Genomic DNA, 57,671 nt, shown 5'->3' on the forward strand with positions numbered 1-57,671 from the left:
TCGCGTTACAACACCGTTCGGCCGCATAGCTACAACGGCTACCGATCACCAGTCGCTCACGAGCGACTGGTGGGATAAACCGTAAATGGTGTCCAAGATTACTTGACCAGATCAGCTTGCCCCCGATAGCAGGGTGTCAGCCAATAAATCTGGCACTGACACACCGCCATCGGGAGCAAGCCCCCTCCCACTTTTTAGCCCTACACAGCCTGAGGGGCCGTGCCAAAGCTGAAGCAATCAGCAAGCTTTGCCTGGAATACGGTATAGCCAACACCACAAATCAATGTGGGAGGGGGCTTGCCCCCGATAGCTGTGGACCAGTCAACACAACTGTGACTGACACACCGCCATCGGGAGCAAGCCCCCTCCCACATTGGGATATTTACAGTCTAGAGAGTAGCGTTACAGCTTAAGGAATCAGCGAATACACCACCGCCGTAATCGCCACCAGGCCTACCGCCGTAACGAACACGTTGGACGCCTGCCCACGGTACTTGGCCATGGCCGGCACCTTGCGAATCGCGTACATCGGCATCAGGAACAGGATCGACGCAATGATCGGGCCGCCCAGAGCTTCGATCATGCCCAGAATGCTTGGATTGAGCGTGGCAACGATCCAGCACACCACCAGCATGAACGCTGCCGTCATGCGATCCAGAGTCTTCGGCGCCGGACGGCGACCGGTCTTGAGCACCAACCCCTTGAGCCCTTCGCTGGCGCCGATGTAGTGGCCCAGGAACGACTTGGCAATCGCCACGAACGCAATCAACGGCGCGGCAAAGGCAATCGTCGGGTTATCGAAGTGGTTAGCCAGGTACGACAGGATCGACAGGTTCTGTGCCTTCGCTTCAGCCAACTGGGCCGGCGACAAGGTCAGCACGCAGCTGAACACAAAGAACAACACCATCACCACCATCAGCAGGTGCGCGCGAGACAGGATCTGCGAACTGCGCTCATCGGCATGGGCGCCGTACTGGCGCTTCTGGTCAACCGCAAAGGCCGAGATAATCGGCGAATGGTTGAACGAGAAGACCATCACCGGAATCGCCAGCCACAGTGTGCTGAGCAGCGCCGACGGCGCCGGCACCACGCTGGCGGTGCTGAGGATGCCACCGTTCCAATGCGGGATCAGGTACACCGCCAGGAACAGCAAGGCGACGATAAACGGGTACACCATCAGGCTCATGGCCTTGACGATCACCTGCTCACCGCAGCGCACCACGCCCAGCAGGCCAAGGATCAGCACAAACGCCAGCAGCGCCCGTGGCGGCGGCATGATGTGCAGCTGGTGTTCCATGAAGCTGCTGACGGTGTTGGTCAGCGCCACGCTGTAGATCAGCAGGATCGGGAAGATCGCAAAGAAGTACAGCAAGGTGATCAGTGCACCGGCCTTGATGCCGAAGTGTTCTTCGACCACATCGGTGATATCCGACCCTTCACGACCGGACAACACGAACCGGGTCAAGCCACGGTGCGCGAAGAACGTCATAGGGAACGCCAGCACCGCCAGGATCAGCAGCGGCCAGAAGCCCCCCAGGCCCGCGTTGATGGGCAAAAACAAAGTACCGGCGCCGATGGCGGTGCCAAACAGGCCAAGCATCCAGGTGGTGTCCTGGCGGCTCCAGCTCGTGAGCGTTGCAGGTGTCGTTGCATAGCGTTCGTCGACGCTATTGGCCTGATCATTCATCCGGTCGGATCTCCGCATTTACACGGCCGGGACGAGTCAGAAAAACCTGACAGGCAGCGCCCCGACCATAGAAGGGGCCGGATTGTCCGGGATTCTCTTGAATAAGCAAAGACTTAGCTGAGGAACGGTGGCGCGGCGCATCGACGCGTCACGCTTAATACAGACACATTTGTTGACAATACGACGTCGTTTTCAGCATGATCGAACCATGAAGCATATTCAGTCGCACTTCACCCGTACCACCACCACGACCGCTTACGGCGGGTCGCGCGGTGACTGTGGGTGCATGAGCTAGACACTTCACAGATTTAACCCAAGGCCCCGCCAGCAATGGACGGGGCCTTTTTTTGCCCCGTCGCCCGGCAACTACAAGGAGTAACACCATGGCTGACGCCCTGCTGATCATCGATATGCAAACTGGCCTCTACGATGGCCCGGAAAAGCCCTACGAGCGCGAACGCTTGCTGGACAACATCAATCAACTGATTGAACGCGCCCGCAACGCTAACGCTCCGATCTTCGTCGCCCAACACACCGGCCCGGCGGGCTCGCCGATTGCCGCAGGTAGCCCGTTCTGGCAGGTGTGGCACGGCCTGGACGTTGATGAATCCCGCGATCATCTATTCAACAAGAGCCGTCCCAGTTGCTTCCTGGGCACTGACCTTGAGCAGCAACTCAACGCTGCGCAGGTCAATGAAATGGTGATCGTGGGCATGAAAACCCAGTTCTGCATCGACACCACTTGCCGCGTGGCCGTTGAACTTGGGTTTTCAGTCGTGCTGCCAGAAGACGGCCATAGCTGCATGGACACCCCGGCATTGAAGGCCGAGGCGATCATCGAACATCACAATGCCACGTTGGCGGGAGCGTTTGTGAAGCGTACAAGAGCGCTTGATATCGATTTCTGAGTGCATAAATACTGCATACTCCTGCCCTCAAACCCTTCAGGAAGAGCCTTCCGATGACCGCTACTGTTCTGGTCCTGGTTGAAACCATCAACGAATACCTGCCCATCATCGAGAGCAATGACTTTCATGTGATCCTGGCACCCACGCCTACCGAACGCGCCGAGGCGATCAAGGCCCACGGCGCGCAGATCAAAGCGGTGCTGACCCGTGGGCCGCTGGGTTTATACGCCGAAGAAATCGCCGCCCTGCCCGTGCTGGAGATCATCTGTGTGATCGGCGCCGGCTATGAACATGTGGACCTGCAAGCCGCCAGTAATCGCGGGATCGTGGTCACCAACGGGGCCGGGGTTAACGCACCGTCAGTGGCGGACCATGCCATGGCCCTGCTGCTGTCATTGGTGCGCGGCATTCCCCAGACCGATGCCGCCGTACGCCGCAACGAGTGGCCGAAAGTCATGCGCCCTTCTCTGGGCGGCAAACAACTGGGCATTCTCGGCCTGGGCGCAGTCGGCCTGGAGATCGCCAAACGTGCGGCCCTGGGATTCGGCATGGAAATCAGCTACCACAACCGCCAGCCCCGCGATGATGTGGACTACACCTACTGCGCCACCGCTGTGGAGCTGGCACGCACCTCGGACTTCCTGATCCTGGCCACTCCCGGCGGCGCCAGCACCCGCCACCTGATCGACCGCCGCGCCCTGGACGCCCTCGGGCCCAATGGCTTTTTGGTGAATATCGGCCGTGGCAGCGTGGTGGTCACCGACGACCTGGTTGCAGCCCTTGAACAGCGCCGTATCGCAGGTGCGGCGCTGGATGTATTTGACGACGAGCCCAAGGTCCCCGACGCGCTCAAACGCCTGAGCAACACCGTCCTCACCTCCCACGTCGCGGGGCTGTCGCCCGAAGCCGCCCACGACACCGTGCAGCGCGTGGCCGACAACCTGTTGGAGTATTTCGCCGGGCGCCCGGTGCTGACGCCCGTGGCGTTGCCTGCGCCCGTAAAATGACCGATCAGGCACGCTGATCATCCTCCAACACGCTAACCTATTAAGCCGCCCCGACCTTGTCGCTGGGCGGTGGTGCGCATTAGATTAGGAAATAGTCCAAGGCCTTTAGAATAAGCAGAAGGGATAAGCATGGCGCTGAACGACCAATCGACCCAGATTCGCCCAGGTGAAGAACTGGATGCCAGCCTGATCGATCCCTACCTCAAGGCCCATATCCCGGGCCTGAGCGGCACGCCTAGGATCAGTCAGTTCCCCGGCGGCGCGTCCAACCTCACCTACCTGTTGGAATACCCGGGCCAGGAGTTCGTCCTGCGTCGCCCGCCCTTTGGCCACAAGGCCAAGTCTGCCCATGACATGGGCCGCGAATACCGCATTCTCAATCAACTCAAGGACGGCTTCCCGTATTGCCCCAAGGCGTACGTGCATTGCACCGATGAGTCAGTGATCGGCGCCGAGTTCTATGTGATGGAACGGGTTAACGGCATTATTCTGCGCTCGGACCTGCCGCCCGAATTGGGCCTGGACGCAGCCAAGACCGAAGCCCTGTGCAAGAGCTTTATCGACAAGTTCGTCGAACTGCACCAAGTGGACTACAGCGCCTGCGGCCTCGCCGACCTGGGCAAGCCCGAAGGCTACGTGGAGCGCCAGATCCGTGGCTGGGGCGACCGCTACGAAAAAGCCCTGACCCCCGATGCCCCACGCTGGGAATCAGTGCGCGCGTGGCTCAACGACAAGATGCCCGCCGACCACCCCACCTCCAGCATCGTGCATAACGACTACCGCTTCGACAACGTCATTCTCGACCCCAACAACCCGATGCAGATCATCGGCGTGCTCGACTGGGAGTTGACCACCCTCGGCGACCCGTTGATGGACCTGGGCAACACCCTCGCCTATTGGATCGAAGCCGCCGACCCTGCGCCCGTGCAATTGATGCGTCGCCAGCCGAGCAACGCCCCCGGCATGCTCACCCGCCGCGAGTTCGTTGACTACTACGCCGAGCGGTCCGGCATCCAGATCGACAATTTCGACTTCTACTACACCTACGGCCTGTTCCGCCTGGCCGGCATCGTGCAGCAGATCTACTACCGCTTCTTCCACGGCCAGACCCAGGACAAACGCTTTGCGCAGTTCATCCACATGAACAAGCTGCTGGAGCAGATGAGCCTGAACGTCATCGGCAAATCCGCGCTCTGAACGCCCAATAACAAGGAACCCCCATGTCCAAGACCCACCTGTTCGACCTCGATGGCAAGATCGCTTTCGTTTCCGGCGCGAGCCGTGGCATTGGTGAAGCCATTGCCAAGTTGCTGGCCCAGCAAGGCGCCCATGTAATCGTGTCGAGCCGCAAGCTCGAAGGCTGCCAGCACGTCGCTGACGCGATCATCGCCGACGGCGGCAAGGCCACCGCCGTTGCCTGCCATATCGGTGAAATGGAGCAGATCACCCAGGTGTTCGCCGGCATTCGCGAGCAGTTCGGCCGTCTGGACATCCTAGTCAACAACGCCGCCACCAACCCGCAGTTCTGCAACGTGCTGGACACCGACCTTGGCGCGTTCCAGAAAACCGTCGACGTGAACATTCGCGGCTACTTCTTCATGTCGGTCGAAGCCGGCAAGCTGATGCGCGAGAACGGCGGTGGCAGCATCATCAACGTCGCATCGATCAACGGGATTTCTCCGGGCATCTTTCAGGGCATCTACTCAGTCACCAAAGCCGCCGTGATCAACATGACCAAGGTGTTTGCCAAGGAATGCGCCGAATTTGGCATCCGCTGCAACGCGCTGTTGCCGGGTCTCACTGACACCAAGTTCGCCTCGGCACTGGTGAAAAATGACGCGATCCTGAAAATGGCTCTGGCTCAGATTCCGCTCAAGCGCGTGGCCGACCCGAGTGAAATGGCCGGTGCTGTGCTGTTCCTGGCCAGTGACGCGTCCAGCTATACCACCGGTGTATCGCTGAATGTGGACGGTGGTTTCCTGTCCTGATCAGGCATTCGGCGGCTGCTGCCGAAAACTCACTGCCAGGCGGTTCCAGCCACTGATGCTGGATACCGCCATGGTCAGGTCCACCAGTTCCTGCTCGCTGAACTCCACCCGCACAGCGGCAAACAGCTCATCGGATACCGTCGAGGTGGGCAGCGTCGCCACTGATTCGCTCCAGGCCAACGCGGCCTTTTCCCGCGCCGTGAAGAACGGCGAATCGCGCCATACGCACAACGCGAACAAACGTCGCTCGGTCTCCCCGCGCTGACGGGCCGCCATCGAGTGCATATCCGTACAAAAACCACAGTGATTGAGCTGCGAGACACGGATCTTGATCAGCTCCAGCAAGGGCTTTTCGATGGACAAGCCGAAGGTCGTCGCCTCTAGCATCAGCATGCCTTTGAGCGCTTGCGGCGAAGCGGTGTAGTAATCCAGGCGGGGTTCCATGGGGGCGGTTCTCTGACGGTGGGTGCAATGACAGTTCAGCGTAGAACCCACAAGGCTTAGGCCCTATAGCCAATCAGCCGGTTTATGCAGAGACCATTTTGAGGCTGCCGCGCACGCGCGTACTCTTGGCGCAGAGTGAATGCCCGGGATAAGACATGGAACTGCACGTTGTAATCAACGGCCGCAAGGATCTGGCCGAACAGTTGTACCAACAGTTGCGTGAAGCCATTGGCTCCGGGCGTCTGGCCGCCGGCGCGCAACTGCCGCCCAGCCGCTTGCTCGCCGAGCAATTGGGCGTGTCGCGCAAGACCGTGTCGGACACCTACGCCACCCTGACCTACGAAGGCTTGCTGATCGGCAAGACCGGCCGCGGCACCTTCGTCAACGCCCGGGCGCCACGGACCGAACGCCTGCAAGCCGCCACCGACCTGGCCTGCGCCGCCAACCTGGCGAAGTGGCAGTCGTTGCCCTCACCCATGCGCCACCCGACGCGCGACAGCACCTTGCGCTACGAATTTATCGGTGGCGCCACTAGCCGTAACCAGTTCCCCCAGGACGAATGGCGACGCTGCACACAAGATGCCCTACGGCGCATTGCTCAAAACAGCGGTTTCTACAGCCAACCCGAGGGCCTGCCGGCGCTGCGCAGTGCCATCGCCGGGCACATCGCGTTTTCACGCGGGGTCAAATGCCGCGACAGCGATATCGTGGTCACCAATGGCGCGCAGCAGGCGCTGGACCTCATCGCCCGTGTCGTCCTGGAACCGGGCAGCCTCGTCGCCATGGAAGACCCTGGCTACAGCCCTGCACGCCAGTTGTTCATGGCCATGGGTGCCAGTGTCGCCGGCGTGCCGGTGGATGAGCACGGCATCCAGGTCGACCGAATTCCCGACGGCACGCGGCTGATCTACGTCACGCCGTCCCATCAATTCCCCCTCGGCATGCCCATGAGCCTGCCGCGCCGTGAAGCCTTGCTGGCCCGCGCCTTCGAGCTCGGCGCCATCATCATCGAGGACGACTACGACAGCGAGTTCCGTTACGAGGGCCGCCCCACCGACTCCCTGCAAAGCATGGACACCCGAGGCGTGGTGACCTATATCGGCACCTTCTCTAAAACCCTGCTGCCCGAGTTGCGCCTGGGCTATGCGGTGCTGCCACCGGCCATTCACGGCGCGGTACTCAAGGCCAAGCAGCTCACCGACCAACACAGTTCAACCCTGCCGCAATGGGCGCTGGCCAAGTTCATCAGCGAAGGCTATTTGCTCAAGCACATTCGCCGTTGCCACACGGTGTATGCCGGGCGGCGCGAACGTATTTTGCAGCGCCTGGCCGGCGACCTGTCGCCATGGTTCGAAGCGGTGCCCACGGTCGCAGGGTTCCACATGGCCGCGTTGTGCAAAGTGCCGGTGGAAATTCCTCTGTTGATAGCGTTGGCGCGGCAGGTGGAGGTGGGCTTATACCCTTTGGATGTGTTCTTCAACGATGCACCGGTACGCCCTGGACTGATCATTGGTTTCGGCGCCATCGAGACGCTGGACATCGACCCGGCCTTGGACAAGGTACGCGACATTCTCCTGCAGATTGGCTAGCGGTTTTTCCGCCCGATTGGTCATTGGTCGTGGTACGGCAAGGCTTTAGCCTGTGCACTGACGCCTGACCTCGGAGACCATCGCCATGCCAGCCTGTGCCTTCAACACTGTTAATGTCCGCGCCGTTGCCGGCCGCTCCGCGCAACTGGGCAAACGCCTGCAACAGATTGCCGACACCGTGCGCACCGCGCCGGGCTGCCTGGGCTACGTCGTGCAACGCAGCCCGATCGACGCCAACCTATGGACCGTGATCGGGCAGTGGGCCTGCGCCGAACAACTCAACGCACACTTCGAACTCCCTGCCCTGCAACGCTTTATCGAGCTGACCGAAGAGCAACTGGCGTGTCGCCTGGACTTCCACCACTGAAGCATTGGCCTCCTGGTCTTCGGCGGGATTGGTTATTGGTCATTCTGGGGCTGCGGCGTAGGGTGAAGAGGTCTCGAACTACTCGGAAATTTCGCCATGAAAACGCTACTCGCTGCCGCCCTGATGCTCGCCTCACTCAGCGCCTTTGCCCACGAACCGGTGTACAACCAGGAGTCGATCAAGGTGCTGCAAGAGCACGCCCTGACCAATGTGCCTGGCAAGAAAACCATCATGCTTACCGTCGATTACGCCCCCGGCCAGGCCACCGTACCCCACAGCCACACCGGCACCGCCGTGGCCTATGTGCTGGAAGGCGCGATCACCTCGCGGGTCAATGATGAGAAGGCGAAAACCTACAAGGTTGGCGAAACGTTTTATGAACCTGCCGGTTCACGGCATTTTGAGTCGAGCAATGCGAGCCAGACCCAGCCGGCCAAGTTGCTGGTGGTGATTGTGCTGGATGACAAGGCGGATGTGCTGACCCCGCTGCCTCGCTAATCAGCCACACCGCAGGGCAAATGTGGGAGGGGGCTTGCCCCCGATAGCGGTGTGTCAGCCAATGCATTTTTCACTGATATACCGCTATCGGGAGCAAGCCCCCTCCCACAGTTTGACCTGTGTTTGAACCGAGGTTCAGGGGCGTTTGAACTGGCGCCGCAACGCCTCGATCTGCGAGCGACACACGCAGCCTTCCAGATGATCATTGACCATCCCCATCGCCTGCATCAGCGCATACATCGTGGTCGGCCCCACATACGTCCAGCCACGCTTTTTCAACGCTTTCGATAGGCGCACGGAAGCCGGCGACGTCGTATTGCCCGTCCAATACGCCATATCCACCACGGCCGGGCGCTCGTCTTCGGCAGGCTCAAACCCCCACAACCAACGCGCCAGCGACCCAGTTTCATCTACCAGCTCGCACGCCCGACGCGCATTGTTGATGGCCGACACGATCTTCGCCCGGTTACGCACAATGCCCGCATCCTGCATCAACCGCTCGATATCCGCCTCGCCGTACTGCGCGACCCGGCGAAAATCAAAACCCTCGAATGCCACCCGAAACTGCTTGCGCTTGCGCAGGATAGTGATCCACGCCATGCCCGCCTGAAAGCCTTCCAGGCAGATCTTCTCGTACAGCTGGATATCATCGGCCACCGGCACGCCCCATTCATGGTCGTGGTAGCGCGGGTATTCGGGCGCGGCGGTGCGCCACGTGCAGTGAGTGAACCCTGCCGTATCGGTGGTCAGCCCTGGTTTGTCCATCCATCACCTCTTATGCCGGTCGGTGGATGATAAGCGAAATAAGTTTGCAGCCTGCCAACCGCTCAAGCATCGCCCTTACCGACCAACTGGTCAGACCGGGACCGGTCAACCCTTGAATATTTACTTGTGATTTCAAAAATACCCGGCGTAGACTGGCCCCGCACTGGACTTACCGGTATGACCACAACAATTAAGCCCTGGAACCACCAGGGCACCGAATAGAGATCCCTCCCATGCTCAGATGGTGCTCGCGTTCGATTTTCCTGCAAGTCGTGATCGGCCTGATGCTAGGCGTAGCTTGCGGCCTGGCCCTTCCCGAATTCTCCTCGCAACTCAAACCTCTGGGTGACGGCTTTATCAAGCTGATCAAAATGCTGATTGGCCTGATCGTGTTCTGCGTGGTGGTCAGCGGCATTTCCGGCGCTGGCGACCTGAAAAAGGTCGGGCGCATCGGCCTCAAGTCGGTCATCTACTTCGAGATCCTCACCACCGTCGCCCTGGTGATCGGCCTGGTGATGGCGTTCAGCACCGGTATCGGCCAAGGCGCCAATATCCACCTGGAACAGCTGTCGTCCGCCGGCCTCAATGAACTGGCCGACAAAGGCCAGCACATCAAGGGCACCAGCCAGTTCCTGATGGACCTGATCCCCAACTCGGTGATCGGCGCCTTTGCCGACAACAACGTGCTGCAAGTGCTGCTGTTCTCGGTACTGTTCGGCAGCGCGCTGAACCTGGTCGGCGAAGCGGCATCCGGCATCTCGCGACTGATCAACGAACTGAGCCATGTGATCTTCCGCATCATGGGCATGATCGTGCGCCTGGCGCCTATCGGCGTGTTTGGCGCCATCGCCTTCACCACCAGCACCTACGGGCTGGACTCGCTGCAACATCTGGGCAGCTTGGTGGGCTTGTTCTACCTGACCTGCTTTGCGTTTGTCGGGATTATTCTGGGCCTGGTGATGCGCCTGTCGGGCCTGCGCATGTTGCCGCTGCTCAAGTACCTGCGCGAAGAACTGCTGATCGTGATGGGCACCGCTTCATCCGACGCGGTGCTGCCACAGATCATGCGTAAACTCGAACATTTGGGTATTGGCAGCTCCACCGTGGGCCTGGTGATCCCGACGGGGTATTCGTTCAACCTCGACGGGTTCTCCATCTACCTGACCCTGGCCATTGTGTTTATCGCCAATGCCACGGGCACGCCGCTGTCGATGACCGACTTGATGACGATTTTGCTGGTGTCGTTGATTACCTCCAAGGGCGCCCACGGCATTCCGGGCTCGGCGTTGGTGATTTTGGCGGCGACACTCACCGCAATCCCGGCTATTCCCGTGGTGGGTTTGGTGCTGGTACTGGCGGTGGATTGGTTCATGGGCATCGGCCGTGCGCTGACTAACCTGATCGGCAACTGCGTCGCTACCGTGGCGATTGCGCGTTGGGAAAAAGACATCGATATCCAGCGCGCCAACAAGGTGCTCGACGGCCAGCAAGGTTATGCCTTCCAGGCCAAGAAGCCGGTGTTGCCGGCGCATCAGGAGTTCTAAGCCTTTTCCCTGGGCAACACCGTTCAAATGTGGGAGGGGGCTTGCCCCCGATGAGGGAGTATCAGTTGATATATCTGTAGCTGATCCACCGCAATCGGGGGCAAGCCCCCTCCCACAATGGATTTTCCCTGGATTAACTATTGTGTTTGCAACTTAAAGGAGGCGTAGACGTGATCAGCACCTCAACCGTCGTCAATTCAGTGGTAGAAAAACTCCGCGCCGCCCTGGCGCGGGGCCAGTGGCGACGGGGCGAAATGCTGCCCGGCCAGCGTGAACTGGCCGAACAGATGGGCATCAGCCGCCCAAGCCTGCGTGAAGCCGTGATCGTGCTGGAAACCCTGGGCCTTGTACGCTCCATGCCGGGCAAAGGCGTGGTGGTACTGGAGACCAGCATCAGCGAGCCCCAGTCCAGCGACGCTGTGGCCGACGCCAGCCTGGAAGACATCCTGCAACTGCGCTATACCCTCGAACCGTTCATCGTCGGCCTGGTGGCGCAGTCCATCAGCAGCAAGGAAGTCGGCCAACTGCGCCTGACCTTGATGGACATGCGCGAAGCCCTCGACGCCGAAGACGCTGAAGCCGGCATGAATGCCTATATCGACTTCCACGAAGAGCTGTTTGCGCTGACCTCCAACCCGATCTTCCAGAACGTGGTGCAGCAAACCAGCAACGCCCTCAAGCAAAGCGCCCAAGTGCTGCGCAACTCGCCGGAACACCTGGCCGAACGCCTGCGGGAGAACGAAGCGGTGGTACGTGCCATCCGCAATAAAAACAGCGCCCTGGCCAGTGCCGAAATGCGTCGGCACATCCTCCAGGAAGGCCTGCGTATGGGCATTCACTTGAACATCCCGGACGACCATCTGGGCAGCTGATAGATTGGAGATTGGCCATGACTGCTTATGCGCTGCAACGCGACCCTCTCTTCCCTGCCCTGCGCTTGATTGCCGGTAAAAAACCGTCGGTGGATGACATCTACCCACGCCTGTTTGACGCCATCCTCGAACAACGCATCGCCCCGGCCAGCCGTTTTACAGAGGAAAGTCTGGGGGAAACCTTCGGTGTCAGCCGCAGCGTGATCCGCCGCGTGCTGGCCAAACTGTCCCATCAGCAAGTGGTGATCCTGCGCCCCAACCAACGCGCCCAAGTGGCCGCGCCGGACGCGCAGCAAACCCGCCAGATCCTCGAAGCCCGGCGGCTGACGGAAATCACCGTGGTGCAATTGGCCTGTGTGCACGCCACGCCAACCCAGGTACGTCAGTTGCGCGAGCTGATTGCCCGCGAGCGCGAATGCATTGAAAAAGATCAGCGCGGGCCGGCGATTCGCTTGTCGGGGGAGTTTCATCTGCAACTGGCGGCCATGGCGCGCAATGCCCCGCTGGCGCAGTTTCTCAACAGCCTGGTGCCGTTGACCTCGCTGATCATTGCGCAATATGAGGCGAAAGCTTGCACTTACTGTGCATGGCAGGAGCATGTGGCGATTGTGGATGCCATTGAGCAACGGGACACAGATACGGCCGTCGACTTGATGACCCAGCACTTGGATCACCTAGAGTCAAAATTGCTCAAACACCACTGACACCAAGGAAGATGGAGATCCAAATGTGGGAGGGGGCTTGCTCCCGATAGCGGTGGGTCAGTCAAGTAGATGTTGACTGATCCACCGCTATCGGGAGCAAGCCCCCTCCCACATTGGCCCTTCATTGTTTGATCAATAGTGTTCCAACAAAAAGCCCCCGTATCTCGCGATAGGGGGGCTTTTGTTTTACTCAGGGAAAGTCGGTTACAGCACCGACTGCCCACTCAACGCCAGGTCCAGCAACTCACGGTTGGCTACCGCATACATGGCGTAGTCCGTACCCACCGCAGCACGAATCTCCACCATCATCGACACCCAACGATCGGCCATGTCCTTGTGCTGCTCAAGCCACAGGGCCACGCGGGCTTCCATGTCTTGTGGCGCGTCGGCCATTTGCAGTACGGAGATGGTGATCGCCCGCTGCTGCCAGTCCACATCGTCGCGGAACGCTTCACGGGCCTGGGCCTGCCAGTTGTTGGCCACCGGCAGATCGCTGATCTGCTGCAAGTACCATGGCAAGTCCAGGGCGCTGCCGACGGCGAAGTAGGCCTTGGCCACTTCGGCGGCGTCATGCCCGGTGACGTCGGCGGCTTCGATGATTGGCAGCAAGGTGTACAGGTGAGTCGTACCGGCAACCATGCGCGCCAACAACTCCGGCACACCGGCTTCGGTGTATTTGCCGTAGCGGTTCTGCCAGCCTTCGCGGGTCGGGCCTTCCAGCAGTTCGTCGAGCTTGAGGCCCAACGCCGCCAGGTGCGGACCGAAGTGCGCGGTGTCACGGCCAGCGTCCTGCTCGTTGCGACGGCTGCGCAGGAACCAACGTGTAGCACGGCGGCCCAGGCGCATCAGCTCGTCCATCAACTCCAGCTGCACGTCGGCAGAAACCTGGTGGTCCAGGGCTTCAATCTGACGGAACCAGTGCGGGAGGTGGAAGATGTCACGCACGATCACATACGCGCCCGCCACGTTCGCCGGGCTCATGCCGGTCGACTCTTTGAGTCGTTGAACGAAGGTGATGCCCATGTGGTTGACCAGGTCGTTGGCGATCTGGGTGCTGACGATCTCGCGCTTCAGGCGGTGGCGACGCATGGCTTCGCCGAACTTGGCCACCAGGCTTGGTGGGAACGCGGTCTCCATGTCGCGGGTCAGGTAGTCGTCATCCGGTACCAAGGATTTGAGCAACGCTTCCTTGAGGTCGATCTTGCTGTACGAGATCAGCACCGACAGCTCTGGACGGGTCAGGCCCTTGCCGGTCGCGGCGCGCTCGACGAGCTGCTCCTCGGTCGGCAGGTACTCGATGGCGCGGTCCAGCTTGCCACGGCCTTCCAGGTCGCTCATCAGGCGCTTGTACTCGGCAGCACGCTCGTAGGCACGGCGCGCCGCCAGGGACAGGGCCTGGGTCTGCTTGTAGTTGTTGCCCAACACCAGGTTGCCGACTTCGTCGGTCATGCTCGCCAGCAACTGGTTGCGTTGCTTGTCGGTCATGTCACCGGCCTGCACCACTTCGTTGAGCAGGATCTTGATGTTCACTTCGTGGTCGGAGCAGTCCACACCACCGGCGTTGTCGATAAAGTCGGTGTTGGAGCCGCCGCCATTGAGGCCGAATTCCACACGACCCAACTGGGTCATACCGAGGTTACCGCCCTCGCCCACCACCTTGCAGCGCAGCTCGTTGCCGTTGACGCGCAGCGCGTCGTTGGCCTTGTCGCCCACATCGGCGTGGCTTTCAGTGCTGGCCTTGACGTAGGTGCCGATGCCGCCGTTCCACAACAGGTCTACCGGCGCCTTGAGCAAGGCGTTCAGCAGTTCGGTCGGGGTCAGCTTGTCGGCCGCGATGTCGAAGCGTTCTTTCATCTGTGGCGAGATGGCAATGCTCTTCGCGCTGCGCGAGAAGATACCGCCGCCTTCGGACATGATGCTGGTGTCGTAGTCGGTCCAGGCCGAACGCGGCAGCTCGAACATGCGCTGACGCTCGACGAAGCTGGTGGCCGGGTTCGGGGTCGGGTCGATGAAGATGTGCAAGTGGTTGAAGGCCGCGACCAGTTGCAGCTTGTCGGACATCAACAGGCCGTTACCGAATACGTCACCGGCCATATCGCCGACGCCCACTACGGTGATGCTGTCTTCCTGCACATTGATGCCGCGCTCACGGAAGTGACGCTGCACACCCACCCACGCGCCCTTGGCGGTGATGCCCATTTTCTTGTGGTCGTAACCGGCAGAACCACCGGACGCGAACGCGTCACCCAGCCAGAAACCATAGTCGATGGCGATACCGTTGGCGATGTCGGAGAAGGTCGCAGTGCCTTTGTCTGCCGCCACTACCAGGTACGGGTCATCGTCGTCGTGACGCACCACGTTCAATGGCGGCACCAGAGCGCCGTCTTTCAGGTTGTCGGTGATGTCCAACAGGCCCGAAATGAAGATACGGTAGCAGGCAATGCCCTCGGCCGCGATTTCGTCGCGGGTGCCGCCCAATGGCAGGCGACGCGGCAAGAAGCCGCCCTTCGCACCCACTGGCACGATGACCGAGTTTTTCACTTGCTGGGCTTTTACCAGGCCGAGCACTTCGGTACGGAAATCTTCTTCACGGTCGGACCAGCGCAGGCCGCCGCGAGCGACGTTGCCGAAGCGCAGGTGCACGCCTTCAACCCGTGGCGAGTACACGAAGATTTCAAACTTCGGCACCGGCTTGGGCAGCTCAGGGATCGCACGCGGGTCGAACTTGAAGCTGAAGTACGACTTGTTCTGGCCGTTGGCGTCGGTCTGGTAGAAGTTGGTACGCAGCGTGGCCTTGATCAGGTCCAGGTAGCGACGCAGGATGCGGTCCTCGTTGAGCACCTGAACGTCGTCCAGAGCGCTGAGGATCGCTTGCTCCAGGCGCTGCTGCTTGTCTTCCAGATCTTCGGCAGTGAGCTTGCGCGCCAGGTAGAAGCGGGTCTTGAACAACCGGGTCAACTCGCGGGCGATGTCGGTGTGGTTGTTCAGGGTGCTGGCGATGTAACCCAGGTCGAAGCCCAGGCGGATCTGCTTGAGGTAACGGGCGTAGGCACGCAGCAGCGCCACGTCACGCCACGGCAGGCCGGCAGTAAGTACCAGGCGGTTGAACGCATCGTTCTCGGCATCGCCGTGCACGATGTGTACAAACGCGTCTTGCAGGGTGTCGTTGAGCTGCTGGATATCCAGGTTCACGCCTTCGGCGGCAATGAACGCAAAGTCATGGATCCAGAACTCGCGGCCATTGGCATGGCGCAGGCGGTACGGGAACTCACCCAGTACACGCAGGCCGAGGTTTTCCAGGATCGGCAGCACGTCGGACAGCGCCAGCGGGGTGTCTGCATGATAGAGCTTGCAATGCAACTCGCGTTGGCCGGAAACCTGGCCCAGCGGCTGGTAGAAGCTCATCACCAGTGGGTTGGCTTCGGTCAGGCTGTTGAGGTGCTGCATATCGACCACGGCCGAATGCGCGGCGAAACGCTCGCGGTAGCCCGCCGGGAAGCCCTTGGGGAAGTCCGCCAGCACATTGGTGCCCTGGGCTTCACCGAAGCTTTCAATCACCAGGCTTGAGTAGTCGTCCTGCCAGCTGCGGCAGGCCTGCACCACTTCTTTTTCCAGTTGCAGTGGGTCGATGTCGAGACGGTTCTTCGGATCGACTCGCAGAATCAGCTGCACACGGGCCAGCACGGACTCAGAGAAGAAAGTCCAGAATTCGCAGTCCGACGCTTTCAGGCGATCCATCAGCACTTGCTGGATCTTCTGGCGCACTTCGGTGGAATAGATGTCACGCGGCACGTAAGCCAGGCAGTAGCAGAAACGTCCGTACGGGTCTTTGCGCAGGAACACGCGGATCTTGTTGCGCTCCTGGATCTGCACGATGGACATCACGGTGCTGAAAAGCTCGTCCACCGGGGTCTGGAACAGGTCGTCGCGAGGCAGTACCTCAACAACCTGGGCCAGTTCCTTGCCCAGGTGAGCCTTGGCCTGGAAGCCCGAACGGCGTTCGATCTCGGCAACCTTGCGGCGGATATACGGGATCACCCGCACGCTTTCGCCGTACACCGAGGAGGTGTAGAGACCCATGAAGCGGTGCTCTTTAATCACCTTGCCGTCGGCGCTGATCTCGCGGATCGACACGTAGTCGGGGTAAGCCGGGCGGTGCACGCGGCTTGGGTGCGCAGCCTTGGCGAACGACAACACGGTCGGTTCACGCAGGTAGGCCACGGCATAGTCTTCGATGCGCAGGTCATCGGCGGTGAGGCCGGCACGCAGCAACTTGGTCAGACCGAGGAAAGAGCTGGCGTCATATTCGATATGACCACCGTCCGCCTCGTCACGTACCACAAACTCTTCGTAGCCCAGGAAGGTGAAGTGGTTGCCCACCAGCCATTCCAGGAAGTTCTTGATCTCGGCTTTTTCTTCGCCGTCGATGGCAAACTGGCTGGCATCGATACCGGCCAGCAGGTCCTGGACCTTGGCTTTCATCGGCTCGAAGTCAGCCACGGCCACGCGCACTTCGCCCAGCACCTGCTCAAGCTCTTTGCTCAGCACGTTCAGTTCGGCGGCGTTGGCGCAGCGGTCGATTTCCAGGTACATCAGCGATTCTTGCTGGATGCCTTCGCCCTGGGTGCCTTTTGGCAGGATCTCGAGCAACTCGCCCTTGGCGCCACGGCGCACGCTGAGCACGGTGGTTTGCAGGGTGTGGATGCTGTAGCCACGGCGGTTCAGCTCGGTACGCACCGAGTCCACCAGAAATGGCAGGTCATGGTGCAGCACTTCGACCGCAGTGTGGGTCGATTGCCAGCCATGACGTTCGTAATCGGGGTTGTACACCCGCACTTGCGGTTGGGTGTGGTCAAAGCGCTCAAGCAGGCGCCACGCAGAGAGGGTGCAACCGGCCAGGTCGGAAAGGCGACGCTGGGTCAGTTCGTCCAGGGAAATGATGCCGAAAAATTGTTCAGCGAACAGCGCCACTTGTGGCAGTGCCTGTTCACTGATGTGCTGCGCCAGTGCCGCTTGCAGTTGATGCTGGAAGTCGGCCTTGCTGGCTGCGGTGAAGAACGCCATCTGTGGTACTCCGCTTGGGCTTGTTATTGATGAAAGCGTCGCGTGTTATCCCCTTGCGGGGAGACCGTCGGCTCTGTTCGCACGTTAACCATAGCGAATCAAAGCGACAGGTGGGTGAAGCTGCACAAGACAATGAGGTCACATGCAATTTTCATCGGATGCGCACCAGGCCAGATGACGGTACGACGGGCAGGTCAGGCGCCTGGCCCATGCACATCCGTTGCGCAGCTTAACGAGTGTAGGAAGACAGCTGCTTGCGACGCTGCGACATATTCGGTCATCGGTAAGCAGGCTCGGGGTTGCAACTTGGGCAACCCGAAATTTCCGGCAATAAATACGGCTAATTCAGCGCCTGCCAGTACCGAAAATGACTGATAGTGCCCGCCAGGTCATGCACTGGGTCTGACACAGGATGCAGCACAAAATTCGCCGCAATGGCACAATCCCCCGCATTACGCCCTACCCCAGACAGGATTGCCCCATGCTGCAACTGAAAACCGACGCCCTGATGGCAACCCCGTGCGACGACGAAGAAGACAACATGGCCATGCTCTGCTGCCACGGCAAGAACGGCGAGATGTTCATGCTCACCCGTTACCCGGATGAAGATGAAGTCGAGCTGACCTGGGATTACGAGCCGTCGACGCTGGATGGGTTGAAGGTCACGTTGAGTGAAACGACGTTGCTGGTGGAACTGGCTGCCGGGGACGCTGATGCATTGGGCGGCAAGGATCAGCTGGAAATCAATCACACCACCGCCGCATCGGATATGGCCGAAGTAGAAGAAACCCTGCAAAACATCCTCAAAGGCACCGGTACCTTCACCCGCACTTAAGAGCACCAAAGATCAAATGTGGGAGGGGGCTTGCTCCCGATAGCGGTACATCAGTCACAGCTGTGTTGACTGACACATCGCTATCGGGAGCAAGCCCCCTCCCACATTGCCGGTGTTCACAACAAGAAGTCCTGCTGCGAACATTCGTGCCTCCCAAACAAAAATCCTACAAGTTTTGCCAAAAATACCCGTCACGCCGTTAGTCGCCACACCCCTCGATGCATTAAAGTAAGCCTCCCTAGCCCGGTGCTTTTGCTCAACACCAAGGCTCACCTCTCCAGGAACCGTCATCGATGGAACATCGTGAAGCGCTGCTCGCGCTGCGAACCTTTCTTTCTACGCAGATTCTCGGCCAGGAAAAACTCATCGATCGCCTGCTGATCGCCCTGCTCGCCGACGGCCATATGCTGGTAGAAGGCGCGCCCGGCCTGGCCAAAACCAAGGCCATCAAAGAGTTGGCCGAAGGCATCGAAGCGCAGTTCCATCGTATCCAGTTCACCCCCGACCTGTTGCCCGCCGATATCACCGGCACCGAGATCTATCGTCCGGAAACCGGCAGCTTCGTGTTCCAACAAGGGCCGATCTTCCACAACCTGGTGTTGGCAGACGAAATCAACCGTGCCCCGGCCAAGGTGCAATCGGCCTTGCTCGAAGCCATGGCCGAGCGCCAGGTCAGCGTCGGGCGCAGCACTTACGAGCTGTCGCCGCTGTTTTTAGTGATGGCCACGCAAAACCCCATCGAGCAGGAAGGCACCTACCCGCTGCCCGAAGCCCAACTCGACCGCTTCCTGATGCACGTCAAGATCGGCTTCCCTGACGCAGCCGTCGAACGGCGCATCCTGCAACAGGCCCGTGGCGCAGCCCTCAACGGGGAAACCAAGCCTGAACGCCGCGTCAGCCAGCAGGCGATCTTTGCCGCCCGCAAAGAGATCCTTGGCCTGTACATGGCCGACGCGGTGGAGGAATACCTGGTGCAATTGGTCATGGCCACCCGCACCCCCGCCAAGTTTGACCCGGAAATGGCCGAGTGGATCGCCTACGGCGCCAGCCCTCGCGGCTCCATTGCCCTGGACCGCTGCGCCCGCGCCCATGCCTGGTTGGCCGGCCGCGACTTCGTGAGCCCCGAGGACATTCAGGCGGTGCTGTTCGACGTGCTGCGCCATCGCATCATCCTGTCGTTCGAGGCCGAAGCCGCCGGCATTGACCAGGACCGCGTGGTGCAGCGCATTCTCGACGTCGTTGCCGTCGCTTGAAACCCATGAACGCCAGCGATGGAATCCGCGTCACCCTCAGCGAATTGATCGAGATGCGCCATCGCGTGCGTGAAGTGCAGTTATTTTCCACGCCGAGCCAGCGCAGCCCGTTGATCGGCCTGCACCACTCCAAACTGCGTGGGCGCGGTGTCGACTTTGATCAGGTGCGGGTGTACCAGGCGGGCGACGATGTGCGCACCATCGACTGGCGCGTGACCGCACGCACCCAGGAACCGCACACCAAACTATTCCATGAAGAGCGCGAGCGGCCGATCTTCATCATGGTCGAGCAAAGCTGTCGGCTGTTTTTCGGTTCGGGGCAGATGTTCAAGTCGGTGCTTGCCGCGCAAGCCGCCAGCCTGATCGGCTGGGCGGCGCTGGGGCATAACGACCGCGTCGGCGGCCTGGTGTTCGGCGACAACGAGCATTACGAAATCAAACCCCGACGCAGCAAGCAAAGCCTGCTGCAACTGCTCAACCGCCTGGTGCGCGTCAACCAGAGCCTCAACACCGAAAGCCGTCCCGAAGCCGACGCCCTCGGCATGGCCCTGCGCCGAGGCCGCGAAGTGCTGCGCCCCGGCAGCCTGGTGATTGTGATCTGCGACGAGCGCGCACTCACCGAAGGCGCCGAGCAGCAGCTGAGCCTGCTGTCACGCCATTGCGACCTGCTGCTGTTGCCGATTTCCGACCCGCTGGACCACGCCCTGCCCGCCGCCGGGCTGTTACGTTTCGCCGAACGTGGCGCGCAGCTGGAGTTGGACACGCTCAACTACGACCTGCGCCAGGCCTATAAGGCCCAGGCCGAAGCACGCAACGCCCGCTGGGAATTGCTCGCGCAAAAGCTGCGGGTATTACTGATGCCCCTGAGCACCCAGAGCGAAATGGTCGAGCAACTGCGCGAATACCTCAACCCGCAACGCCCGGTTAAAAAGCAATGAGCAACCTCGACCAACTGCAACCGCTGATCGCCCCGCCGGCCATCGGCTTTTGGCCGCCCGCGCCCGGTTGGTGGCTGTTGCTGGCGCTGATCCCGGTGCTGGGCTGGGGTTTGTGGTCGCTGCGCCGGTTTTTGCCCACACGCCGCCCGGTGGCGCGCGCCGAACAACCGCTGGACCCACTGCGCATCGCCGCCTTGGCCGAACTCGCACTGATGCCCAAACCTTACGACGGCGCCCCCGCCGGGGCCTGGCTGCAACAACTCAACGGCCTGCTCAAGCGCCTGTGCCGCAACGACTACCCTTATAGCCAGAGCCACACCCTCAACGGGCGCAAATGGTTGGCCTTCCTGGATAACCGCTGCCCCGCCGCCGGCCTGACGCGCTGGATGGTGCTGGTAGAAGGCGCCTACAAACCCGAATGCAAACTCGATGACAAGGCCATCGCCGGCCTTACCCAAGCCGTCGACACCTGGATTCGCAAACATGTTTGAGTTCGCCTGGCCGTGGATCTTCGCCCTGTTGCCCTTGCCCTGGGTGATGCGCCTGGTGCTGCCAGTGGCCGACAGTGGCGAGCCGGCGCTGAAAGTCAGCTACCTCAGTGACCTCGAAGGCCTTGCCCGCCGCCGCGCCCGCGTCAACCTGCCGGGCTGGCGCCAGCAAGCGCCGTTTGTGGTGCTGTGGCTACTGCTGTTGACCGCCGCTGCCCGCCCGGAATGGCTCGGCGAACCCTTGCCGATTGCCGCCAGTGGCCGCGACCTGCTGGTGGCGGTGGACGTGTCCGGCTCGATGGACTTCCCCGACATGCACTGGCAGGACGATGACGTCAGCCGCCTGAGCCTGGTGCAGCACCTGCTCGGCGACTTCCTCGAAAGCCGTGAAGGCGACCGCGTCGGCCTGATCCTGTTCGGCAGCCAAGCCTATCTGCAAGCGCCGCTGACCTTTGACCGGCGCACCGTACGCACCTGGCTGGATGAAGCGCGCATCGGCATCGCCGGCAAGAACACCGCCATCGGCGATGCCATCGGCCTGGCCCTTAAGCGCCTGCGTCAGCGCCCGGCACAAAGCCGCGTACTCATTTTGGTCACCGATGGCGCCAACAACGCCGGGCAGATCGACCCGCTCACCGCGGCACGCCTGGCCGCAGAAGAAGGTGTGAAGATCTACCCGATTGGCATCGGCGCCGACCCCGAGCAAACCGGCTCTTTAGGGATTCTCGGCGTCAACCCTAGCCTGGATCTCGACGAGCCGGCGCTCAAGGCCATTGCCGAAGCCACCGGTGGCCAATACTTTCGCGCACGCGATGGCGAAGAGCTGCAAACCATCAAGCAAACCCTCGACAAATTGGAGCCCGTCGAACAGCAACCCACCCAGGCGCGTCCGGCCCAGGCGCTGTACAGCGCGCCGCTGGCCTTGGCATTGGTGCTGAGCATGCTGCTGGTGATCCAGGAGCGCTGGCCCAACAATGCGCTGCAACGGCTTTTCGACAGGCTCACCAGCAAGGGTATTTTCCTGCAACAGCACCCGGAATGGCGTCAACGCCTCAAACGCCTGCGCTTGCGGAGGCGTCGATGATCGACCTGTGGCCGCACTGGTTCCGTCCCTGGTGGCTGTTGCTGCTGCCCTTGCTCAGCTGGTTGCTGTGGCAACTGTGGCACCGACAAAAGCGCGCCGGGCGCTGGCAGGTGATCCTGCCACCGGCCTTTCATGCCGTATTGCTCAGCGGTGGCAATGGCCGCGAAAGCAAATCGCCGTGGGTGGTGCTGGGTGTCGCCTGGTTGCTGGCGGTGTTGGCATTACTGGGGCCCAGCTGGCAGCGGGTTGAACAGTCCAGCCAGAAACCGTCAGACCCGTTGGTGGTGCTGCTCGAACTGACCCCGGAAATGCTCGCCACTGACAGCCCGCCCAATCGCCTGGAGCAAGCTCGCCGCAAGCTCTATGACTTGCTGCAAGCGCGAGACGACGCGCAAACCGCTATCGTCGTGTACGCCGGCAGCGCCCACACCCTGGTGCCGCTCTCGGACGACCTGTCCACCAGCCGCAACCTGCTTGAAGCCCTGCGCCCCTCGATCATGCCCGAGCCCGGCCATCGCGCCGACCAGGCAGTGGAGAAGGCGTTGTTCCTGCTCAAGCAAGGCGGGCTTGGTCAGGGCCGCCTGCTGTTGATCGGCTCGTCGTTGTCCAAACAAGAGCGCCAGGGCATACGCCTGCTGCTGCAAAATGCGCAGTCGCCGAGCCTGTCGATCCTCGGTATCGGCAGCCGGGAAGGCACGCCAGTGACCCAGGAAAGCGGCGAGTTCCTCAAGGACGAACAAGGCGCGATTCTCGTCCCGCGTCTCGACAGCCCGACCCTCAAGGCCTTCGCCAGCGAAATGGGCGGCCGTTACCGGGCTGCACGCCTGGACGACAAAGACCTGCGCCAACTCGGCATACTCGACACCCCGCAAGCCCTGCGCAACGACGGGCAACTGCTGCATCTCGACACCTGGGCCGACCAGGGTTATTGGCTGCTGCTGCCCCTGCTATTGCTCGCTGCCTGCGCCGCGCGCCGTGGCTGGTTGTTCTGCCTACCCTTGCTGTTTCTGATCGTGCCGCAGCCCAGCTATGCGTTCGGGCTGCAAGACCTGTGGCTGCGCCCTGACCAACAAGGCCAGTACCTCTTAAAGAAAAAGCGCCCGGCCGAGGCCGCCGAGCACTTCCAGGACACGCAGTGGCAAGGCGTGGCGCTGTACGAAGCCGGCAACTACGCCGAGGCCATCAAGCGATTTGCCCAGAGCGATACGGCCTACGCCCACTACAATCGGGGTAATGCGCTGGCGAAGTCCGGCGAGCTGGAGGCCGCAATCGACGCTTACGAACAAGCCCTGGAAGCGCAGCCCGATTTGCAGCCGGCCTTGAAAAACAAAGCCCTGGTGGAAGCCCTGATGCAGGAGCAAGCCGAACCGGAGCCCGATAAACCTGCAAAAAACGAGGATGACGAAACCACCCAACCCGGCCAAACTGCGCAGCCGGGCGCCAGCGGGCAAACCGGCACGGGTGGCGAGCAATCGTCCCAAGGCCAGGGCGAAGCGGGCACGGGCGATACGCAGACCGGTGCCACACCGCACCCCGGCGGCAACGAAGTACCGGGCAGCGAGCTGGGGGATGAGCAAACCACCACCCCCCCCTTGCGCCCGAGCGACGCCAGCCTCGACGGTGAACACCGCCAGGCCCTGGAACAATGGCTGCGGGAGATCCCGGACAACCCCGGCGAGCTGCTGCGCCGCAAATTCTGGTACGAACAGCAACAACATCAGGACAAGACTCGATGAGCCGCCGCACCACCCTACTGCTTCTGCTCGCGTTATCGGCAGGCCATGCCCAGGCGGCAAACCTGGTCGCCAGCGTTGACCGCAGCCGCCTCAATTCCGGGGAAACGGTAGAGCTGACGGTGGAATCCAACGACGTCACCCTGTTCGGCAAACCGGACCTGTCGCCCCTGGATGCGCAGTTCGAAGTCAGCGGCACGCGCCAACTCAACCAACTCACCACCCTGGGCGGCGATAACCACGCGACCACCCGCTGGATCATCACCCTGCTGCCCAAGCAAAATGGCACGGTGATCATTCCGCCTCTGCAAGTGGGCGAGTACAAGACCCAGCCCATCAGCCTGACCGTGGTAGAAACCTCCAGCCAAAACACCAACGCCGAACTGGCCCCGGTATTTGTCGAAGCCAACCTCGACCAGACCAGCGTTTACGTGCAGGCCCAGGCACTGCTGACCGTGCGCGTTTACCACTCGGTGTCGCTGTACGACGACAGCAGCCTCACACCGTTGCAGATTGCCGATGCACGGGTAGAACAACTGGGCGAGTCGCGCACCTATGAGAAGGTGATCAACAGCATTCGCCATGGCGTGATCGAAACCCGCTACGCGATCTACCCGCAGCACAGCGGCACCCTGGCGATCCCGGCGCAGACATTCAGTGCCACCTTGGTGGAATCGCGCCCGCCCCAGGAAAACACCCTGCAAGGCACCAAGCCCGGCAAGTTGATTCATGTGAGCTCGGCCGAATTGCCGTTGACGGTCAAGCCCAAACCGGCGCTGTACCCCGCCGATACCCCGTGGCTGCCGGCGCGCAGCCTGACACTGAGCGAAAGCTGGAACCCGGAGCCGGAACATGTGCAGGTTGGCGACTCCCTGACGCGCAGCCTCACGGTCAAGGCCGAGGGCCTCTCCAGCGCTCAGTTGCCGGCCCTGCCCAGTGCCGAGATCAACGGCTTACGCCGCTACCCGGACCAGCCGGTGCTGGGCAACCAAACCAACGATCGTGGCCTGATCGGCAGCCGCGAAGACCGCGAAGCGCTGGTGCCCACACGCGCCGGCGCGGTGGAGTTGCCCGTTGTCGAAGTGGTGTGGTGGAACACCCACGAAGACCATTTGGAGCGCACCAGTCTACCGGCGCGCACCTTGCAAGTGGCGACTAACCCAAGCTTGGTGGTGGACACGCCCGCCACCCCCACCGTCATCACCGCGCCCGACGACAGCCGCCTGTGGCTGTGGCAACTGAGCACGCTGATCCTCAGTTGCACCACGCTGCTGGGCTTTGGCCTGTGGTGGCGAGCCCGCTGGCAACCCGCCGTACTGCGCGCTGCGCAAACCGGCCCAAGCCCGCGCACTCTGCTCGACGACCTCAAGCGCGCCACACAGGCCAACGACCCCCAGGCCACCCGCCAGGCCCTCGACGCCTGGGCGCGGCAACAGCCCGAGACACTGGCCGACATGGCGGCGCGGTACATTCCATTGTCCGATGCGCTGGATGAGCTCAATGGTGCGCTCTACAGCGAAAGCGGGAAGTACTGGCTGGGCGAAGATTTGTGGCGGGCGGTCAAGTCAATCCCCATGGCTGAACGCGAGCTGGACCCGGCCACCGACAGCACCAGCTTGCCGCCGCTCTACCCCAAGTAACCCCAATGGCCCTGATCCAACACAATCCAAAATGTGGGAGGGGGCTTGCTCCCGATGGCTATGTGTTGGGCGCTGGAGCGTTTTGGTCGGAGTGCATATCCGTTATTTAGGTGAGGGCTGCTATTGGTTCCGCCCTTACGGCGGGTCACTTTTGGAAAAGAGCCCCAAAAGTAACCAAAAGGGCTCTTGCCCCACCACTCGGCACCTCGCCTAGGCTCGGTGTGCCCTCACTCCGGCTTGAATCCGTGGGCCGCCGCAATGGGCCATCCATGGCCCAGTGCGGCTAACCCGGCGTCCTGCCGGGTTACCCACGGATTCAAGCCTGCGTTCGGCCAGCGTGGTTTAACGGGGCGCCTAAGATCAAGAGCCAAATCAAATGCCAGAGCCAAATCCAGAGCCAAATCCAGAGCCAAATCCAGAGCCAGAGGCAACCACCCTCTACGTGATGTATGGGTGCCAAATGTGGGAGGGGGCTTGCCCCCGATGGCAGTGTGTCAGTCAACTCATCCATTGGCTGATCCACCACCATCGGGGGCAAGCCTCCTCCCACATTTGATCTGTGTCGTCTAAGGCTATGTGTACACATTCCGGGTAAACTCCCCTCCTTTTCATCTTCTCCACGGAGTTCGCCTTGCGTCTGTTCCACACCTCCGACTGGCACCTTGGCCAAAATCTCCACGGCCAGGAACGCGATTACGAACACGCCTGTTTTCTCGACTGGCTGCTGGGCCAATTAAAGGCACACGCCCCGGATGTGTTGCTGATCGCCGGCGATATCTTCGACACGGTCAACCCGCCGCTCAAGGCCCAGGAGCGGCTGTATGACTTCATCATCAGCGCCCACGAACAAAACCCCAAGCTGACCATCGTGATGATCGCCGGCAACCACGATTCCGGCTCGCGCATCGAGTTGCCGGCGCCGTTGATGCGCCGTTTGCGTACCCATGCGCTGGGTCGGGTATTGTGGCTGGACGACGGCCAATTGGATGCCGACCGCCTGCTGATCCCACTGCCAGATGCCAAAGGCAAGATCGCCGGCTGGTGCCTGGCGCTGCCGTTCCTGCGCCCCGCGGAAGTCACAGGTGCGCAGTTGGGCGACGATTACTTGCGGGGCATCGGCCATGTGCATGAACAGCTGATCGCCGCCGCCAATGCCAAACGCAAAAAAGGCCAGGCGCTGATTGCCATCAGTCATGCGCACATGGCCGGTGGCTCGGTGTCGGAAGACTCTGAGCGCAGCCTGATCATCGGCAATGCAGAGGCGCTGCCCGCCAAACTGTTCGACAGAACGGTCGCTTACGTGGCCCTCGGGCATTTGCACAAGCCGCAAAAGGTCAATGGCGAAGAGCGCATCCGCTACAGCGGCTCGCCGATTCCGCTGTCGTTTTCCGAAATTGGCTACAAGCATCAGGTGCTCGACGTGACGTTCCAGGGCCAGAGCCTGGTGAGTGTCGAACCGCTGCTGATCCCCCGCTCGGTCGACCTGCAACGCCTCGAAGCCGCACCGCTGGCCGATATCCTCATCACCCTGGCCGAGTTGCCCGATGTCGATCTGCTGGCCGAAACCCAGCGTCATCCGTGGCTCGAAGTGCGTGTGCGCCTCGACGAGCCGCAACCCGACCTGCGCCAGCAAATCGAAGCAGCCCTGCAAGGCAAGGCCGTGCGTCTGGTGCGTATCGCCGCTGAATATGCAGGCGTTGGCCGCCGTGAAGACGAAAGCGACGACCAACTGATCGAGCTCGACCAACTCACCCCGCAAGAACTATTCAGCCGCGCCTGGCAAGACAGCTACGGCAGTGAAGTGGATGAACAAACGTTGAAAGACTTCGCCGTGCTGCTGCAGGAAGTACAACAGGAGGATGAACAACCATGAAGATCCTCGCCATCCGCCTGAAAAACCTGGCTTCACTGGCCGGCCCGTTCGAGATCGATTTCACTGCCGAGCCGTTGGCCAGCGCTGGCTTGTTTGCGATTACCGGCCCCACCGGTGCCGGTAAAAGTACCCTGCTGGATGCCTTGTGCCTTGCGCTGTTTGGTGCAGTGCCACGCCTGGGCGATACCGGCCAGGCCAAGATGCCCGACGCCGACAGCGACATTTCCATCGGTGACCCACGCACCTTGCTGCGCCGTGGCACCGGCGGCGGTTATGCAGAAGTGGATTTCGTCGGTGTCAGCGGCCGCCGTTACCGTGCACGCTGGGAAGCCAACCGCGCCCGCGACAAGGCCAGCGGCAAGCTGCAAAACAGCCGTCAAAGCCTGATCGACCTGGACAGCGATCAACTGCTCGCCAGCCAGAAAACCGAATACAAAACCCAGCTGGAACTGGCCCTGGGCCTGAACTTCGAGCAATTCACCCGTGCCGTGTTGCTGGCACAAAGTGAGTTCAGTGCCTTCCTCAAGGCCAACGACAACGATCGCAGCGAACTGCTGGAAAAACTCACCGACACCGCGCTCTACACCCAGCTCGGCCGCCGCGCATTCGACAAGGCCAAAGAGGCCAAAGACGCTTATAAACAGCTGCAAGACCAGGCTACCGGTGTCGTGCCCTTGGCCGCCGAGGCACGCGCCGAGCTGGACGAGCAATTCAACCAGGCCCAGCAACACCTCAAGACTCAACAGGCCCAGCTCAAGCAACTCGAAGCGCAACAAACCTGGCTCAAGGAACTGCGCGAATGGCAGGAGCGCCAGCTCAGCGCCACCGAGCAACTGCAACGCGCCCAGGCCGACTGCGACAGCCAAGGCCCACAACGCCAGGACCTGAGCCGCCTGGACCAGTTGGCACCGCAACGTCATCAGTTCGCCCGACAGGCCCAACTCAGCCAGCTGTTATCGCCGCTGGCCACGCATATCCAGCAACACATCGAACAGCAAGCCGCGCTCAACACCCGCCAGGAACAGGCGCAACAGCAGCAGGCCAACGCACAAACCGGCCTCGCTCACGCGCTCAAAACCCAGGGCGACGCCCTACCCTTGCTGCGCCAGGCGTTCGAGGAGCAAAGCACCCTCGCCCACTTGACCAAAGACCTGACCAAGCGCATCGAAGAGCGGCAACAACACGAAACCGCCTGCACCGAAGGCCAAACCCAGCTCAACGGTTTGCTGGAGAAACAAACCCAAGTCGCCGAGCGCCTGCAACGCCTGGCCACCGGCCTTGAACGCAGTGCCACCCTCGCCCCGTTGAGCGATGCCTGGACGGTTTACCGCGAGCGCCTGCAACAACTGATGTTGATCGGCAATCGCCTGAACAAGGGCCAGACTGAACTGCCGCAACTGGAGCAGCGCGCGACCACCGCCGCCGAGCGCTTCACTCAGCAGCGCGAAGCCCTGGAGGTGCTGTATCAGGAAGCGGGCGCCGAACCCCATGCCGTGGCCGAGCAGATCCAACTGCTGGCCAGCCTGCTGCAAGACAATCGCAAGCAGCAACGCGCCTTCGAAGACCTGACGCGCCTGTGGGACAACCAGCGACAACTCGATCAACAGGCCACGGCACTCACGCAAAAACTCGCAGAGGCCCAGCAACAGCGCGAGCAACTGAACCAGACCGGCCTGCAAACCAAGGCCGAGCTGGCCGTTGCCGAGCAAACCCTGACGGTGACCAAGCAACTGCTGGAGCGCCAGCGCCTGGCCCGCAGTGCCAGCGTCGAGGAGTTGCGCGAACAGTTGCAGGACGATCACCCCTGCCCGGTGTGCGGCAGCCTCGAGCACCCGTATCACCAGCCCGAAGCCCTGCTGCAAAGCCTCGGTCGCCACGACGACAACGAAGAGGCCACGGCGCAGAAAGCCGTCGACACCCTAAAGGAAACCCTCAACGAACTGCGCGGCGTCGTCGGCGGCTTGATCGCCCAGCAGAAGGAGTTCTTGCAACAGCAGGAGCACCTGGCAACGCAACAGCAAGCCCTGGCCCCCAGCCTGGACGCGCACCCGTTGTCAGCCTCGTTGTTCAATCAGGAGGCGGCCAAGCGCAGCGACTGGCTGGCCCAGCAACTCAGCCAACTGACCCAAAGCATCGCCCAAGACGAACAACGCCAAGGCGCCCTGCTCAACCTGCAACAAAACGCCGGGCGTTTGCAGCAACAACTGCAAGCCGCCCAGGACGCCAGCCAGCAAGCGCGGCAATTGCTGGTCGACCAGCAGCGCGAGCTGTCCAACGACGGTGAACGCCTCGACGAAGAGCTCAACGCCTTCGCCAGTCTGTTGCCCGCCGAGAGCCTGGACGGCTTGCGCAGCGAGCCCGCAGCAACCTTCATGCAGCTGGACCAGCAGGTCAACGAGCGTCTTGAGCAACTGGGGCATCAACGCGACGAACTGGCCGAGCAACAGGAGCGCCAGCAGGCTATCGAGAAACAGCAGACCCACCAGCAGCACCGTCAGCAGCAACTCGACGCGTTGCTGGTGCAGGTCAGCGAATTGGCGGCCCAACAGCAAGCCGCCCAGGAAAAACTCCGCGCACTGCTCGGCGAACACACCAGCGCCGAGCACTGGCAGCAGCAACTGGAGTTGGCCGTCACTCAGTCCCGCCAGAGCGAGACCGATGCCAACCAGCAACTGCAAGACACACGCAGCGCGCTGATCCAATTGGCCGCCGACCTCAAGGCCCAGCAGGAACGCCAACAGGCCCTGCACGCCGAACAACAGAGTCTCGAAATCCGTCTCGGCGAATGGCGCGCCCTGCACCCGGAATTGGACGAAGCCGGCCTCGGCCGTCTGCTGGCGTTCGATGACGCGCAGATCCACGCGCTGCGCCAACAGTTGCAGCTCAGCGAGAAAGCCGTCGAGCAAGCCAAGGTACTGCTGCAAGAGCGCGAGCAACGCCTCGCCGACCACCAGGCCTTGCACAACGGCAACCTCGAAGCCGAGGAACTGGACAGCACCCTGGCAGCACTTAACCAACAACTGGCCGATGGCGAGAAACACGTTGCCGAACTGCGCGCGCGCCAGTCCGAAGACCAGCGCCGCCAAGACGCCAACCAATCCCTGGCCCTCACCACCGCCAAAGCCTATGAAGAATGGCAACGCTGGGCACGCCTTGAAGCGCTGATCGGCTCGGCCAGCGGTGACAAGTTCCGCAAGATCGCCCAGGCCTACAACCTCGACCTGCTGGTGCACCACGCCAACGTGCAACTGCGCCAACTGGTACGCCGCTACCGCCTCAAGCGCGGCGGCAGCATGCTGGGCCTATTGGTGATGGACACCGAAATGGGCGACGAACTGCGCTCGGTGCATTCGCTGTCCGGTGGCGAGACGTTCCTGGTGTCGCTGGCATTGGCGTTGGGGCTGGCGTCGATGGCGTCCAGTACGTTGAAGATCGAGTCGCTATTTATCGACGAAGGCTTCGGCAGCCTCGACCCCGAGTCGCTGCAATTGGCCATGGACGCGCTTGACGGTTTGCAGGCCCAGGGCCGCAAGGTGGCGGTGATTTCCCACGTGCAGGAAATGCACGAACGCATCCCGGTGCAGATCCAGGTCAAGCGCCAGGGCAATGGCTTGAGCACCCTGGAGGTCAAGTGAGCGAGGCGCTGCTGTATTCGTTCCGGCGCTGCCCGTATGCGATGCGGGCGCGCTTGGCCTTGCGCTACTCCGGCGTGCCGGTGCGCATCGTCGAGGTGAGCCTCAAGGCCAAGCCGGCCGAGATGCTGATGCTGTCGCCCAAGGGAACGGTGCCGGTGTTGAGCGTTGACGGGCAGGTGATTGAAGAAAGCCTGGAGATCATGCAATGGGCCCTGGCGCAGAATGATCCCGAGGATTGGTTGCTGCACGATGACCCGGCGGTGTTGGCGTTGATTGCCGAGAATGACCAAGGCTTCAAGTATTACTTGAATCGATACAAGTACGCCGAGCGCTACCCGGAACAGCCGATGGCGCACTATCGGGCCGAGGGCGAGGTGTTCTTGCAGAAGTTGGAGGGGTTGTTGGCCGAGCGGGATTACCTGCTGGCAAACCACCTGACCCTGGCGGATGCTGCACTGGCGCCGTTTGTGCGCCAGTTTGCCCATGTGGATCGAGTGTGGTTTGCCGGTACGTCGTATAAACGGTTGCAGGTTTGGTTGCAGCGCTTTCTGGATTCGCCGCTGTTTGTCGCAGTAATGGCAAAGCCCTAAATCCAATGCGGTTCAAATGTGGGAGGGGGCTTGCTCCCGATGAGGGAGTGTCAGTTGACACATCCATTGCTGACACACCGCTATCGGGAGCAAGCCCCCTCCCACATTTGACCTCATTGATCGGTAAATCAGTGTTGGACCTTGTGATCCAACGCCGCATAGAAATTGGCACTCTGTTGCAGGTACTTCTGGGTGTAGGCGCTGGTGCTGGTTTTTTTACCGGCAACGTCCACGCTGGCAGCGGCAGGCAATGCCACAGTGGCGGAAACAGCGGAAGCGGCGATGATGGAGAAGAGGTTCAGATTCATGTCGGTAACCCTTGTGTTCGTTTGGTTGGGTGGCCGGGGAAGGCCTTGGAACCAAACTTACGCCCGAGGGCTGAACCTTAGAAATGCTTTGAAACAGTAGCCGCTATCAACCGAATTAATAGAAAGGGTCAGGCCCCGCAGTGCGGGGCCTGTGGCTTATTGACGCACCAGAAACTTCAGGTCGCTGGGGGCATCGATCGCCAGTTTCTGCACGGTTTTACCGAGCAGACCGGTCTTGGGGTCACGTTCGACCACCACGATTTCATTGCTTTTCTGGTTGGCGATCAGCAAGAACTTGCCGCTCGGGTCCAGGCTGAACTCACGGGGGTGATCACCTTCGACAGAGCGGCGCTGTAGTTCCTTGAGGTGCGCGGTGGCCGGGTCGATGCTGAACACCAGCATCTGGTTGGCCGTGCCACGGTTGCTCACGTACAGGAACTTGCCATCGCTGGACGCATGCAGCGCCGCGCCAGCCTTGTCGGACACCGGTTGGCCGGAGGCGAAGTCCACCAGTTGGGTCTGGCTGAGCTTACCGTCGCTGTAGTCATACACTGCAACTTGGGCGCTCATCTCGGTGGTCAGCCAGGCGTGCTTGCCGTCCTTGCTGAACAGCAGGTGGCGCGGGCCGCTGCCCGGTGGCAATTGCACCGACGCGGGCGTGGCCGGGGTCAACGGCAGCTCGTGATTGGCCTTGGGGTCGTAGTGGTAGGCAAACACCTTGTCTGCTCCCAAGTCCTGCACAAACACGTACTTGCCGTCCGGCGATGACACCACCGAATGCACATGATTGGACGCCTGACGCTCCGGGTTCACGCGGCTGGCCGGGTGTGCACTCAACTGCACCGGTGGCGACAGTTTGCCCGCTGGGTCAACCGGCAAGACTGCCAGGCTTCCGCCCGGATCTTCCAGCACCGAATAGTTGGCAACGAACAGGTAGCGCCCGTCAGCGGCCAGGCTGGAATGGGTCGGCTCATTACCCAGGCTCTGCACCTGGTTGATCAGGGTGAGCTGGTGATTCTGCGGGTCAATGCTGTAGCTGCTGACGCGGCCCACGGCATCTTTTTGCCCCGGGCCATTCTCGTTGACCACAAACAGGTGTTTCTGGTCGCTGGAAACGGTCAGCCAGGACGGGTTCGCCGCCTTGGCCGCCAGCACCGGCTGGCCCTGGAACTGGCCGGTACGGCTGTCGAATTGCAGGCGATAGATACCTTCACTGCTGCCAGCGGTGTAGCTGCCCACCAACAGTTCATAGGTATCGGCCGGGGCGGCCTGTACCGACATGGCGCCGACACTGCCAGCCATCAGCAGGGGCCAGAATTTACGCATCATCATCCGCTTCGTCCTCGTCGTTATTGTTGTCGCCCTTGATCGCGCTCAAACAGACCAGACGATGTTCACCGTCTTCGTTGTTCAACACCCAGCTTTGCAAGCTGTCATCAAAGGTGGCGGCATTGAGTTGTTCTGGACTGAACTTCCAACGCTTGAGTTCCCGGCCGTCCATGCTTTCGATCAGCAAGTGCTGGTCAAAGGTGAAGTCGAAGGCATGCAGCCCGTTGATGATCAGCATGTCGCTGTCTTGGAGGGCAGTGCTCAGGTTGGGTGATGCGTCGGTCATGATGTGAAGTCACTGCGGGGGAAAAGACACATGATAGGTCAATTCCCCCGCCGTGTTTTGCGGCAATGGTCTAATCGATCAATGGGCGAACAACGAGTTGCCCTTCTGCCCCGCCAATTTTTCAGGCTTGATCAGGAACCGCGCCAGTGCCGGCAATAGCCACAGCGCACCGAACATGTTCCACAGCAGCATGAAGGTCAGCATCAGGCCCATGTCGGCCTGGAACTTGATTGCCGAGAAGATCCAGGTGCACACGCCAATCGCCAGGCACAGGCCGGTGAACAGCACGGCTTTACCGGTGGATTTGAGCGTCTGGTAATACGCCTCTTGCAACGGCAGACCGGCACGCAGGAAGCTTTCGAGGCGGCTGTAGATGTAGATGCCGTAGTCCACGCCAATGCCCACACCCAACGCCACCACTGGCAAGGTCGCGACCTTGACGCCGATGCCCATGAACGCCATCAGCGCGTTGCCCAGCACCGAGGTCAGCACCAGCGGCAGCACGATGCACAGGGTCGCCGCCCAGGAACGGAAGGTGATCATGCACATGGTAGCCACGCACAGGTACACCAGGATCAGGATGGTCAGCTCCGACTCTTTGATCACCTCGTTGGTGGCCGCTTCGATCCCGGCGTTACCGGCGGCGAGGATAAATTCCAGGCCGTCCTTGTTGTTCTCCTTGGCGAAGTCCTGCACCGCATGCACCGCGCGGTCGAGGGTTTCGGCCTTGTGGTCGTTGAGGAACACCAACACCGGCGCAAGCGAACAGTTGTTGTTGTACAGGCCATCGGCACGGGCGATGGAGTTGTTGAGCACGTCCGGGTTACGCGACAGGGTTTCCCATTTTAGGTTGCCCTCGTTCATGCCCTTGATCATCTGCTTGGACACAGTCACCAGCGAGATCGCCGACTGCACGCCCTCGGTGTTCTGCATCTTCCACATCAACTGGTCGATGGGCGCCATGGCTTCATAGCGCGAGCAGCCTTCGGCCTTGGTCTTGACCATCACCACCAACACGTCGGAGCTGGTGGAGTAGTTGCTGATGATGAAGTTGTTGTCTTTGTTGTAGCGCGAGTCGGGGCGCAGTTCTGGTGCGCCTTGGTCGAGGTCGCCGATCTTGAGGTTCTGGCTGTACCAGAGGCCGCCGCCAAAGGCGACCAGGGCCAGGGCGATGGAGATCGGCGCGACTTTGGGGCTGGCAAAATTCGACAGCAGGCGCCAGAACGAATGTTCGCGGTTCGCGTCTTTTTTGCTCTTGGCAATGGCGCGCTTGCTGATGCCCACATACGAGATCGCCACCGGCAGCAGGATCAGGTTGGTAAACACGATCACCGCCACGCCAATGGACGCACCGATGGCCAGCTCGCGGATCACGCCAATGTCGATGATCAGCAGGGTAATAAAGCCCACCGCATCGGCAAGAATCGCGATCATGCCCGGCAAAAACAGCTGCCGGAACGTGCGCCGGGCCGCCGTCAGCGCGTTGTCGGCCTCACTGGATTGCAGCGCGATCCCGTTGATTTTCTGCACGCCGTGGGAAATACCGATGGCGAAAATCAGGAACGGCACCAGCATCGAATACGGGTCGAGGCCAAAGCCAAAAAAGTGCATCAGCCCCAGTTGCCAGATCACCGCCACCAGGGTGGTGCTCAACACCGCGATGGTGCTGCGCAGGCAGTTGGTGAACCACAGCAGCAGGATCAGGGTGATGACGAAGGCGATGCCGAAAAACATCACCACCATCACCAGGCCATCGATCAGGTCGCCGACCTTCTTGGCGAAGCCGACGATATGAATCTTGACGTTGGGGTTCTGCGCTTCGAACTTGTCGCGGATCTTGTCTTCGAGCTCATGGGAGAACTTGCGGTAGTCCAGGGCCAGTAATTTGCCCTGGTCCTGCGGGTCCGGGTACGACTCCAACAGTGGGATATCGACGATGCTCGACTTGAAGTCGTTGGACACCAAACGCCCGACCTGACCGGACTTGAGCACGTTGTTACGCAGCAGATCGAGGCTCTGCGCCGAGCCGTTATAGCTCTGCGGGATCACTTCACCCCCGGCAAAGCCTTCTTCGGTCACTTCGGTCCAGCGTACGCTGGGGCTCCACAGCGACTTGAGGCCCGATCGGTCGACGCCGGAGATGTAGAACACCTCGTCGTTGATCTGGCGCAGGGTCTCCATGTACTCCTTGGTGAAGATGTCACCGTCCTTGGCTTCCACCGAGATGCGCACCGTGTTGCCCAGGTTCGCCAGGTCGTTGCGGTGTTCCATCATCTTTTCGATGAAGGGGTGCTTGAGGGGGATCATCTTTTCAAAGCTGGTGGACGGGCGAATCAACGTCGCCTGCCAAAACAGGAAAATACTCACCAGCAGGCAGATGACGATCACTGCCGGGCGGTTATTGAAGATCAGGCGCTCAAGAAAGGTCGCTTTATCGTTGTGATGACTGCTCATTCTGTCCCCGCCTTCTTATTGTTTTGTCGGTTCGGCACCGGTCGGCGCGGCGACTCGAACACCGCCCTGCCCGGCCAGAATCAAGTTGCCGTTACCCGCCGACGTCACCGCTGACAGCGAAATGCGATCCGGGCGGTTGAACACGCTGAACGTCACGCCATCGTCATGACTGACCACCACGCTGCCGCCGTTGCCGACGACGACAATGGAACCGTCATCCAGCAAGGTCGCACCGGACAAACCAAACTCCAGCGCTCCCCGCGCGGCGCTCAGTTCGACCTGCTCCCAGGTGCTGCCAAAATCAGTGGAGCGGTACAGGTTGCCGCGCAAACCGTAGGCCAGCAGGGTTTGCGGCTGCGCGGTGCTGATCACGCCAAACAGCGAGCCCTCGTAAGGGCCTTCGAGTTTTTCCCAGGTCTGGCCGTCGTCGCTGGAGCGGAACATGCTGCCCTGCTCGCCCACGATAAACAGGCCTGCATCCTTGATAGAAGCGATGGCATTGAGGTGAAATTGGTCTTCGTTGTCGAGGCGGTCGCTGACATCGTTCCAGGTTTTGCCGCCGTCGGTGGTTTCGACCAGCGCACCGTAGGCCCCAACGGCCAAGCCGTGATTGGCGTTGTTGAACCAGATGTCGAGCAACGGTGCTTCGCGCTTGAGGTCTTGGTATTGCTGGCTCCAGGTCGCACCGCCGTCAGTGCTGGCGAGGATCTGCGCATCATGACCCACCGCCCAGCCCTGTTTGTCATCGACGAAAAACACCGCCGTGAGCAGTTGCCGGGTGGGCACTTTGGCTTGGGACCAGGTCGCGCCCTGGTCGTCGGAATAGAGAATGTGCCCACGGTCACCGACCGCCACCAGGCGTTTGCCGGCGTGGACCACATCAATCATCAGGCCTTTGGCGGCCTTGGGGGATTCAATCGCAAACGTGGTATCGCTGGCTGCGTGGACGACCGTCGGCAGCGCGACAGCCCCAAACAACGAGAGCGCTGCGGCCAGCAACGCAACCTTGCGTGCGGCGCGTGGGGGGCAAACAACCCGACCCATGACAGGCTCACTCATAGACCTTTCTCCTAGTTATTATTGTTAGGGCCCTGAAACCTGCAATCTAGAGCGCCTGGAGACATCAGCGGCCATCCTACGGGGCTTTCGAATCGTCTGACAATCGGCGCTACGTTATCTTTTGTTAACTGAGGCCTTTTCCTTCGGGCATGAATATAGCTGCATTCGTCAGGGTGATCGTCCGCGCAACAATGAATTTTTATTCCAACTATTGAACTTTGGGAATTTTTATTCCATTAATAGCGCCTCTGAAAACAATAATGCAAAGGACCACGGCTATGCGTGAACTCGGAATCGGCTTGATCGGCACAGGCTTCATGGGCCGCGCTCATGCCTTGGCGTTCAACAACGCCCGTGCGGTATTTGAACTGCCGGTACACCTGAAGCTGGCCGCCCTGGCCGACGCCGACACTGAACGCGCCCAGCGCTGCGCCAAAGACTGGGGCTTTGCCCAGGCCCATGGCGACTGGCAAGCGCTGATCAATGACCCCAACGTTGACGTGGTCGCCATCACCACGCCCAACCACCTGCACTACCCCATGGCCATGGCGGCCATCGCGGCTGGCAAGGCGGTGTATTGCGAAAAACCCCTGGCCGTCAGCCTCGAACAGGCCGACGCCATGCGCCGCGCCGCCAGTGCGGCCGGTGCGGCCGGTGTGGTCACACGGGTGGGCTACAACTACCAACACAACCCGATGATCGTGCTGGCCAAGCAAATGATCGCCAAAGGCGAGCTGGGCGAGATCATCAGCTTTCAGGGCGAGTTCAGCGAAGACTTCATGGCCGACCCTGCATCGCCGTGGTCATGGCGCTGTGAAGTGGAGCATGCCGGCGGCGCCCTGGCCGACCTGGGCAGCCACTTGCTGTCAATGGCCCGCTACCTGGTGGGGGATGTGGTCAGCGTGTGTGCCGACACCCAGACTGTCCACGCCCAACGCCCGGCGGTCAAAGGCAGCAGCGAGCGTAAAGCCATTGCCGTGGACGACCAAGTGCATGCCCTGCTGCGTTTCGCCAACGGCGCGCGCGGCACGGTAAGCAGCAGTTGGCTCAAGCATGGTTACAAGAACCACCTGAGTTTCGAGATCAGCGGTACAAAAGGCACCCTGGCCTTCGATCAGGAGCGCTTGAATGAGCTGCAACTGTGCCGAGTTGGGCAGGATGGGTTCCAGCGCTTGCTCGCAGGCCCTGCCCTGCCCGGCTATGCGGCATTCAGCCCGGCGGCGGGGCATCAGTTGGGGTACAACGAGTTGAAGACGCTGGAGGTGCAGGAGTTGATTTTGGCGCTGGCGGGCCAGGGTGAGGATGGCACTGATTTTGAGGCCGCGTGGGCGGTGGAACAGTTGGCGACAGCGATTCGCGTGGCGGCCAAGGAAGAGCGTTGGGTCAACGTAGCCACCGTCTAAAAACCCAACTCCCCTCACATCTTGATTTGTGAATACATTCAAATGTGGGAGCGGGCTTGCTCGCGAATGCGGTGGTTCAGCCAGCTTATCTGTAGCTGACACACCGCTTTCGCGAGCAAGCCCGCTCCCACATTTGATCACCTACAGCTTTAAATCAGCGCAAGGCTCGGCGCAGGACTTTACCGACTGTAGTCTTGGGCAATTCTTCAGTACGAAACTCCACATACTTGGGCACCTTGTACCCCGTCAGATACTCGCGGCAATGCGCCAGAATCTGCTCCTGCGTCAGGTTCGGGTCTTTACGCACCACAATGATCTTGACCTTCTCCCCCGTCACCCCGTCTTCCACACCAATGGCCGCAACCTCCGCCACACCTGGGTGCAGCGCGACCACGTCTTCGATTTCATTGGGGTACACGTTGAAGCCTGATACCAGGATCATGTCTTTCTTGCGGTCCACCAGGCGGATGTAGCCACGCTCGTCCATCACGCCGATATCCCCGGTCGACAACCACCCCTCGGCATCCAGCACCTCGGCCGTCGCGTCCGGGCGTTTCCAGTAGCCCTGCATCACCTGCGGGCCGCGCACTTGCAACTCGCCCTGTTCGCCAATCTCGGCCAATTCGCCGTCTTCACGAATAAACCGCACCCAGGTCGAAGGCAATGGCACGCCGATGCTGCCGGTGAACTCCATCTCGCGCATGCGCGCAATGTTGATCGGGCTGATGCTCACCACCGGCGAGCACTCGGTAAGGCCGTAGCCTTCGATGATCGGCAGCCCGGTGACTTCCTTCCAGCGCTTGGCCACGGCGGTATGGGTGGCCATGCCGCCGGCGATGACCATGCGCAGGTCGGAAAAGTCCCGCGCACAGAACTCTTTGTTCTCCAGCAAACCGTTAAACAACGTGTTGACCCCGGCAATCCCGTTGAAGCGCTCTTTACGCAGGATCATCTGCACCCGTTTCACGTCCCGCGGGTTGGCGATGAGGATGTTGCGCCCGCCCAGGCACATAAACATCAGGCAGTTCACCGTCAGGGAAAAGATGTGGTACAGCGGCAGCAAGGTGACGTTGGTTTCCTGCTTGTCCTGGTCCAGTTGGTCACCTACCCAGGCCTTGGCTTGCAGCAGGTTGGCGATGATATTGCGGTGGCTGAGCATCACGCCCTTGGCATCGCCGGTGGTGCCGCCGGTGTATTGCAAGAAGGCCAGGTCATCGAGGTGCATGTCCACCGGGAAGTGATTGAGCCCGCGCCCCTGTTTGAGCACTTGGTTGAAACGCACTGAGCCGCGCAGGTTGAACGCCGGCACCTGCTTTTGCACGCTGCGCAGGATAAAGTTCATCGCCGCGCCCTTGAAGGTGCCGAGCAAGTCGCCGATGGCCGCCACCACCACGCGCTTGACGCTGCTGCCAGCCACGACCTTCTCCAGGGTGTGGGCGAAGTTTTCGAAGATCACCACGGTTTCGGCGCCGCTGTCCTTGAGCAAGTGCTTGAGTTCATGGGCGGTATACAGCGGGTTGACGTTGACCACCACCGCCCCCGTCAGGATGGTGCCCAGCAGGCAGATCGGGTACTGCAAGCAGTTGGGCATCATCAACGCCACACGGTCGCCTTTCTTGACGCCCTGGCCCTGCAACCAGGCGGCGAAGGCATAGCCTTGCACCTGCCAATCGGCGTAGGTCATTTCAGTGCCGATGCTGACGTAAGCCACTCGCTCGTGGAATTTTTCCAGGTGTTCCAAAAACACTTCGCGCAACGAAGGGTAGCCCTCGATGCCGGCATCGATGTCTGCCGGGACGCCGGGCAGGTAAGCGTTCAACCAGATCCGTTCGGTTTGTTCCTGGCTTACAGCGTTCATGGCAGTCTCCTTGTTGTTATTTTTAATGGCGCTACTTTTCGACGATGGCGGTAATGCCCAGCCCGCCTGCCGCGCAGATCGAAATCAAGCCGCGCCCGCCGCCGTTCTCATGAATGGCCTTGGCCAGCGCCGCCAATTGCCGGCCGCCAGTGGCGGCGAACGGGTGACCGCAACCGAGGGAGCCGCCGTTGACGTTCATTTTGGCGCGGTCGATTGGGCCAAGCGGTGCATCCAGGCCTAGCCGTTCGCGGCAATAGTCGGCGTCTTCCCAGGCCTTGAGTGTGCACAGCACCTGAGCGGCGAACGCTTCGTGGATCTCGAAGAAATCAAAGTCCTTGAAGCTCAAGCCTTCACGCTGGAGCATGCGCGGCACCGCGTAGGCCGGGGCCATCAACAGGCCTTCGGTGCCGTCGACAAAACTTACCGCTGCCGTCTCGCCGGTGCGCAAGTACGCCAGTACCGGCCAGCCATTGGCGGCGGCCCATTCCTCGCTGGCCAACAGCACCACTGAGGCGCCATCGGTCAGCGGCGTGGAATTACCGGCGGTAAGGGTGCCGTTTTGACGGTCGTAGGCTGGGGCCAGGCTGGCGAGTTTTTCCAGGCTGGCGTCGGCGCGCAGGTTGTTGTCGCGGGCCAGGCCACGATGGGGGCTGATCAGGTCATCGAAGAAACCGCGCTTGTAAGCCGCGTTCAACCGCTGGTGGCTGGTGAGGGTCAGCTCATCCTGGGCCAGGCGCTTGATCTGCCATCGCTTGGCCATCTCTTCGCAATGCTCACCCATGGACAGACCCGTACGTGGCTCGCCATTGCGCGGCAGCAGTGGCTTGAAGAACATCGACGGGCGCACCTTGAGCAGCGCCTTGAGCTTATCGCCCATGCCCTTGGCGCGATTGGCTGCGAGCAAGGTGTGGCGCAAGGACTCATTGATGCCGATGGGTGCGTCGGAGGTGGTGTCGGCGCCGCCGGCAATACCCACTTCGATCTGCCCCAGGGCGATCTTGTTGGCCACCAGCAACGCAGCTTCCAGGCCGGTGCCGCACGCCTGTTGCACGTCGTAGGCCGGGGTGTCGGGCGACAAGGTGGTAGACAACAACGATTCACGCGCCAGGTTGAAATCCCGCGAATGCTTGATCACCGCCCCGGCGGCAAACTCCCCCAGTCGCTGGCCGTGCAGGTTGTAGCGGTCCACCAGGCCTTGCAGCGCGGCCACCAGCAAATCCTGGTTGCTGTCGTGGGCGTATACCGTGTTGGAACGGGCAAACGGGATGCGGTTGCCGCCGATAATCGCCACGCGGCGCACCGGGGCCGGGTTGAAGCTGTAATCACTCATCAGCGGTTCTCATTCCAAATAAATAGCCCACGCATATGCGGTTTATCGCCAGCGAAATTGCGCACTTCAAACTCACGGCGCGGGCTGCTTGCGGGGTGGTTCCACAGGGCGACTTGGCTGGGCAGGAAAATCGGCAGCTTGAAGTCGCAATGGGCTTGGGCCTCGTCCAAGCCGCCGGGTGGTTGCTGGGCGGCGAGCGCGCGGCCGAGAGTCCACATGCCGTGGGCGATGGCGCGGCGAAAACCAAAGAGCTTCGCGCCGATCACCGAGGTATGGATCGGGTTGAAATCCCCCGACACCTTGGCAAAACGCCGGCCCAAATCCGCGGGCAATACCCAACGCTGGGTGCGCAGCAGGCCGTCTTCCTGCAACGGCAAGGCGCCGTCCCAGGGTTCGCCGACGGGGTCTTTGACATCGCGGCGCAGGTACAGGCTATCGCTTTCCCACACCAGGGTGCCTTCACTGTAAGCACGGGTGGCGATACTCAGCGCCTGCCCCTTGGGATGCGCCACCCAGCGCTCGCAATACACCTCCAGGCGCAGGGCCTGGCCCTCGTGCAGGCGCTGATGCTGATGAATCCGATTGGCCAGGTGCACCATGCCGCTCGCCGGGTACGGAAAGCTCGGCCGCGTCAGCACCATCAAGTGCAATGGGAACGCCAACACATGGGGGTAGGACAACGGCACGCCCTGCTCGTGGCGAAACCCGCATGCACGGCCATAGGCAGAGATGCCAGCGGCGCTCAGCTCCACCGCCGTGCGCACCAGGCGTTCCTTGGGTAATGCCGGGGCGCCGTCGAGTTTGGGTTTGCGCAAAGCGCGCACGCCATCCACCAACAGCTGCGTGCGTGAGGGCGGCGGGTCGATGATTTGTGTCACGTAGTCCATGTCATCACGCTCCCAACAGGCTTTGGCCGCACACACGTACGACTTGCCCGTTGACCCCGCCAGACGCCGGGTGCGCCAGCCAGGCAATGGTTTCGGCCACATCGATCGGCTGCCCGCCCTGGGACAGCGAATTCATGCGTCGCCCTGCTTCGCGAATCATCAGCGGGATCTTGGCGGTCATCTGGGTCTCGATAAACCCCGGCGCCACCGCGTTCACCGTCACTTGCTGCGCTGCCGCACGTGATGCCAGGCCCTGTACCAGGCCAATCACGCCCGCCTTGGAGGTGGCGTAGTTGCTTTGCCCCAGGTTGCCGGCAATACCGGAAATCGACGACACACACACGATGCGCCCGCCGGGGTTCAGGCCCTGGCTCGCCAACAACGCGTCACTTAAGTGCCACGGTGCTTCGAGGTTGACGGCCAGCACACTGCGCCACGCGCCTTCGGTCATCTTGGCGATGGTCTTGTCGCGGGTGATCCCGGCGTTGTGCACCACGATATCGAAGGCGCCGTATTGGCTGATATGGGCTTGCAGCTGTGAGGCGGCATCGGCGGCCGTGATGTCCAGCGTCAAGGACGACCCGCCGACACTTGCGGCAGCCTGTTGCAGCGAGTCCTCGGCTTGGGGCACGTCCACGCACACGACATCGGCCCCGTCCCGTGCCAACACCTGGGCAATCGCCAAGCCGATGCCACGGGAAGCACCGGTGACCAAGGCGCGGCGACCGGCAAAAGGTTTGTCCCAGTTGACGGCGACGTGGCCATCCACCGGTTTTTCCAGGCGCACCACCTGCCCCGACACATAAGCCGAACGGCGCGACAGGAAAAAGCGCAGGCTGCTGTCCAAGGCGTCTTGCGCACCTGGCGCCACGTAGATCAACTGCACGGTGATCGCCCGGCGCAGCTCCTTGGCCAGCGAACGCACCAGCCCTTCAAGCGCGCGTTGGGCGATGGCCTGGGGCAAATCCTGGCAGTGTTCCGGCGCAGTGCCCAGCACCACCACGCGGCCATGCTGGCCGAGGCGCTTGGCGTTGGTGTGGAAGAATTCGTACAGCTCATCCAACTGTTGCAGGCTGGTAACGGCGCTGGCGTCAAACACCGCGCCCTGCACCTTGACCGTCGATGGCGCCTTGAGCGTGGCCGGGGTGGCAGTGACGGTGTCGGTTTCGCCGAAAATGCGTTGTACTTCAGCAGCGAGGCGCCCTGCCCCGGCGACGATGACCGGGTTGGCCAGGCCTTGCTGGCCGCTGCGATGGCGTTGCAAAGCCAAGGGTTGGGGCAAGCCGATGGCTTGGGCCAGGCGGCGGCCCCAAGGGGAGTTAACAAAAGATAGATAGCTGTCACTCATAAGGTGCTCACACCACTGTATTGACCTGTAAACCCGCTTCCTGTGGGAGGGGGCTTGCTCCCGATAGCACTCTGCTTGTGCCTGATGAGCAAGCTGGCACACCGCTATCGGGAGCAAGCCCCCTCCCACAATTGACCGCGTGTTACCTAGTTGACCGAGGCGTTTTCACCCTGGCTGGATTTGCGCTTTGCCGCCGGCTCCAACGCCTGTTTGCGCTGCTGCAACGCCTCCAGCAAGCCGAAGTCCTGCGGGAAGTCATCCACCTGGATGCCGTGGTCGGCGTATTCCACATAGCGCGCCAGCAAGGCGTCTTCGTCGTCGCTGATCAAATCCAGCGCCCGCGCCTTCACGCGCCAAGGGGTAAAGGCCGTGGCAGAAATCGGCATGGGTTCGATCACGCCTTGCTTGATGGCCGGCTTGAGCCGCGCTTCGATCAACTCCACCTGTGGCAACAAACGAAAACCCAGTTCGCCATACGCCAGCTTGTCGATTTCCGGGCGCGGGATGTAGGAATTGCCCAGCAAACGGTCGCGGGTTTCGCCGGGGGTCTGCACCACATCGGCCACTTCGGCCAACAGACGATCCGACGGTTTGCGCAGCGGGATGCCAAACGGGAACGTCAAACCCCGCACCACGGCAGCGGCGGCTTTGGAGGGGTAGTTATCGAGTACTTCGGCCAGCGCTTCATGAGCCCGCAGCAGCGCATCCTGGGCCGACCAGTGCACCAGCGGCAGATCCGCCTGGGGACGACCGTCGTCCTCAAAACGCTTGAGCACGCAGGACAGGATGTACAGCTGCGACAGAATATCCCCCAGTCGCCCGGTGATACTTTCTTTGCGCTTGAGGGCACCGCCCAACACGCCCATGGAAACATCCGAGATCAACGCCAGCACCACCGACAGACGATTGGCCTGGCGGTAGTAAGGCGCCATCGCCGGGTCGGTCTTGGCCGGCACCGAAATCAACCGCCCTGCGGTAAGCGCATGCACCGCAGCACGTACGGTGTTGGCCAATACAAAACTCACATGGCCGAACATCGCGCTGTCGAAGTCTTCCAGCGCCTTGCGCCGGTCCGGGTTGCGCGCCGCTTCCATTTCGCGGAACACATAGGGATGGCAACGGATCAGGCCCTGGCCAAAGATGATCAGGCAGCGGGTCATGATGTTGGCGCCCTCAACCGTAATGGCGATGGGGCTTTGCTGGTAGGCGCGGGCCAGGAAGTTGTTCGGGCCCATGCAGATGCCTTTGCCGGCAACGATGTCCATGCCGTCGTTGACGATGATGCGTGCACGCTCGGTGACGTGGTACTTGGCAATGGCCGAGATCACCGAGGGTTTTTCACCCGCGTCCAGGGAGGCCACCGACACCTTGCGCACTGCATCGCAGGCATACAGATGCCCGGCCATGCGCGCCAACGGCGCCTGCACCCCTTCGAACTTGCCGATGGGCAGGCCGAACTGCTTGCGCATCGCGGCATAGGCAGTGGTGCCGCGCACCGCCACCTTGCCCAGCCCGACGTTGGCCGATGGCAGGGAAATCGCACGCCCGGCGGCCAGGCACTCCATCAGCATGCGCCAGCCGTTGCCGACCTGTTCGCGACCGCCAATGACCCACTCCAGCGGGATGAAAACATCTTTGCCGGTAGTAGGACCGTTCTGAAACACGGCATTGAGCGGCCAGTGACGGCGACCGCTGTTAACGCCCGGATGCGACGTCGGGATCAACGCGCACGTGATCCCCAAAGAGCCGGCCGGGCCGAGCAAACCGTCCGGGTCTTCGGCGCGAAACGCCAGGCCCAGCACCGTGGCAATTGGGCCGAGGGTGATGTAGCGCTTGTCCCAGGTCACGCGAAAGCCGAGTACTTCCTGGCCTTCATGGGTGCCTTTGCAGACGATGCCCAAGTCCGGGATGGCGCCAGCATCGGAGCCGGCGTACGGGCTGGTGAGGGCAAAACACGGGATATCTTCCCCCCGCGCCAAACGCGGCAGGTAGTAGTTACGTTGGGCATCGGTGCCGTAATGCAACAGCAGTTCGGCCGGGCCCAGGGAGTTGGGCACCATCACCGAAATCGCCGCCGCCGAGCAGCGCGTCGACAACTTCATCACCACCTGCGAGTGCGCATAGTGGGAGAAACCTTTGCCGCCGTACTGCTTGGGAATGATCATGCCGAGAAACCCGGCGTCCTTGGTGTACTGCCAGCCTTCGGGGGACATGTCCTGCCAGACCTGGGTGGTTTCCCAATCGTTGGCGATGTCGCAGAGGGTTTCGACTTCATTGTCGAGGAAGGCTTGCTCTTCGGCGCTGAGGCTGGCCGGTGCTGCGTGTAAAAGGCGCTGCCAGTTGGGTTTGCCGCTGAACAGCTCGGCGTCCCACCACACAGTGCCAGACTCGATAGCGGCGCGTTCGGTGTCGGACATCGCCGGCATGATCGTACGAAACAGGCCCAGGGCCTTGCTGGTCAACAATGCGCGGCGCAGGGGCTTGATGGTCATCAGCAATGCCGGTGCTATCACCAGTACCCCTGCGACCGTGGTACCCAACGCGGCGACCATATTGAACAGGTAACCCGCCGCCAGCCACACCAGGCCAACGCCGAGCCATAGCGTGGCGGTGGCTTGTCGATACGCCAGGGCAATCGCTGCTGCGAAACCCACCAATAACCAAATGACCATGGGGATACCTCTACTCGATTCAGGGTACGGCTTGGGCGCGACAGGTCGAGATGACCTGCGCCGTAAAGCCACACTACAAACTTGGAAAGCCAAATTCAAATTATGTTTTGAAATTTTTATTTAATGCTTTGGCGAAACAATCACGGCTGAGCGCGTCAGCCTTTTCGGTTCAATAATTCAGAAAATCGGAGCAGGCCGAGTGGGCAACCCGTCGGTACATGGCCGGTGTGACAACCTGCAGAAAGATGCGCTGACTGCAGTTCTACCCCGGCCTGGCACGGCTTGCGCAATCAGAACTCGTACGTCAACCCCAGGGCAAAGACATCGCCATAGGCCTCGGCTTTACCATCGAGCGAGGCACCGCCCAATCGATCCTGGTTCTGGGTTTTCAACTTGGCTTTTTCCACGAACTGGTGGGAGTAGGAGCCGTCGATGCCCAGGCCTGGAATAGCCCTGATTTTGTAACCGAAGCCCAGCGAGGTGAAGATACGGTCACCATCCGGGATACGTGGGTCGCGGGTGGAGTTGCGGGTGGGTGTCTGGTCGGTCGCAACCCCAGCGCGCAACGTGAAATCATCGGTGAGCTTATAGTCGCCGCCGAGGGAGACCATCCAGGCATCCTTGTAGTTGTAAGGAATGGCAACAATGGTCGACCCTTCAGACTTCAGCGTCAGGCTTTTGAATGAAGACCACTGTGTCCACAAAACACTCGCTCCGAGGGTAAAACGATCATTGAACTGGTGAACCCAATCGAAAGCGGCGCTGGCCGGAACGTCCAATTGGGTCGAGGCTTTACCGTTCATTTGAAGGTTCAGACCTGGATACAAAATCCCCGGCAAGCCCCCTTCAATCAGAGCCGTTGAACCTTCGTCGGCGTAGATGTTGTATTTACCCTCCAGCTTGTTCTTGATCTTGGCGTGGTAGTTCAAACCCAGCGTGTCTTGTGGGGTTGGCTTCCAGGCCAAGCCGGCAAACCAGCCCACCGAGGTATTGTCGACTTTGACTCGCATCAACGAATAGCCAATGCCAGCAGGAAATGGGATCGAATTCGGAGCGAGCGCAGCAGCGGCATAGAGGTCAACGTTCTGGCTGACGAAGCCTTTGGTGTGCTGAACAATGGCGCCACCGCCGATGGAAAACTCGTCGTTGACCTTGAACGAAAGCGAGCCGGTCAACCCAACGGTTTCGATACGGGTATCCACTGCAAAATCCCGCCCTTTCCAATCATTGTCCCAGGTGGTGCGTGCGCCCATGGGCACCACTTGGCTGAGACCAAAGGCGAAACGGTCACCGATGGGCATGACCATAAACCCGGTCGGCACCCAGGCGGTAAAACCGCCTTGCCCACCGTCACCTTCGCGAGGCACGGAATTGAATTCAAAGGTATCAGGATCAACGGTCGTACTGGACGTCGGGTTGCCCGCATAGTCCCTGGCGCTACCCTTGTAGTGGATATTGATTCGCGCATAGTCCACGTTGAACTGCGAGATATTGCGGTCAATGAAGGCCATCGCGGCCGGGTTGTTATAGGCAGCGGACGGGTCATTCTTGAACATCGAACCACCACCGAATGCGCGGCCCCAGCCCTCCGCTCCGAAAGTCGGAGTAGAGAACCCGCCGGCGTGCGCACTGCCCGTCATAACCATCAGGCCGCCGATCACGGCCATGCCCATAAACGTGCGTGCGTGTATTTTCTTATTATTCATGCCCCACTCCGTATTGTTGTAATTCACCCTTGCGATCCATTCAAACAAGTGCCCCTTTCGAGGCACTTGCCCATTTCAACGTGTGATCATCACGTCACGTACTCAGCGTGCTTATGGGCTGACGGTAAAGGCTGGAGTCGGAACAGCAGTGAGCGCGGTAATGGAGCAAGAGCCCACGGTTTGCGGAGTCGAAATACTCAGCGAGTTGGTGGAGTTCTTCCAGTTAACCGCAATGCTCACCGGCGCAGTGTTGCAGTCGGAGACGATTTTGAATTTCACCCCTGTCACGGTGCCGGTGAACGCGTCAGGACCTGTGCCGGCAACGGTCAGCGGCCATGGCAGGTTGCTCAACACCGGAACAGCACACAGCGGGTTGGAACCGCTGACCGTGGCACCCGTGATTGAGGCGCCCGCGCCCCCGCTATTCACAGTACCGGTGAAGATAATGTTGCAAGTGACCGGAATATTCAGGGACGCCGGCGACCGCACGCTAATGGAGCCCGCCGTTGTGAAAGACGCGCCAGCAGGAGCAATGGTCGCTGCATTGGCCATTGAAATGGCGCCAAAGCACAGAGCAAAAGAAGTTGCACAAACGAGGGTTTTAAAGCTTTTCATTATTTTTCCTCACATGTTTAGGCGAATTCATTTCGCCAGGGGTAATGGCCATGAACGAGAGGTCACGGTGAAACAAGCGGAACTTCCCTTTCCAGCCAAATCTCAATTCAATTACCGCACCAGCTGCTGACGCTTATTCCACAACTTTGAAGTTTGGCGGCATCTTGATCGACACCGTTTTGATCTTGCAGTCTTCGCCAATCGGCACATCGGCGGCTTCCAACTTGCCGGTGGCGTTATCCCACGTACCGTCTGCGGTGGAAGGGCCGCACTTGCCGCCCAGGCCGAAGGCATGAACATCCACGCTGATCTTCGACATGGAGCCGCTCTTGGTGTCTTTGGCGATTAATATCCACGGCAAGTTGATGGCTTCAACCCGGCTGCACTTGAGGCCACCGTCGAATTCGACTTTGTCGACATTCACCGATGAGCCATCCGCCGCTACTTTGCCCGCGACTTTGATGGTGCAGTCGGCGCTGATCAACGCGCCCTTCGAAAAGCTGATGGGGCCCTGGGCAGTGAACGCACTGCCGGCCGGCTCGATGCGCGCGGCCTGGGCCTGGTGATAGGCAATCAGACTCAGCGCGGCCAATACGATATGGGTGGTGAACTTGGCAGGTGTTTGCATGGTGTACGTCCTTCCCTTTAATTATTGTTGTTCGGGTCAAACCACTTTCTTGCAACGTTTTCAGGCAAAGCCTGGGCGATAGAGACCTGCGCGATGCACAGATCCCGAGCGCGTTACTGACTGTCTGATGGGTATCAGAACGGTTTGGCAGAACCGCTGTATTTCTCCAGGTACTTCAAACGCTGAGACGGTTGAAGATTGGTCAGGGTGATGTCCCCGGCATAGTGGTTGAGTACACGGTGGTCCATGCGGCGTCGCCACAAGTACGGCACATACGCCCAGACAATCATGCTTGCGTAGCCGTAAGGCAGTTGCGGCGACTCATCAAAGTGGCGCAACGACTGATAACTGCGCGTGGGGTTGGCATGGTGATCGGAGTGCCGTTGCAGTTGGAACAGGAAGATATTGGTGACGATTCGATTACTGTTCCAGGAGTGGCGTGGCGAGCAACGCTCATAACGGCCGTTAGGCAACTTCTGACGTTTAAGGCCGTAGTGTTCGACGTAGTTGACCACTTCGAGCAACGAGAAACCGTAGATGCCCTGGATAATCAGGAACGGAATCACCGCCGCCCCCAGCCAGGCGATCATCGCGCCCCACAACACCACGCTGTACATCCAGGCGCTGAGCACGCCGTTTTGCCAGTGCCAGGCCGGCAACCCCAGTTTGCGCAGGCGTTCGCGCTCCAGGTTCCAGGCCGAGCGAGCACTGAACCACACCGAACGTGGCAGGAAGGCCCAGAAGCTTTCACCAAGACGCGAGCTGGCTGGGTCTTCCGGCGTGGCAACCCGCACGTGGTGGCCACGGTTGTGTTCGGTGTAGAAGTGCCCGTAGAAAGTCGGCGCCAGGGTGACCTTGGCGAGGAACACTTCCAACGGTTTGGGCTTGTGCCCCAACTCGTGGGCGGTGTTGATGGCAATCCCCGTGGCCGCACCGGTGGCCATGGCCATCGCCAGGTAAGTCACCCAGCTCGGTTCGCCATGCAGTTGGGTGCGGGCGGTGATGAAGTCGGCAGTTCGGGCCAGCCAACTGGAAGGCTCAAGGCCGGCGGTGGCTTGCAACAGGCCGCCCTGAATGATCCATTCGATGCCGCCGGCGGCGAGCCAACCGGTGATCACCACTGACGAGATCACAAACAGCACACCGGTGTAGACGATCCAGCGATAGTAGCGTTGGGTTTCCAAGTGGCTGACGGCGGACTCAGGCGGGTTGCTGACGTCTTCGCCGAGCAGGCCGTCGATCAAGGGGATGAAACCAAAAATCACCAGTACGCCGACCCACCACAATTGCTGGATGCCGGTACCGATCGCCAAGGCGCCGGACAACAATGGAGTCGCCAAGGGCATGATGCCCAACCACCAGAGATGACGCTTGCCATCGGCCCATACGGCGGGCGCTGCCAGGGTCTGGTTCATGGCAGCCTCCGGGTGAGGCGAGCTGGCAGGCAGACAGTAAACAGGTTCGAGGAGCGTTGGATGCCCCAGGAAATCAACCATGCGATAAAAGACGTTTTTTTCATTTTTATTCGCTCTTAGGCATTTCAAAAATCATTTCAAAATATAAATTGAAATATTTTTTTAAATAAATAACGCGGAATCGGTAGGTCGTCAACTATTTTTTTGAACCCTTTTGAACATGACCGGGCAGTCGTTTTTTTGTGCTTTTGGTCAGGTCTCTAGAGTAGGCATTTGCGACGATTCGACCCGCAATGAACCGCATGATTATTTGTTCGCCAGGGCGAACGGGGCATGCAGGATCGTGGCGCTTTCAGATAAACGCGTGCGCTTTGCCAACTGCTGCACCGCCTCCACCACCCGCGCTGTAGCGGTGATCGGCAGCATATGGCCCCGCCCTTCTACCAATTGCAGCTTGAGGCCGGGCACCTTGTCGGCCAGGGCCTGGCCGTGCCGGCGGAAGTCCAGCACCTTGTCCTTTGCGCCGTAGATCAAACCGATGGGCACGGTCAGTTGCGGGTAGCGCTTGACCATCGCCGGCAGGTAGTCGTTGACCAGGGCGATCTCGCTGGAGGCCGCATAGAAGTTATCCGGGCGCATGCCCAGCATGCCGCCGCCACGGGTGGCAAAATCGTCAGGGGCCTGGTCTGGGGTGAACACGCCTTTCACCACCGAGCGACGGGTGAGCATGCCGATAGGCACGGTGAGGGTATGGGCGACCCAGCGGCGCAACCACCCCGGGCGTACGGCCAATGACCAGAACACCATCGGTAACGTGGGTTGAGGGTGGGTGAGCGGTGCCACCAGGATCAGGCCGGATACCGCCTCGGGATGGTCCAGTGCCAGCGCCAGCGAAATCGCGCCGCCCAGGGAGTGCCCCAGCACCAGGGGTTTCTCCAGGCCAAGGGTCTTGATCAACCCCAGGATTTGCCCGGCCTGGGCGGGCAAGTCGGCCGGGGTGCCCTTATGGCGGGTGGAATAACCCGACCCTGGGCGGTCAATGGTAATCACGCGAAAATGCCCAGCCAGCTGACCGGACAACGCATAAGTGAGGTTGCGGCTGCTGCCCATCAGCCCGTGGATCATCACCAGCGGTGGGCCTTTACCTTCTTCGACATAATGGAAGCGCTCGCCATTGACCTCGACAAAGCGCCCGTTGATCGGCACTGCCGCTTCAATGCGCCGCGTCATCCGCGCACTGAACCCCCACAGCAACGCGCTCACGCCCACGAATGCGGCGCCAGCGAAAAACCATTCCACAGCCATAGCTCGGTCCTCTGCTTCCCTGCTGCCGACGACCTGACCGGTATTGGTGCAGGCCTCAGCTACCGTTAACGCGCTGTTCCTTAACTACGTGCGCAAGGTGCTGCCCGTCGGACAACTCGCACATGAGGCGCCAGAGACTAGCGTAGGCGGTATTTTCAGGTAGATCATTTAAAATCTTTTTTAAAATAATTAATTCATTTTTCCTTTGCAATGGTGTTTTATCTAAAAGACAAAACAAAAACAGGAGCACAGGAACCCGCCTATGAATGCCCACAATGATTCAATCGACATTGCCATCATCGGCTCAGGCTTTGCCGGGCTGTGCATGGCTATCAAGCTCAAGGAGGCCGGGTTTACCGACTTCTTGATTGCCGAACAGGCCGATAGCCTCGGCGGCACCTGGCGCGACAACCACTACCCTGGCTGCGCCTGCGATGTGCAGTCCCACGTGTATTCGTTTTCGTTTGCGCCCAACCCCGACTGGACCCGCCAGTTCGCACCGCAGGCGGAAATACGTGCCTATCTGGAGCAGTGCGCTGAACGTTTTGAGTTGGGGTCCTACCTGCGCTTTGGCATGGGCCTGGCGCGCGCCGTGTTTGATGAGGCGCAGCAACGCTGGCAACTGACCTTCAGCAATGGTCGCCAGGTCAGTGCACGGGTGCTGGTGTCGGGGATGGGCGGCCTGTCACGCCCGGCATTGCCGGCTATTCCAGGGCTCGACAGCTTCAAGGGCGAGCGCTTTCATTCCCAGCAGTGGAACCACGGCTATTCGCTCAAAGGCAAACGGGTCGCGGTAATCGGCACCGGGGCCAGCGCCATCCAGTTTGTGCCCCGGATCGCGCCGCAGGTGGCCCATCTGGATCTGTTCCAACGCACCCCGCCGTGGATCATGCCCAAGCCCGACCGAGCGATTACGCCGCTCGAACGCTGGCTGTTCAAGCACCTGCCCTTCACCCAGCGGCTACTGCGCGGCGCCTTTTACTGGGCGCTGGAAGGTCGCGTGGTGGGCTTTGCCCTGCACCCGCGCTTGATGAACATGGTGCAGAAAATTGCCCTGCGTCATCTGCATAAACAAGTGGCGCGCCCTTCCCTGCGCAAGACCCTGACGCCGAGCTACACCATCGGCTGCAAGCGCGTGCTGATTTCCAATGACTACTACCCCGCCCTGACCCGCAGCAATGTGGAGGTGGTGACCCACCCGGTGTTGCGTGTCGAAGCCGATGGCGTGGTCACAGCGGACGGCATCAAGCACCCGGCGGACTGCCTGATATTCGGTACCGGTTTCCAGGCGACCGACCCCCTGCCCCGCGACTGCATCATCGGGCGCGGTGGCGTCGACCTGATGGACACCTGGCACGACGGCGCCCATGCCTACAAGGGCACCACCGTGCCGGGCTATCCCAACCTGTTTCTGATTGTCGGGCCCAATACGGGCCTGGGGCACAACTCGATGATCCTGATGATCGAAGCCCAGGTCACTTACATCCTCGACGCCCTTAAGCAAATGCAGCGGCATCGCATCGCAACCGTCGACGTCAAACCCGTGGTCGAAAGCGCTTACAACCAGCAGTTGCAGGCCAAGCTCCAGCGCACCATCTGGAACACCGGAGGTTGCCAGAGTTGGTACCTCGACCCGCGCACCGGCAAAAACACCACCCTGTGGCCCGGCTCGACCTGGCGTTTCAAGCAGGTCACCCGGCAGTTTGCACTCAAGGATTATGTGGTCAGCCTGCGGCCGATCCCTGCGCCAGCCCAACCGGTTGCGGCGCCCCTCCCCTCTACAGAAGGCAGCCTGTCATGAAGTCATTCAACGGCCGCGTAGCCGCGATCACGGGCGCGGCATCCGGCATGGGTCGTTCCCTGGCGCTAGCCTTGGCGCGGGAGGGTTGCCACCTGGCGCTGTCAGACAAAAACAGCCAAGGGCTGGAGCAGACGTTGGCGCTGATCAAAACGTCAACCCTGTCACCCGTGAACGTCACTATCCAAGTGCTGGATGTTTCGGACCGCCAGGCCATGGATGACTGGGCCGCTCGCTGCGTCGCCGAGCATGGCCAGGTCAACCTGGTGTTCAACAATGCCGGGGTGGCGCTGTCGAGTACGGTAGAAGGCGTGGGCTACGCCGACCTGGAGTGGATCGTTGGGATCAATTTCTGGGGCGTGGTCTATGGCACCAAAGCGTTCCTGCCCTACCTGAAAGCCTGCGGCGAAGGCCATGTGATCAACACCTCCAGCGTGTTCGGCCTGTTTGCCCAGCCCGGTATGAGCGGCTATAACGCCACCAAATTTGCCGTGCGTGGTTTCACCGAATCCCTTCGCCAGGAACTGGATATGCAGCGCTGCGGCGTCTCGGCCACCTGCGTACACCCCGGCGGTATTCGTACCGATATCTGCCGCAGCAGCCGTATCGACGCGAACATGACCGGTTTTCTGATCCACAGTGAACAACAGGCCCGCGCCGACTTCGAAAAGCTGTTTATCACCGATGCCGACCAGGCCGCCAAGGTCATCCTGCAGGGCGTACGCAAAAACAAACGCCGCGTGTTGATCGGCCGCGATGCGTATTGCCTCGACCTGCTCGCCCGCTGCCTGCCTGCGGCCTATCAAGCCCTGGTTGTGTTCGCCAGCAAGCGCATGGCGCCCAAGCCGCGCACGCCGGTGTATGAACCCAACGACGAGCCCCGACTCTGAACAGGAGTACGCACTATGTTGCCTATCCGTCGCGATATCCGCTTTGCCCTGCCCCCCGAGCGCATCACCGACTGGCATGAACAAGGCCCGTTCATCACGCATTTTTTTAATGCGCTGTCGCTGCTGTTTCCCCAGGGCGAGTTGTTTTTCATGGACAGCGTGCGGCACTACCGCCAAGACATCCACGACCCCGAGTTGAAAAAGGAGATCCAGGGGTTTATCGGCCAGGAGGCCATGCACAGCCGCGAACACGTGGCCTATAACGACCTGCTGCAAGCTGCCGGGCTGCCGGCGCACACCCTGGATCGCCGTCTCAAATTCATCCTCGACCTGCAAAAGAAACACTTCGCGCCGTCGTTCAACCTGGCGATCACCATTGCCCTGGAGCACTACACGGCGATGCTGGCCGAGATCCTGCTCAGCGACCCCACGCGCTTTGGCGACTCGCTCAAGGGCTATCAACAAATGTGGTACTGGCACGCTCTCGAAGAAACCGAGCACAAAGCCGTGGCCTTTGATGTCTGGAACACCGTGATCACGCCCGGGCCCAAACGCTACCTGCTGCGTACCGGCACCATGCTGACCACCACGGTGTTCTTTTGGCTGGTGGTGCTGGACTTTCACGTGCGGCTGCTGATCGCTGACCGCAAGGCGGTGGGGTTCTGGAAAGGCCTGTGGCGCATGCTCAAGTTTCTATACGGGCCCAAAGGCGTATTCCCACGGATGCTGCGGCCGTGGCTGCACTACTTCAAACCGGGGTTTCACCCGTGGGACCACGACAACCGCGAGCGCCTGGCGCGCCTCTATGATTTGGTGGATGAAATCGAACAGACCCAGCGCGGTGCTGACCCTGCCTAGATTACCGCCCGGTTAGTTTGCCGAACTCCGTTCAACGTGTGGGAGCGGGCTTGCTCGCGAATGCGGGCTGTCAGTTAACGGATCCATTGGCTGACCCACCGCTTTCACGAGCAAGCCCGCTCCCACATTCAGATCGTGTACATCAGCCAACTAAGCCTCAGCCAACGCCGCACGCTCACGAACAAACCCTTGCAACTGATCCCCCGGCAGCGCCTTGCTGTAATACCAACCCTGGATAAACAACTCGCCCCCGGTATTCAGAAAGGCCAACTGCTCGGCCGTTTCCACGCCCTCAACCACCACGCCGAGGTTGAGTGCTTCGCAAAAACGCAGCATACCCGTCAGTACCTGAGCCCCCTTGGGGTCGTGCTGGGCCACAACAAAACTGCGGTCGATCTTGATGAAATCCACCGGGAATTGGTGCAGGTAACTCAAGGCTGAAAACCCGGTGCCGAAGTCATCGATGTAGACCTTGGCGCCGATAGCTTGCAGCTTGCCGATGGTCTGGCGCGTTGCCGGGGTATCGCCGACCAGCGCATCTTCGGTGATTTCTACCGACACCTGCCCATGGGCCTGGGCGAGGATCTGCACAAGGCGCTCGCCATACGCGGCATCGGTCAGGGTCGCGCTGGAAATGTTGATAGTCATCGGCAAAGCAAAACCAAGTTTCTGCCATGTCTGGTACTGGCGCACTGCCTCGGAGGCGACCCACACATCGACATCCGGCATCAAGCGCGCCTGGGCCAGCCATTGCAGGAACTCCCAGGGCGAATGCACGGTGCCCTTGGCGTCGCGGGCACGCATCAGCGCTTCGCAGCCGGTACACAGGCCGGTGCGGGTCGATACCTGAGGCTGGAATTCAAGGTAGAACTCGTAGTCGCTGATCTGCTGGATATGGCTCAATTCGCTGGCCTGGCGTGCGAGGGTCTTGTGGGCCGCCAGCACCGGGTCCATCTCGCGCAGCCGGCCCATTTCCTCAAGGCCGCGAAAGGTCATGTCCAGGGACTTGAGGTACACCGTGCCGCCCTCGGTAGCTTGGCGATGGATCGCACGCACATACGGCGCATACACCAAGGTGCCCACGCCCAATAACACCAACTGCAACACCACCGCGGCCATATCGCCGTGGGTACTCAAATAAGCATTGAGCAGCACCGGCGCGGTAAACGGCACGCTTGCGACGGCTGGCGATACCCACCCCAACAGCACCACCGTCAATGCCAGCATCGTGTTGATCGCCGGCACCAGCAAAAACGGGATGAACAGGCGCGGGTTGAGGATGATCGGCAAGCCGAACAGCAACACCTCACTGACGTTGAACAGCGATAACGGTAAGCTCGCCATCGCTAACAGGCGCATTGATTGGCTTTTGGAAAACAGCAGGATCGCCACCAACAGACACAACGCGCCGCCCGAGCCACCGATAAACCCAAAGCTCCCCAACAAGCCGCTGTTCAATACGTATTTGATCGGCTCCCCAGCTGCCAGTGCCGCACCGTTGAGTACGACCGCCTGGTCCAGCACATCGAACAGCGGCTGCAGGGCATATACGCCGTGAATGCCGAAAAACCACAGCAGGGAGTTCATCAGGGTCACAAACAGACCGCTGCCATAGGGCGACTCTAACGCGCCAAGAACGTGGGGCCCCTGAAGCTGCGCCACATAGGGCACCTGTAACAGCAAGGACAACACCACAACCAACACCAGTGCGGTAATAGCCCCTGGCAGTACCATATTGATGGCGCCCCTGAGGTTGTGCCCCACCAGCTCTTGGTTGACTAAGCGTGTCCAACGGTAGCGGTGCAACCAGGCAATGGCCGGTACATTGAGCAGAGGCGAGGCAATGGCAATAAACAGGACAAAGGTGGCTGACGCCCTGGGATACTCGCGCAGGATAAACGTCGCCACCACCACGTGGGCCAGACATAGAAATGCCACTGGCAGCTGCGGCAGGCGGTGCTGGATTGCCAGCATGTAGCCGATGGAGGCAGCCACCAACAACGGGATCACTGAGCT

The 57,671-nt window shown here is 60.8% G+C and carries 44 protein-coding genes (1 of these 44 running past the window's edge); 24 read left to right on the top strand and 20 right to left on the bottom strand.

The features are described from left to right. Nucleotides 1-409: 409 nt before the first annotated feature. Nucleotides 410-1,687 carry a serine/threonine transporter gene (locus tag ICY20_RS25870; protein ID WP_194938980.1) on the bottom strand — a complete coding sequence of 426 codons (1,278 nt, stop codon included), beginning with the start codon at nt 1,685-1,687 and terminating at the stop codon, nt 410-412. Between the two features lie 383 nt (nt 1,688-2,070). Here ICY20_RS25870 and ICY20_RS25875 point away from each other — a divergent pair, with 383 nt between their 5' ends. From ICY20_RS25875 to ICY20_RS25890, 4 genes are all read left to right on the top strand, one after another. After that, nucleotides 2,071-2,595 carry a cysteine hydrolase family protein gene (locus ICY20_RS25875; protein WP_194938981.1) on the top strand — a complete coding sequence of 175 codons (525 nt, stop codon included), beginning with the start codon at nt 2,071-2,073 and terminating at the stop codon, nt 2,593-2,595. Nucleotides 2,596-2,648: 53 nt separating this feature from the next. Beyond that, nucleotides 2,649-3,602: a 2-hydroxyacid dehydrogenase gene (locus ICY20_RS25880; RefSeq protein ID WP_194938982.1), complete on the top strand. Its 954-nt coding sequence runs from the start codon at nt 2,649-2,651 to the stop codon at nt 3,600-3,602. Nucleotides 3,603-3,731: 129 nt separating this feature from the next. Beyond that, a complete protein-coding gene (locus ICY20_RS25885) occupies nt 3,732-4,799 on the top strand; it encodes a phosphotransferase family protein (protein ID WP_194938983.1) in 1,068 nt (355 codons plus the stop codon). Between the two features lie 23 nt (nt 4,800-4,822). Then, nucleotides 4,823-5,590, top strand: coding sequence for an SDR family oxidoreductase (locus ICY20_RS25890; protein ID WP_159961987.1), 768 nt, complete (start codon nt 4,823-4,825; stop codon nt 5,588-5,590). Here ICY20_RS25890 and ICY20_RS25895 read toward each other — a convergent pair whose 3' ends face one another. Then, on the bottom strand, nt 5,591-6,034 hold the full coding sequence (locus ICY20_RS25895; RefSeq protein ID WP_122728206.1) for a carboxymuconolactone decarboxylase family protein: 444 nt from the start codon (nt 6,032-6,034) through the stop codon (nt 5,591-5,593). A 155-nt stretch (nt 6,035-6,189) separates the two neighbouring features. On the opposite strand from ICY20_RS25895, the gene pdxR reads away from it, so the two are divergent. From pdxR to ICY20_RS25910, 3 genes are all read left to right on the top strand, one after another. After that, the gene (gene pdxR, locus ICY20_RS25900; protein ID WP_159961985.1) at nt 6,190-7,623 is read left to right on the top strand and encodes a MocR-like pyridoxine biosynthesis transcription factor PdxR; all 1,434 of its coding nucleotides are present in this window, start codon (nt 6,190-6,192) and stop codon (nt 7,621-7,623) included. Between the two features lie 85 nt (nt 7,624-7,708). Then, the gene (locus ICY20_RS25905) at nt 7,709-7,990 is read left to right on the top strand and encodes a putative quinol monooxygenase (RefSeq protein WP_159961984.1); all 282 of its coding nucleotides are present in this window, start codon (nt 7,709-7,711) and stop codon (nt 7,988-7,990) included. 96 nt (nt 7,991-8,086) lie between these two features. After that, the gene (locus tag ICY20_RS25910; protein ID WP_194938984.1) at nt 8,087-8,488 is read left to right on the top strand and encodes a cupin domain-containing protein; all 402 of its coding nucleotides are present in this window, start codon (nt 8,087-8,089) and stop codon (nt 8,486-8,488) included. 135 nt (nt 8,489-8,623) lie between these two features. On the opposite strand, the gene ICY20_RS25915 is transcribed toward ICY20_RS25910, so the two are convergent. Further along, nucleotides 8,624-9,253, bottom strand: a complete 630-nt coding sequence (locus tag ICY20_RS25915) for a DNA-3-methyladenine glycosylase I (RefSeq protein ID WP_194938985.1) — start codon at nt 9,251-9,253, stop codon at nt 8,624-8,626. A gap of 218 nt (nt 9,254-9,471) precedes the next feature. On the opposite strand from ICY20_RS25915, the gene ICY20_RS25920 reads away from it, so the two are divergent. The 3 genes from ICY20_RS25920 (at nt 9,472) to ICY20_RS25930 (ending at nt 12,373) form a co-directional block, all read left to right on the top strand. Then, nucleotides 9,472-10,797: a C4-dicarboxylate transporter DctA gene (locus ICY20_RS25920; RefSeq protein WP_194939057.1), complete on the top strand. Its 1,326-nt coding sequence runs from the start codon at nt 9,472-9,474 to the stop codon at nt 10,795-10,797. 170 nt (nt 10,798-10,967) lie between these two features. Further along, a complete protein-coding gene (locus ICY20_RS25925; RefSeq protein WP_159961980.1) occupies nt 10,968-11,669 on the top strand; it encodes a FadR/GntR family transcriptional regulator in 702 nt (233 codons plus the stop codon). 17 nt (nt 11,670-11,686) lie between these two features. Beyond that, nucleotides 11,687-12,373, top strand: a complete 687-nt coding sequence (locus ICY20_RS25930; protein ID WP_159961979.1) for a GntR family transcriptional regulator — start codon at nt 11,687-11,689, stop codon at nt 12,371-12,373. A gap of 204 nt (nt 12,374-12,577) precedes the next feature. Here the strand turns inward: ICY20_RS25930 and ICY20_RS25935 are convergent, their stop codons facing one another. Next, nucleotides 12,578-17,437, bottom strand: coding sequence for an NAD-glutamate dehydrogenase (locus ICY20_RS25935; protein ID WP_159961978.1), 4,860 nt, complete (start codon nt 17,435-17,437; stop codon nt 12,578-12,580). A 481-nt stretch (nt 17,438-17,918) separates the two neighbouring features. On the opposite strand from ICY20_RS25935, the gene ICY20_RS25940 reads away from it, so the two are divergent. From ICY20_RS25940 to ICY20_RS25985, 10 genes are all read left to right on the top strand, one after another. After that, nucleotides 17,919-18,272, top strand: coding sequence for a hypothetical protein (locus ICY20_RS25940; protein WP_194938986.1), 354 nt, complete (start codon nt 17,919-17,921; stop codon nt 18,270-18,272). A gap of 293 nt (nt 18,273-18,565) precedes the next feature. Continuing rightward, a complete protein-coding gene (locus ICY20_RS25945) occupies nt 18,566-19,525 on the top strand; it encodes an AAA family ATPase (RefSeq protein WP_194938987.1) in 960 nt (319 codons plus the stop codon). Nucleotides 19,526-19,530: 5 nt separating this feature from the next. Then, entirely contained in the window at nt 19,531-20,463 is a 933-nt protein-coding gene (locus ICY20_RS25950; RefSeq protein ID WP_159961976.1) for a DUF58 domain-containing protein, read from the top strand. After that, entirely contained in the window at nt 20,460-20,954 is a 495-nt protein-coding gene (locus ICY20_RS25955) for a DUF4381 domain-containing protein (protein ID WP_159961975.1), read from the top strand. Before ICY20_RS25950 ends, ICY20_RS25955 begins: the two co-directional genes overlap by 4 nt. Continuing rightward, nucleotides 20,947-22,035: a vWA domain-containing protein gene (locus tag ICY20_RS25960; RefSeq protein ID WP_159961974.1), complete on the top strand. Its 1,089-nt coding sequence runs from the start codon at nt 20,947-20,949 to the stop codon at nt 22,033-22,035. The genes ICY20_RS25955 and ICY20_RS25960 overlap by 8 nt, the downstream gene beginning before the upstream one ends. Beyond that, nucleotides 22,032-23,771 (top strand): tetratricopeptide repeat protein, encoded by a 1,740-nt coding sequence (locus tag ICY20_RS25965; protein WP_194938988.1) that lies wholly within the window; start codon nt 22,032-22,034, stop codon nt 23,769-23,771. The genes ICY20_RS25960 and ICY20_RS25965 overlap by 4 nt, the downstream gene beginning before the upstream one ends. Continuing rightward, a complete protein-coding gene (locus tag ICY20_RS25970) occupies nt 23,768-25,408 on the top strand; it encodes a BatD family protein (protein WP_159961972.1) in 1,641 nt (546 codons plus the stop codon). The genes ICY20_RS25965 and ICY20_RS25970 overlap by 4 nt, the downstream gene beginning before the upstream one ends. A 631-nt stretch (nt 25,409-26,039) precedes the next feature. Then, on the top strand, nt 26,040-27,281 hold the full coding sequence (locus tag ICY20_RS25975; protein ID WP_159961971.1) for an exonuclease SbcCD subunit D C-terminal domain-containing protein: 1,242 nt from the start codon (nt 26,040-26,042) through the stop codon (nt 27,279-27,281). Next, nucleotides 27,278-30,916: an AAA family ATPase gene (locus ICY20_RS25980; protein ID WP_194938989.1), complete on the top strand. Its 3,639-nt coding sequence runs from the start codon at nt 27,278-27,280 to the stop codon at nt 30,914-30,916. The genes ICY20_RS25975 and ICY20_RS25980 overlap by 4 nt, the downstream gene beginning before the upstream one ends. Further along, nucleotides 30,913-31,506 carry a glutathione S-transferase gene (locus tag ICY20_RS25985; protein ID WP_194938990.1) on the top strand — a complete coding sequence of 198 codons (594 nt, stop codon included), beginning with the start codon at nt 30,913-30,915 and terminating at the stop codon, nt 31,504-31,506. Before ICY20_RS25980 ends, ICY20_RS25985 begins: the two co-directional genes overlap by 4 nt. Before the next feature lie 128 nt (nt 31,507-31,634). On the opposite strand, the gene ICY20_RS25990 is transcribed toward ICY20_RS25985, so the two are convergent. The 5 genes from ICY20_RS25990 to ICY20_RS26010 form a co-directional block, all read right to left on the bottom strand. Continuing rightward, the gene (locus ICY20_RS25990) at nt 31,635-31,814 is read right to left on the bottom strand and encodes a hypothetical protein (RefSeq protein WP_194938991.1); all 180 of its coding nucleotides are present in this window, start codon (nt 31,812-31,814) and stop codon (nt 31,635-31,637) included. Nucleotides 31,815-31,970: 156 nt separating this feature from the next. Further along, a complete protein-coding gene (locus ICY20_RS25995) occupies nt 31,971-33,146 on the bottom strand; it encodes a lactonase family protein (RefSeq protein ID WP_194938992.1) in 1,176 nt (391 codons plus the stop codon). Next, a complete protein-coding gene (locus tag ICY20_RS26000) occupies nt 33,133-33,429 on the bottom strand; it encodes a DUF5629 family protein (RefSeq protein ID WP_159961966.1) in 297 nt (98 codons plus the stop codon). The genes ICY20_RS25995 and ICY20_RS26000 overlap by 14 nt, the downstream gene beginning before the upstream one ends. A 78-nt stretch (nt 33,430-33,507) precedes the next feature. Further along, complete coding sequence (locus ICY20_RS26005; protein ID WP_194938993.1) at nt 33,508-35,883, bottom strand: efflux RND transporter permease subunit; 2,376 nt, start codon at nt 35,881-35,883, stop codon at nt 33,508-33,510. Between the two features lie 15 nt (nt 35,884-35,898). Further along, nucleotides 35,899-36,927, bottom strand: coding sequence for a WD40/YVTN/BNR-like repeat-containing protein (locus ICY20_RS26010; RefSeq protein WP_194939058.1), 1,029 nt, complete (start codon nt 36,925-36,927; stop codon nt 35,899-35,901). A 293-nt stretch (nt 36,928-37,220) separates the two neighbouring features. Between ICY20_RS26010 and ICY20_RS26015 the strand changes: the two genes are divergently transcribed. Continuing rightward, entirely contained in the window at nt 37,221-38,345 is a 1,125-nt protein-coding gene (locus ICY20_RS26015) for a Gfo/Idh/MocA family protein (RefSeq protein ID WP_194938994.1), read from the top strand. 154 nt (nt 38,346-38,499) lie between these two features. Here ICY20_RS26015 and ICY20_RS26020 read toward each other — a convergent pair whose 3' ends face one another. From ICY20_RS26020 to ICY20_RS26065, 10 genes are all read right to left on the bottom strand, one after another. Next, nucleotides 38,500-40,203: an AMP-binding protein gene (locus ICY20_RS26020; protein WP_194938995.1), complete on the bottom strand. Its 1,704-nt coding sequence runs from the start codon at nt 40,201-40,203 to the stop codon at nt 38,500-38,502. 31 nt (nt 40,204-40,234) lie between these two features. Then, complete coding sequence (locus ICY20_RS26025; RefSeq protein ID WP_194938996.1) at nt 40,235-41,533, bottom strand: acetyl-CoA C-acetyltransferase; 1,299 nt, start codon at nt 41,531-41,533, stop codon at nt 40,235-40,237. Further along, nucleotides 41,533-42,420, bottom strand: a complete 888-nt coding sequence (locus ICY20_RS26030; RefSeq protein WP_194938997.1) for a MaoC family dehydratase — start codon at nt 42,418-42,420, stop codon at nt 41,533-41,535. The genes ICY20_RS26025 and ICY20_RS26030 overlap by 1 nt, the downstream gene beginning before the upstream one ends. A gap of 4 nt (nt 42,421-42,424) precedes the next feature. Continuing rightward, complete coding sequence (locus tag ICY20_RS26035; RefSeq protein ID WP_194938998.1) at nt 42,425-43,768, bottom strand: 3-oxoacyl-ACP reductase; 1,344 nt, start codon at nt 43,766-43,768, stop codon at nt 42,425-42,427. A gap of 146 nt (nt 43,769-43,914) precedes the next feature. Then, nucleotides 43,915-46,440, bottom strand: coding sequence for an acyl-CoA dehydrogenase (locus ICY20_RS26040; protein ID WP_194938999.1), 2,526 nt, complete (start codon nt 46,438-46,440; stop codon nt 43,915-43,917). 290 nt (nt 46,441-46,730) lie between these two features. Further along, on the bottom strand, nt 46,731-48,146 hold the full coding sequence (locus ICY20_RS26045; RefSeq protein ID WP_159961958.1) for an outer membrane protein transport protein: 1,416 nt from the start codon (nt 48,144-48,146) through the stop codon (nt 46,731-46,733). A 111-nt stretch (nt 48,147-48,257) separates the two neighbouring features. Continuing rightward, the gene (gene praB / locus ICY20_RS28200) at nt 48,258-48,761 is read right to left on the bottom strand and encodes an alkane oxidation protein activator PraB (protein WP_228758593.1); all 504 of its coding nucleotides are present in this window, start codon (nt 48,759-48,761) and stop codon (nt 48,258-48,260) included. A 133-nt stretch (nt 48,762-48,894) separates the two neighbouring features. Beyond that, nucleotides 48,895-49,389, bottom strand: coding sequence for an alkane oxidation protein activator PraA (praA, locus tag ICY20_RS26055; RefSeq protein WP_194939001.1), 495 nt, complete (start codon nt 49,387-49,389; stop codon nt 48,895-48,897). Between the two features lie 134 nt (nt 49,390-49,523). Then, the gene (locus ICY20_RS26060) at nt 49,524-50,804 is read right to left on the bottom strand and encodes an alkane 1-monooxygenase (protein WP_159961956.1); all 1,281 of its coding nucleotides are present in this window, start codon (nt 50,802-50,804) and stop codon (nt 49,524-49,526) included. 306 nt (nt 50,805-51,110) lie between these two features. After that, complete coding sequence (locus tag ICY20_RS26065) at nt 51,111-52,109, bottom strand: alpha/beta fold hydrolase (protein ID WP_194939002.1); 999 nt, start codon at nt 52,107-52,109, stop codon at nt 51,111-51,113. A 262-nt stretch (nt 52,110-52,371) separates the two neighbouring features. Between ICY20_RS26065 and ICY20_RS26070 the strand changes: the two genes are divergently transcribed. The 3 genes from ICY20_RS26070 to ICY20_RS26080 are packed head-to-tail and all read left to right on the top strand — an operon-like array spanning nt 52,372 to nt 55,655. After that, nucleotides 52,372-53,910 carry a flavin-containing monooxygenase gene (locus ICY20_RS26070; protein WP_194939003.1) on the top strand — a complete coding sequence of 513 codons (1,539 nt, stop codon included), beginning with the start codon at nt 52,372-52,374 and terminating at the stop codon, nt 53,908-53,910. Continuing rightward, nucleotides 53,907-54,797, top strand: a complete 891-nt coding sequence (locus tag ICY20_RS26075; protein WP_194939004.1) for an SDR family NAD(P)-dependent oxidoreductase — start codon at nt 53,907-53,909, stop codon at nt 54,795-54,797. Before ICY20_RS26070 ends, ICY20_RS26075 begins: the two co-directional genes overlap by 4 nt. 15 nt (nt 54,798-54,812) lie before the next feature. Further along, nucleotides 54,813-55,655, top strand: coding sequence for a metal-dependent hydrolase (locus tag ICY20_RS26080; RefSeq protein WP_194939005.1), 843 nt, complete (start codon nt 54,813-54,815; stop codon nt 55,653-55,655). A gap of 150 nt (nt 55,656-55,805) precedes the next feature. On the opposite strand, the gene ICY20_RS26085 is transcribed toward ICY20_RS26080, so the two are convergent. Then, nucleotides 55,806-57,671 carry the 3' portion of an EAL domain-containing protein gene (locus ICY20_RS26085; RefSeq protein ID WP_194939006.1) on the bottom strand. 210 nt of this gene lie beyond the right edge of the window, so only the last 1,866 of its 2,076 coding nucleotides appear in the window; the start codon falls outside the window, past its right edge; its stop codon occupies nt 55,806-55,808.

The organism is Pseudomonas pisciculturae, assembly GCF_015461805.1.
GTDB lineage: Bacteria > Pseudomonadota > Gammaproteobacteria > Pseudomonadales > Pseudomonadaceae > Aquipseudomonas > Aquipseudomonas pisciculturae.

What these genes read in the sequence shown, in the direction of transcription:
- ICY20_RS25870 (WP_194938980.1), bottom strand. Translation starts at nt 1,687, where the DNA reads ATGAATGATCAGGCCAATAGCGTCGACGAACGCTATGCAACGACACCT.
- ICY20_RS25875 (WP_194938981.1), top strand. Translation starts at nt 2,071, where the DNA reads ATGGCTGACGCCCTGCTGATCATCGATATGCAAACTGGCCTCTACGAT.
- ICY20_RS25880 (WP_194938982.1), top strand. Translation starts at nt 2,649, where the DNA reads ATGACCGCTACTGTTCTGGTCCTGGTTGAAACCATCAACGAATACCTG.
- ICY20_RS25885 (WP_194938983.1), top strand. Translation starts at nt 3,732, where the DNA reads ATGGCGCTGAACGACCAATCGACCCAGATTCGCCCAGGTGAAGAACTG.
- ICY20_RS25890 (WP_159961987.1), top strand. Translation starts at nt 4,823, where the DNA reads ATGTCCAAGACCCACCTGTTCGACCTCGATGGCAAGATCGCTTTCGTT.
- ICY20_RS25895 (WP_122728206.1), bottom strand. Translation starts at nt 6,034, where the DNA reads ATGGAACCCCGCCTGGATTACTACACCGCTTCGCCGCAAGCGCTCAAA.
- pdxR (WP_159961985.1), top strand. Translation starts at nt 6,190, where the DNA reads ATGGAACTGCACGTTGTAATCAACGGCCGCAAGGATCTGGCCGAACAG.
- ICY20_RS25905 (WP_159961984.1), top strand. Translation starts at nt 7,709, where the DNA reads ATGCCAGCCTGTGCCTTCAACACTGTTAATGTCCGCGCCGTTGCCGGC.
- ICY20_RS25910 (WP_194938984.1), top strand. Translation starts at nt 8,087, where the DNA reads ATGAAAACGCTACTCGCTGCCGCCCTGATGCTCGCCTCACTCAGCGCC.
- ICY20_RS25915 (WP_194938985.1), bottom strand. Translation starts at nt 9,253, where the DNA reads ATGGACAAACCAGGGCTGACCACCGATACGGCAGGGTTCACTCACTGC.
- ICY20_RS25930 (WP_159961979.1), top strand. Translation starts at nt 11,687, where the DNA reads ATGACTGCTTATGCGCTGCAACGCGACCCTCTCTTCCCTGCCCTGCGC.
- ICY20_RS25935 (WP_159961978.1), bottom strand. Translation starts at nt 17,437, where the DNA reads ATGGCGTTCTTCACCGCAGCCAGCAAGGCCGACTTCCAGCATCAACTG.
- ICY20_RS25940 (WP_194938986.1), top strand. Translation starts at nt 17,919, where the DNA reads ATGCTGCAACTGAAAACCGACGCCCTGATGGCAACCCCGTGCGACGAC.
- ICY20_RS25945 (WP_194938987.1), top strand. Translation starts at nt 18,566, where the DNA reads ATGGAACATCGTGAAGCGCTGCTCGCGCTGCGAACCTTTCTTTCTACG.
- ICY20_RS25950 (WP_159961976.1), top strand. Translation starts at nt 19,531, where the DNA reads ATGAACGCCAGCGATGGAATCCGCGTCACCCTCAGCGAATTGATCGAG.
- ICY20_RS25955 (WP_159961975.1), top strand. Translation starts at nt 20,460, where the DNA reads ATGAGCAACCTCGACCAACTGCAACCGCTGATCGCCCCGCCGGCCATC.
- ICY20_RS25960 (WP_159961974.1), top strand. Translation starts at nt 20,947, where the DNA reads ATGTTTGAGTTCGCCTGGCCGTGGATCTTCGCCCTGTTGCCCTTGCCC.
- ICY20_RS25965 (WP_194938988.1), top strand. Translation starts at nt 22,032, where the DNA reads ATGATCGACCTGTGGCCGCACTGGTTCCGTCCCTGGTGGCTGTTGCTG.
- ICY20_RS25970 (WP_159961972.1), top strand. Translation starts at nt 23,768, where the DNA reads ATGAGCCGCCGCACCACCCTACTGCTTCTGCTCGCGTTATCGGCAGGC.
- ICY20_RS25980 (WP_194938989.1), top strand. Translation starts at nt 27,278, where the DNA reads ATGAAGATCCTCGCCATCCGCCTGAAAAACCTGGCTTCACTGGCCGGC.
- ICY20_RS25990 (WP_194938991.1), bottom strand. Translation starts at nt 31,814, where the DNA reads ATGAATCTGAACCTCTTCTCCATCATCGCCGCTTCCGCTGTTTCCGCC.
- ICY20_RS25995 (WP_194938992.1), bottom strand. Translation starts at nt 33,146, where the DNA reads ATGATGATGCGTAAATTCTGGCCCCTGCTGATGGCTGGCAGTGTCGGC.
- ICY20_RS26000 (WP_159961966.1), bottom strand. Translation starts at nt 33,429, where the DNA reads ATGACCGACGCATCACCCAACCTGAGCACTGCCCTCCAAGACAGCGAC.
- ICY20_RS26005 (WP_194938993.1), bottom strand. Translation starts at nt 35,883, where the DNA reads ATGAGCAGTCATCACAACGATAAAGCGACCTTTCTTGAGCGCCTGATC.
- ICY20_RS26010 (WP_194939058.1), bottom strand. Translation starts at nt 36,927, where the DNA reads ATGGGTCGGGTTGTTTGCCCCCCACGCGCCGCACGCAAGGTTGCGTTG.
- ICY20_RS26015 (WP_194938994.1), top strand. Translation starts at nt 37,221, where the DNA reads ATGCGTGAACTCGGAATCGGCTTGATCGGCACAGGCTTCATGGGCCGC.
- ICY20_RS26020 (WP_194938995.1), bottom strand. Translation starts at nt 40,203, where the DNA reads ATGAACGCTGTAAGCCAGGAACAAACCGAACGGATCTGGTTGAACGCT.
- ICY20_RS26025 (WP_194938996.1), bottom strand. Translation starts at nt 41,533, where the DNA reads ATGAGTGATTACAGCTTCAACCCGGCCCCGGTGCGCCGCGTGGCGATT.
- ICY20_RS26030 (WP_194938997.1), bottom strand. Translation starts at nt 42,420, where the DNA reads ATGGACTACGTGACACAAATCATCGACCCGCCGCCCTCACGCACGCAG.
- ICY20_RS26035 (WP_194938998.1), bottom strand. Translation starts at nt 43,768, where the DNA reads ATGAGTGACAGCTATCTATCTTTTGTTAACTCCCCTTGGGGCCGCCGC.
- ICY20_RS26040 (WP_194938999.1), bottom strand. Translation starts at nt 46,440, where the DNA reads ATGGTCATTTGGTTATTGGTGGGTTTCGCAGCAGCGATTGCCCTGGCG.
- ICY20_RS26045 (WP_159961958.1), bottom strand. Translation starts at nt 48,146, where the DNA reads ATGAATAATAAGAAAATACACGCACGCACGTTTATGGGCATGGCCGTG.
- praB (WP_228758593.1), bottom strand. Translation starts at nt 48,761, where the DNA reads ATGAAAAGCTTTAAAACCCTCGTTTGTGCAACTTCTTTTGCTCTGTGC.
- praA (WP_194939001.1), bottom strand. Translation starts at nt 49,389, where the DNA reads ATGCAAACACCTGCCAAGTTCACCACCCATATCGTATTGGCCGCGCTG.
- ICY20_RS26060 (WP_159961956.1), bottom strand. Translation starts at nt 50,804, where the DNA reads ATGAACCAGACCCTGGCAGCGCCCGCCGTATGGGCCGATGGCAAGCGT.
- ICY20_RS26065 (WP_194939002.1), bottom strand. Translation starts at nt 52,109, where the DNA reads ATGGCTGTGGAATGGTTTTTCGCTGGCGCCGCATTCGTGGGCGTGAGC.
- ICY20_RS26070 (WP_194939003.1), top strand. Translation starts at nt 52,372, where the DNA reads ATGAATGCCCACAATGATTCAATCGACATTGCCATCATCGGCTCAGGC.
- ICY20_RS26075 (WP_194939004.1), top strand. Translation starts at nt 53,907, where the DNA reads ATGAAGTCATTCAACGGCCGCGTAGCCGCGATCACGGGCGCGGCATCC.
- ICY20_RS26080 (WP_194939005.1), top strand. Translation starts at nt 54,813, where the DNA reads ATGTTGCCTATCCGTCGCGATATCCGCTTTGCCCTGCCCCCCGAGCGC.